This is a genomic window from Paraburkholderia sp. MPAMCS5, from assembly GCF_036016995.1.
GTDB lineage: Bacteria > Pseudomonadota > Gammaproteobacteria > Burkholderiales > Burkholderiaceae > Paraburkholderia.
In genome coordinates this window covers 230687-287783 of the sequence record NZ_JAYXBK010000004.1, presented here as the reverse complement: position 1 = coordinate 287783, position 57097 = coordinate 230687, and the positions used below count along the sequence as shown (strand labels likewise).

Annotated in this window: 55 protein-coding genes (2 of these 55 cut by a window edge); 31 read left to right on the top strand and 24 right to left on the bottom strand. The window is 62.0% G+C overall.

What is annotated here, in order from left to right:
- The 5 genes from VOM14_RS11625 to VOM14_RS11605 all read right to left on the bottom strand — a co-directional run.
- Positions 1-357: the 5' portion of a M20 family metallopeptidase gene (locus tag VOM14_RS11625; protein WP_327629076.1), read on the bottom strand. Its footprint begins 1062 nt before the window's first position; 357 of the gene's 1419 nt are visible here — the first part of the coding sequence; it begins with the start codon at positions 355-357; its stop codon lies off the left edge, out of view.
- Positions 358-437: 80 nt separating this feature from the next.
- Positions 438-1670, bottom strand: a complete 1233-nt coding sequence (locus VOM14_RS11620; RefSeq protein WP_327629075.1) for a diaminopropionate ammonia-lyase — start codon at positions 1668-1670, stop codon at positions 438-440.
- A 653-nt stretch (positions 1671-2323) separates the two neighbouring features.
- The gene (locus tag VOM14_RS11615) at positions 2324-2806 is read right to left on the bottom strand and encodes an Lrp/AsnC family transcriptional regulator (protein WP_327628847.1); all 483 of its coding nucleotides are present in this window, start codon (positions 2804-2806) and stop codon (positions 2324-2326) included.
- A 385-nt stretch (positions 2807-3191) separates the two neighbouring features.
- Entirely contained in the window at positions 3192-3806 is a 615-nt protein-coding gene (locus VOM14_RS11610) for a hypothetical protein (protein ID WP_327628846.1), read from the bottom strand.
- A 306-nt stretch (positions 3807-4112) separates the two neighbouring features.
- A complete protein-coding gene (locus VOM14_RS11605; protein ID WP_327628845.1) occupies positions 4113-4364 on the bottom strand; it encodes a glutamate cyclase domain-containing protein in 252 nt (83 codons plus the stop codon).
- A 543-nt stretch (positions 4365-4907) separates the two neighbouring features.
- On the opposite strand from VOM14_RS11605, the gene VOM14_RS11600 reads away from it, so the two are divergent.
- The 5 genes from VOM14_RS11600 (at position 4908) to VOM14_RS11580 (ending at position 10378) form a co-directional block, all read left to right on the top strand.
- Entirely contained in the window at positions 4908-5924 is a 1017-nt protein-coding gene (locus tag VOM14_RS11600; RefSeq protein WP_327628844.1) for an ATP-grasp fold amidoligase family protein, read from the top strand.
- 175 nt (positions 5925-6099) lie between these two features.
- Entirely contained in the window at positions 6100-6705 is a 606-nt protein-coding gene (locus tag VOM14_RS11595) for a DUF6875 domain-containing protein (protein WP_327628843.1), read from the top strand.
- On the top strand, positions 6702-7424 hold the full coding sequence (locus VOM14_RS11590; protein ID WP_327628842.1) for an MBL fold metallo-hydrolase: 723 nt from the start codon (positions 6702-6704) through the stop codon (positions 7422-7424). The genes VOM14_RS11595 and VOM14_RS11590 overlap by 4 nt, the downstream gene beginning before the upstream one ends.
- A gap of 234 nt (positions 7425-7658) precedes the next feature.
- On the top strand, positions 7659-8765 hold the full coding sequence (locus VOM14_RS11585) for a trypsin-like serine peptidase (RefSeq protein ID WP_327628841.1): 1107 nt from the start codon (positions 7659-7661) through the stop codon (positions 8763-8765).
- A gap of 464 nt (positions 8766-9229) precedes the next feature.
- The gene (locus VOM14_RS11580; protein WP_327628840.1) at positions 9230-10378 is read left to right on the top strand and encodes a branched-chain amino acid ABC transporter substrate-binding protein; all 1149 of its coding nucleotides are present in this window, start codon (positions 9230-9232) and stop codon (positions 10376-10378) included.
- Positions 10379-10505: 127 nt separating this feature from the next.
- Here VOM14_RS11580 and gcvA read toward each other — a convergent pair whose 3' ends face one another.
- Positions 10506-11393 carry a transcriptional regulator GcvA gene (gcvA, locus tag VOM14_RS11575; protein WP_327628839.1) on the bottom strand — a complete coding sequence of 296 codons (888 nt, stop codon included), beginning with the start codon at positions 11391-11393 and terminating at the stop codon, positions 10506-10508.
- Positions 11394-11596: 203 nt separating this feature from the next.
- Between gcvA and VOM14_RS11570 the strand changes: the two genes are divergently transcribed.
- The 8 genes from VOM14_RS11570 (at position 11597) to VOM14_RS11535 (ending at position 22228) form a co-directional block, all read left to right on the top strand.
- On the top strand, positions 11597-12442 hold the full coding sequence (locus VOM14_RS11570; protein ID WP_327628838.1) for a transketolase: 846 nt from the start codon (positions 11597-11599) through the stop codon (positions 12440-12442).
- A complete protein-coding gene (locus VOM14_RS11565; protein ID WP_327628837.1) occupies positions 12439-13437 on the top strand; it encodes a transketolase family protein in 999 nt (332 codons plus the stop codon). The genes VOM14_RS11570 and VOM14_RS11565 overlap by 4 nt, the downstream gene beginning before the upstream one ends.
- 64 nt (positions 13438-13501) lie before the next feature.
- On the top strand, positions 13502-14266 hold the full coding sequence (locus VOM14_RS11560) for an SDR family NAD(P)-dependent oxidoreductase (protein WP_327628836.1): 765 nt from the start codon (positions 13502-13504) through the stop codon (positions 14264-14266).
- A gap of 169 nt (positions 14267-14435) precedes the next feature.
- Positions 14436-15479 (top strand): TRAP transporter substrate-binding protein, encoded by a 1044-nt coding sequence (locus VOM14_RS11555; protein WP_327628835.1) that lies wholly within the window; start codon positions 14436-14438, stop codon positions 15477-15479.
- 5 nt (positions 15480-15484) lie between these two features.
- Complete coding sequence (locus tag VOM14_RS11550; RefSeq protein ID WP_327629074.1) at positions 15485-17344, top strand: TRAP transporter large permease; 1860 nt, start codon at positions 15485-15487, stop codon at positions 17342-17344.
- Between the two features lie 101 nt (positions 17345-17445).
- Positions 17446-19437, top strand: coding sequence for a transketolase (gene tkt / locus VOM14_RS11545; protein ID WP_327628834.1), 1992 nt, complete (start codon positions 17446-17448; stop codon positions 19435-19437).
- 30 nt (positions 19438-19467) lie between these two features.
- Positions 19468-20424, top strand: a complete 957-nt coding sequence (locus VOM14_RS11540) for a D-2-hydroxyacid dehydrogenase (protein ID WP_327628833.1) — start codon at positions 19468-19470, stop codon at positions 20422-20424.
- Between the two features lie 244 nt (positions 20425-20668).
- Complete coding sequence (locus tag VOM14_RS11535; protein WP_327628832.1) at positions 20669-22228, top strand: ABC1 kinase family protein; 1560 nt, start codon at positions 20669-20671, stop codon at positions 22226-22228.
- Positions 22229-22267: 39 nt separating this feature from the next.
- Here the strand turns inward: VOM14_RS11535 and VOM14_RS11530 are convergent, their stop codons facing one another.
- Positions 22268-23221, bottom strand: a complete 954-nt coding sequence (locus VOM14_RS11530; protein WP_442955537.1) for a L,D-transpeptidase — start codon at positions 23219-23221, stop codon at positions 22268-22270.
- Positions 23222-23527: 306 nt separating this feature from the next.
- On the opposite strand from VOM14_RS11530, the gene nadE reads away from it, so the two are divergent.
- Positions 23528-24385: an ammonia-dependent NAD(+) synthetase gene (gene nadE / locus VOM14_RS11525; protein ID WP_327628831.1), complete on the top strand. Its 858-nt coding sequence runs from the start codon at positions 23528-23530 to the stop codon at positions 24383-24385.
- Between the two features lie 36 nt (positions 24386-24421).
- On the opposite strand, the gene VOM14_RS11520 is transcribed toward nadE, so the two are convergent.
- From VOM14_RS11520 to VOM14_RS11495, 6 genes are all read right to left on the bottom strand, one after another.
- A complete protein-coding gene (locus tag VOM14_RS11520) occupies positions 24422-24688 on the bottom strand; it encodes an RNA-binding protein (protein WP_327628830.1) in 267 nt (88 codons plus the stop codon).
- Between the two features lie 5 nt (positions 24689-24693).
- Complete coding sequence (locus VOM14_RS11515) at positions 24694-24840, bottom strand: hypothetical protein (protein ID WP_327628829.1); 147 nt, start codon at positions 24838-24840, stop codon at positions 24694-24696.
- 237 nt (positions 24841-25077) lie between these two features.
- Entirely contained in the window at positions 25078-25437 is a 360-nt protein-coding gene (locus VOM14_RS11510) for a hypothetical protein (RefSeq protein ID WP_327628828.1), read from the bottom strand.
- 84 nt (positions 25438-25521) lie between these two features.
- Positions 25522-26166 carry a hypothetical protein gene (locus VOM14_RS11505; protein WP_327628827.1) on the bottom strand — a complete coding sequence of 215 codons (645 nt, stop codon included), beginning with the start codon at positions 26164-26166 and terminating at the stop codon, positions 25522-25524.
- A gap of 231 nt (positions 26167-26397) precedes the next feature.
- Positions 26398-28098: a S10 family peptidase gene (locus VOM14_RS11500; RefSeq protein WP_327628826.1), complete on the bottom strand. Its 1701-nt coding sequence runs from the start codon at positions 28096-28098 to the stop codon at positions 26398-26400.
- A gap of 93 nt (positions 28099-28191) precedes the next feature.
- Positions 28192-29751, bottom strand: coding sequence for a S53 family peptidase (locus VOM14_RS11495; protein ID WP_327628825.1), 1560 nt, complete (start codon positions 29749-29751; stop codon positions 28192-28194).
- A 221-nt stretch (positions 29752-29972) separates the two neighbouring features.
- Between VOM14_RS11495 and VOM14_RS11490 the strand changes: the two genes are divergently transcribed.
- Positions 29973-30482 (top strand): DUF1993 domain-containing protein, encoded by a 510-nt coding sequence (locus VOM14_RS11490; protein ID WP_327628824.1) that lies wholly within the window; start codon positions 29973-29975, stop codon positions 30480-30482.
- 22 nt (positions 30483-30504) lie between these two features.
- On the opposite strand, the gene VOM14_RS11485 is transcribed toward VOM14_RS11490, so the two are convergent.
- Positions 30505-30825 (bottom strand): YnfA family protein, encoded by a 321-nt coding sequence (locus VOM14_RS11485; RefSeq protein ID WP_327628823.1) that lies wholly within the window; start codon positions 30823-30825, stop codon positions 30505-30507.
- A gap of 117 nt (positions 30826-30942) precedes the next feature.
- Positions 30943-31605: a LysE family translocator gene (locus VOM14_RS11480; RefSeq protein WP_327628822.1), complete on the bottom strand. Its 663-nt coding sequence runs from the start codon at positions 31603-31605 to the stop codon at positions 30943-30945.
- Between the two features lie 156 nt (positions 31606-31761).
- Between VOM14_RS11480 and VOM14_RS11475 the strand changes: the two genes are divergently transcribed.
- Together VOM14_RS11475 and VOM14_RS11470 are read left to right on the top strand one after the other, a co-directional pair.
- Positions 31762-32229 carry an Lrp/AsnC family transcriptional regulator gene (locus VOM14_RS11475; protein WP_327628821.1) on the top strand — a complete coding sequence of 156 codons (468 nt, stop codon included), beginning with the start codon at positions 31762-31764 and terminating at the stop codon, positions 32227-32229.
- A gap of 72 nt (positions 32230-32301) precedes the next feature.
- A complete protein-coding gene (locus VOM14_RS11470) occupies positions 32302-32544 on the top strand; it encodes a hypothetical protein (protein WP_414696312.1) in 243 nt (80 codons plus the stop codon).
- 37 nt (positions 32545-32581) lie between these two features.
- Here VOM14_RS11470 and VOM14_RS11465 read toward each other — a convergent pair whose 3' ends face one another.
- Both VOM14_RS11465 and VOM14_RS11460 read right to left on the bottom strand, forming a co-directional pair.
- Positions 32582-33058, bottom strand: coding sequence for an OsmC family protein (locus VOM14_RS11465; protein WP_327628820.1), 477 nt, complete (start codon positions 33056-33058; stop codon positions 32582-32584).
- Between the two features lie 70 nt (positions 33059-33128).
- A complete protein-coding gene (locus VOM14_RS11460) occupies positions 33129-33521 on the bottom strand; it encodes a hypothetical protein (protein ID WP_327628819.1) in 393 nt (130 codons plus the stop codon).
- A 156-nt stretch (positions 33522-33677) separates the two neighbouring features.
- Here VOM14_RS11460 and VOM14_RS11455 point away from each other — a divergent pair, with 156 nt between their 5' ends.
- The gene (locus tag VOM14_RS11455; RefSeq protein WP_327628818.1) at positions 33678-35681 is read left to right on the top strand and encodes a bifunctional DedA family/phosphatase PAP2 family protein; all 2004 of its coding nucleotides are present in this window, start codon (positions 33678-33680) and stop codon (positions 35679-35681) included.
- Between the two features lie 15 nt (positions 35682-35696).
- Here the strand turns inward: VOM14_RS11455 and VOM14_RS11450 are convergent, their stop codons facing one another.
- Together VOM14_RS11450 and VOM14_RS11445 are read right to left on the bottom strand one after the other, a co-directional pair.
- Positions 35697-36701, bottom strand: a complete 1005-nt coding sequence (locus VOM14_RS11450; protein WP_327628817.1) for a SphA family protein — start codon at positions 36699-36701, stop codon at positions 35697-35699.
- A 39-nt stretch (positions 36702-36740) separates the two neighbouring features.
- Positions 36741-37190 (bottom strand): YMGG-like glycine zipper-containing protein, encoded by a 450-nt coding sequence (locus VOM14_RS11445; protein ID WP_327628816.1) that lies wholly within the window; start codon positions 37188-37190, stop codon positions 36741-36743.
- A 551-nt stretch (positions 37191-37741) separates the two neighbouring features.
- Here VOM14_RS11445 and VOM14_RS11440 point away from each other — a divergent pair.
- From VOM14_RS11440 to VOM14_RS11415, 6 genes are all read left to right on the top strand, one after another.
- Positions 37742-38959, top strand: a complete 1218-nt coding sequence (locus VOM14_RS11440) for a DUF3300 domain-containing protein (protein ID WP_327628815.1) — start codon at positions 37742-37744, stop codon at positions 38957-38959.
- A gap of 20 nt (positions 38960-38979) precedes the next feature.
- A complete protein-coding gene (locus VOM14_RS11435) occupies positions 38980-39924 on the top strand; it encodes a DUF2950 domain-containing protein (RefSeq protein ID WP_327628814.1) in 945 nt (314 codons plus the stop codon).
- Between the two features lie 75 nt (positions 39925-39999).
- The gene (locus VOM14_RS11430; RefSeq protein WP_327628813.1) at positions 40000-40671 is read left to right on the top strand and encodes a paraquat-inducible protein A; all 672 of its coding nucleotides are present in this window, start codon (positions 40000-40002) and stop codon (positions 40669-40671) included.
- The gene (locus VOM14_RS11425) at positions 40668-41333 is read left to right on the top strand and encodes a paraquat-inducible protein A (RefSeq protein WP_327628812.1); all 666 of its coding nucleotides are present in this window, start codon (positions 40668-40670) and stop codon (positions 41331-41333) included. Before VOM14_RS11430 ends, VOM14_RS11425 begins: the two co-directional genes overlap by 4 nt.
- A complete protein-coding gene (locus VOM14_RS11420) occupies positions 41330-42958 on the top strand; it encodes a PqiB family protein (RefSeq protein WP_327628811.1) in 1629 nt (542 codons plus the stop codon). The genes VOM14_RS11425 and VOM14_RS11420 overlap by 4 nt, the downstream gene beginning before the upstream one ends.
- Positions 42955-43650 (top strand): PqiC family protein, encoded by a 696-nt coding sequence (locus VOM14_RS11415; RefSeq protein WP_442955534.1) that lies wholly within the window; start codon positions 42955-42957, stop codon positions 43648-43650. Before VOM14_RS11420 ends, VOM14_RS11415 begins: the two co-directional genes overlap by 4 nt.
- A gap of 129 nt (positions 43651-43779) precedes the next feature.
- Here the strand turns inward: VOM14_RS11415 and VOM14_RS11410 are convergent, their stop codons facing one another.
- Complete coding sequence (locus tag VOM14_RS11410) at positions 43780-44535, bottom strand: TetR/AcrR family transcriptional regulator (RefSeq protein WP_327628810.1); 756 nt, start codon at positions 44533-44535, stop codon at positions 43780-43782.
- Between the two features lie 179 nt (positions 44536-44714).
- Here VOM14_RS11410 and VOM14_RS11405 point away from each other — a divergent pair, with 179 nt between their 5' ends.
- Genes VOM14_RS11405 through VOM14_RS11390 form a run of 4 tightly spaced genes read left to right on the top strand, consistent with a single transcriptional unit; the run spans position 44715 to position 49241 of the window.
- Positions 44715-45683 carry an HlyD family secretion protein gene (locus VOM14_RS11405; protein ID WP_327628809.1) on the top strand — a complete coding sequence of 323 codons (969 nt, stop codon included), beginning with the start codon at positions 44715-44717 and terminating at the stop codon, positions 45681-45683.
- Positions 45680-46624, top strand: a complete 945-nt coding sequence (locus tag VOM14_RS11400; RefSeq protein ID WP_327628808.1) for an ABC transporter ATP-binding protein — start codon at positions 45680-45682, stop codon at positions 46622-46624. The genes VOM14_RS11405 and VOM14_RS11400 overlap by 4 nt, the downstream gene beginning before the upstream one ends.
- A complete protein-coding gene (locus VOM14_RS11395) occupies positions 46621-47763 on the top strand; it encodes an ABC transporter permease (RefSeq protein ID WP_327628807.1) in 1143 nt (380 codons plus the stop codon). The genes VOM14_RS11400 and VOM14_RS11395 overlap by 4 nt, the downstream gene beginning before the upstream one ends.
- A gap of 11 nt (positions 47764-47774) precedes the next feature.
- Positions 47775-49241 carry an efflux transporter outer membrane subunit gene (locus VOM14_RS11390; RefSeq protein WP_327628806.1) on the top strand — a complete coding sequence of 489 codons (1467 nt, stop codon included), beginning with the start codon at positions 47775-47777 and terminating at the stop codon, positions 49239-49241.
- On the opposite strand, the gene VOM14_RS11385 is transcribed toward VOM14_RS11390, so the two are convergent.
- Positions 49222-49608, bottom strand: coding sequence for an ester cyclase (locus VOM14_RS11385; RefSeq protein WP_327629070.1), 387 nt, complete (start codon positions 49606-49608; stop codon positions 49222-49224). The two genes, VOM14_RS11390 and VOM14_RS11385, sit on opposite strands and share 20 nt — an antisense overlap.
- A 239-nt stretch (positions 49609-49847) precedes the next feature.
- Here VOM14_RS11385 and VOM14_RS11380 point away from each other — a divergent pair, with 239 nt between their 5' ends.
- Both VOM14_RS11380 and VOM14_RS11375 read left to right on the top strand, forming a co-directional pair.
- Complete coding sequence (locus VOM14_RS11380; protein WP_327628805.1) at positions 49848-50360, top strand: phasin family protein; 513 nt, start codon at positions 49848-49850, stop codon at positions 50358-50360.
- A 288-nt stretch (positions 50361-50648) separates the two neighbouring features.
- Positions 50649-51518 carry a hypothetical protein gene (locus tag VOM14_RS11375; protein WP_327628804.1) on the top strand — a complete coding sequence of 290 codons (870 nt, stop codon included), beginning with the start codon at positions 50649-50651 and terminating at the stop codon, positions 51516-51518.
- 301 nt (positions 51519-51819) lie between these two features.
- Here the strand turns inward: VOM14_RS11375 and VOM14_RS11370 are convergent, their stop codons facing one another.
- From VOM14_RS11370 to VOM14_RS11360, 3 genes are all read right to left on the bottom strand, one after another.
- The gene (locus tag VOM14_RS11370) at positions 51820-52884 is read right to left on the bottom strand and encodes a sugar-transfer associated ATP-grasp domain-containing protein (RefSeq protein WP_327628803.1); all 1065 of its coding nucleotides are present in this window, start codon (positions 52882-52884) and stop codon (positions 51820-51822) included.
- Positions 52885-52960: 76 nt separating this feature from the next.
- Positions 52961-54337 carry an undecaprenyl-phosphate glucose phosphotransferase gene (locus tag VOM14_RS11365; protein ID WP_327628802.1) on the bottom strand — a complete coding sequence of 459 codons (1377 nt, stop codon included), beginning with the start codon at positions 54335-54337 and terminating at the stop codon, positions 52961-52963.
- Positions 54338-54376: 39 nt separating this feature from the next.
- Positions 54377-55891: a mannose-1-phosphate guanylyltransferase/mannose-6-phosphate isomerase gene (locus VOM14_RS11360; RefSeq protein WP_327628801.1), complete on the bottom strand. Its 1515-nt coding sequence runs from the start codon at positions 55889-55891 to the stop codon at positions 54377-54379.
- A 616-nt stretch (positions 55892-56507) separates the two neighbouring features.
- On the opposite strand from VOM14_RS11360, the gene VOM14_RS11355 reads away from it, so the two are divergent.
- Positions 56508-57097, top strand: the start of a protein-coding gene (locus VOM14_RS11355) for an O-antigen ligase family protein (protein WP_327628800.1). The gene runs 658 nt beyond the window's last position; the window shows 590 of its 1248 coding nt (coding positions 1-590); the start codon lies at positions 56508-56510; its stop codon lies off the right edge, out of view.

The window sequence follows — 57097 nt, the reverse complement described above, 5'->3', positions numbered from 1 at the left end:
GACGATTTTCCACGGCGCGAGCCCCGCGTTCCACTGGTCGTCGTAACCGCGAACGGTATCTCCGTGCCCGTACGTCACTACCGTGGGAAGCTCATCGCCTTCATGGCGAGTTGCCAGCAGAACAGGAGCATCTATTCCGGCGGGGTTGGCCATCAGCTTGGTGGTGAAGCCGAGCCGGTGAAGCACCGGAATCATTTCCTCGTTGAGGTACGCGTGAAGCTGCGGAGCCTGATGCGGCTCCTGACTCTCAGTACGAAAGCCAACGCGTCGGTCCAGGTCCGAGAGGAACTTGCCTGAATCGTAGTGTGCTACTGCTGCGGCGATAGCCGATTCACGGCTGCCAGTCTCTTTACTCATTGCACTCATTGCGCTCTCGCTTGCTCGTTGATTGCCTGCTTCTCGAACGCTTGAATCGTTCGAGTAGTGTTTCGAATAGGTCATGCTGCCTTCGGATTCGGCCACGCACGCTGACGCGTGAGAACGTCTTCAGCACTCTCACCGACCAGAACCTTGTACATCTGCGGAGCCGTTGCGCCTTCCGTACTGATGACGAGGATGCGCGAATTACCATTCAGTCCGACGCCTTTCCAGTTCTCTGCGCTCCCGCTCAGCACGGCAACGCCGGCGAGACCAGCGGCGCCCGACTCGCCGGAGATGATCGGGATGTCCCTGGCGTCGCCATTGGCCAGCGTTTTCATTGCTGCCACGGCGTCATCATCTGAAATCGTCATGAAGAAGTCGGCGCCGGTCAGCAGAAAGCGCCATGCAAGCGGCGACGTTTCCCCGCATGCGAGGCCGGCCATCACGGAATCGACTGAGCCGGTGGCCTTAGCGGGCTGACCGGTAATGGCGCTTTGATACAGGCAGTCCGCTTGCTTCGGCTCGACGACAACAACCGTCGGCCGGTGTGTGCCGAAAATTTCCCAGAAGTAGCTGGAGATGCCAGCCGCAAGTCCGCCGACACCGCCTTGCAGGAACACATGAGTGAACGGAGCCCTACCGTCGCTCTTGCCGCCGCACGCCTCGACGATTTCCGCGGCGACGGTTCCGTAACCCTGCATGACGTCCCGTGGAATCGCCTCATATCCTTCGTACGACGTGTCCGAGACGACCTGCCAGTTGTTCTCCCGCGCCAGACGCGCGGCCTCCTCGACGGATTCGTCGTAGTTACCGGCGATTCGCACGATCTCAGCGCCATACGCTGCAATGGCCTGCTCGCGCTCTACGCTCACGTTCGCATGCAGAACGATGACGCACTTACAGCCGACCGTGCGGGCGGCCGCTGCGAGCCCCTTACCGTGATTGCCGTCAGTCGCGCTAACAACCGTGAAGTCGCGCAGCTCCTCCGTATACGCGCCCTTGAACATCTTCACCGGGTCAAAGTCCGCTTCCGGAAACAGGCGAAGAATCAGCCGAACGAGCGCGATGGGTGCGCCCAACGCTTTAAAACTGCCCAACTCGGAGCGAACCGATTCGTCCTTCACCAGCACTTCCGCGACGCCCAACTCGTGAGCAAGTCCCGGAAGGCTGTACAGCGGAGTCGCGCCCTCGGCGATGCCGTCCCATGCAGAAATCCATTGCCGGCTTTCTTCCGCCTTCTCGACGGACAAGACTGCTTGCAGTTCTGCGGGATAAGTAGAGCGAATGGCACGACTGTTGGCGACAAGCATAGAAACTCCGAAACCAGATTGTGAGTGGAAGAGCGTGTGGTCGCCCTGGTGGAGACATGTTAAGGCCGGACATCCTGACTTTTTGAGCGTATTAGCTGTCTTCAACGCAAATTTGTCTCGACTTTTCGGCTGTTACTGAAAGCAGAACGCGCGGCACCCGCTTTACTCACCAACGACGCCGCCTGAGCGCTTCAGTGCGTAACGAGTCACTCGCTTTGCCATGTCTATGAACACATCTTTCATCGCTGACGCATCCGCTGTGATGCCCGCTGTTATCAGCGTCGATTTAGCGGTATCAATGAGGCAAGTGACAAGAAGTGGGAATGGTTTTCCGAGTGACGCAGAGTGTTGTGATGCCGTCCCTGGCGAGAGCTATCGTCGTGTCCAGAACTCGAAATGGGATTCGCGCGGCAGGTCGCAGACCGGGTTGTCTTGTCTTCATGAACAGAGGAGAAATCGTCGGGTCGGCAGCTCAGGCCCGTCTTGATTCTCCAAAATCTGAGCGGCTTCGGAAGTTACTCGGCCAGATCCTGCACAGGCAGCAGGTCGCGCTCTATTCGCCGCTTTCTTTTTTGGCGACAGTGCAAGCCGCCGATAGCGCTCTCCTGCTCCCGAAAGCAAGCTGCTCTTGCACTGCGTGTTACGGTTGGCACCTACTCCTTTTCTTCCATGCTCACCGGGACGGCCAGGCCGACCTTCACACGGCTCATGCAAACCAGCGTTTTGAAACGCTTGACGTTGTTATTCGAGAAGAAAAGCTGACGCGTCAGTGCGTTGTACTCCTCCATGCTCCCGACCGCGATAACGAGCACGAAGTCCCACTCCCCTGCCACGTAATAGCACTGTTGAATGTTTGGACACTGCGCGAAGGTCTTTTTCATGGCGTCGAGCAAGTCGATTTGCTCGCTCTCGACTTCGACATTCGTGATGACAGTCAATCCGCAGCCGACTTTGTCCTGGGCGAGAACAGCAGTGAATCTTTCGATTACCCCCTCGTCGCTCAGGCGTCGCAACCTGCGATTGACGGCCGCCGTCGACAAGTTGACCCTGCTGCCCAGTTCGTTCTGGGGTGTCTGTGCGTCTTTCTGCACTTCGGCTAGCAATTTGCGGTCGAAGTCATCTAAAGCGACTGCCATCTTGATTCATCTCCAAGGTGCTTGACACCCGGAAAAATGTATCACGATGATGCGCACAAACCTAGCATCGGAGTGATTTTGTGAAATTAATTTCATCATCCGATGCATTGGAGATCCGCACAGGAGCGCCTGTCCCGCACAGAGTCATGTAGTTGGTTTTTTAAAAATCGATCCAGGTCGGTTTGACTAACAGAATGCTGGCTGTATCGGCCGGCGATCCAGAAAAACTGCCTTGCTGCTTCGCGGACGAACGGCAACACCTTCGTGCCGTTCGCCCGCCGCATCCAGCGAATCGGATTGAGGTTATCACCCGAGACTTTGTACACCGTCACCGTCACCGTCGCCGGCGCGTCGAGCCATTCACCGCTCCTGTACACGTCGTTCTTTACGCCGAACTGCTTTTCATATCGAGTCGCGAATTCGGGGCCGCCCTGCAAGGTAGCGAGTGGCGCGCCACCTTGAGCGCAGTAGCCACGGCCGTCCAGCGCGCCCGCTGCCAGCTTCGGCATGTCGCGTAAAAGATCACCTCGGGGCGCTGCGCCTTGATGTGAGTCAGAATTGCATTGAAGTCGGTCGCCTTGTCGTTCGAATACTTGCGCGCGACGACATCGACGCCGTTCTTTTTAGCGGTGGCCACGAACACATCGGCGACGCCCGATCCGCCGGGCCGCGAAAGCGCGAACGAGCGCGTCATTTTTATTGCCTGCGGCATGGCGGTGTTCGACATCAGTTGGGGCTTCGAGGTGTACACGACCGCGTTGCAAAACGGAATTGGCCAGTCGTTGAATCTCTGGGAGAAACCCAGCGGAGTTTGACGCGCATGCGGCGGGACGCGCCCATTCCGGTCACCCGAGGTGACGTCCTGTCCACGGTTGGCCCGCGCGCCGCAGGTGTGCAGGCTGGCACCTGCGCTTCCCGCTGCGTTTGACGGAACTGCCGGGACGAACGTCGCCAGTTCAAGACCGCCAGCCCCGCCTCCAACAATCACGATGCGATGCATCACTCACCTCGTTTAGTTGTAGCCGGGAATTGCCGCGAAAAAGACATCAGCGCGATCGCTGACGTTGCTCGCGAGTGTCGATGTTGGCCTTTGCAACAGCGACGCATACGACGAGGCCTGCTTCGCTTTGGCCGGCTCCGTGCAGGTGACATTTGCGGGAACCGGTTCTGCTGCTTCGAGAGAAATTGGCGCTACACGCTGCGAGTTCATTTCATCCACCTTTTCAAGACTTGACCATTGGATTAGCGAAGGTGCTCCGTCGGGAACGCTTGCGCTGTGTGATGCGGCGAAGCGAGGTGAAGACGGCTATTTGAACGCTGGCGCGATGATGGTCGAAATAAGCTGTACGACTGCTTGATGGGTCGCTTCGGGAATGCCGTCCACATTGCTGTCGATAACATTGGCGACCGAGTTGATCAGCCCGACGTCGACGCCGCGCCGCAGAAGCGCCGCCTCGCGCATAGGACTATGCGCAAGTGTCGCCTTGCCCATCCGCGCGGCAAAGGCTCCCGCAATCGCATAGCACCCCCAGTTCGAGCAGGCGGCTGTCGCCAGCACGTCCGTGCCGGTGACGGCGCCGATAGCCTCTCGCGCCGACGCAACGCCGCGCGCGACTGGAATGCAACTGCGCGCCCTACTCCTACCTCTCCAGTACCTCGATCAACTCGACCCGCGCCACGCACTTTTCATCAAAAAAAACGCCGCGTGTCGCGCGACTTCGAGCGTGCCCGCCTTACAAAGTACAAGGATCAGCAACTTCAAACATCGTCGGCCTCAGCAGAAGAACATTCCCTTCCTTTCAGAAGAGCAAGCAGTGTTGCGAGATCTACGAAGGGACGCCGAAAAGCTCTCGATCGCACCTGTAAAAAAGCGCTATCAAACGTGAGCAACCGTAACCGATGGCCTCAGGAAATGGCCAAGAACTCGTGCGTTTCAGCCACGCTCGTCCGGGCCTGATATGGAGCGTCTATGCTTCACCGCAACAACGCCACAGGGAAACCAGGCAGCCGCATTCGTTGGCCCGAAGACGGTGCCCGGTGCGCAGCCGTCTGCCTGCCGGCCTACCTCGTCCAAAGCAGAACTAGCGATCATGGAATAACTATGACAACACATTATGAGGCGCAAAAGAGGAGCCATTCCAATGAATCGCGGCTTCCGGATTTCAGGAAGCGAACTAGCTCGATTCGCACCAGAGTGCTTCATGGCGTTAAATCCTTTCTTCCTGATTACGTTTTTCTGTTTCTTTCGCACCGCCGACGAGTAGGGCGCTTTCCCAATCTGAAACGAGCGACGACCTTCAATGAAATCATGCTCGACCGCTGCCTGCATCCTGATCCGATATGGAGCACTCTTGCGGACAAGCTTGCAGTTCGCGGGTATGTAAAACGAAAGGTCGGAGAGAAGCATCTCGTCCCGTTGCTTGCAGCGCCCGATGCTTTCACTCAGCAAGTATTCGACGCACTGCCCCCTTCATTCGTCATGAAAGCGAACCATGGTTGCGGCTTCGTCAAAGTTGTCCGCGACAAATCCACGGTGACGTTCGAAGAATTACGCCGTCTCGCCGACGAATGGCTTTCGACCAACTTTTATCTCGCGTCGCGCGAACGACATTATCGGGTTATCGAACCGCGCATCTATTTCGAGCAATTGCTGCTGGACAAGAACGGAGTCGTGCCGCCGGACTTCAAGATCCATATCTTCAATCGCGCAGACGGCGATCCGGTCGTGATCACCGGCGTGATCACGGACAGATTCGGCAGTCCGCGGCATGACTTCTACGATACGCAGTGGAACCGGATGGACATCGTCGTAGGCGACTACCCGCTCAGTCCGGTTCCCTCCCCCCGCCTGCCTAACTGGGACGAAGTGGTCAAGGTGGCTTCAACGCTCGTCGAGGAACTGGGTTACGCGCGCGTGGACCTTTATGTGTTCGACGATCAGATATTATTCGGCGAACTAACTTTCACACCAGGCGCGGGCGTCTCTCCTCTTTCGCCAGAACGGTACGACTACGAGTGGGGCAAGCTGATCAACGAAATGCCTTCGTCGCGAACGCGCCCTCACACGACTGCCTACGCCTCGATCGACGTCGGGACAAGCCCGTCGCAGATCTCGTGACGCGCTCTGCTTATGTTTGCTGGCTGACGCAAGCGCGTCTCCGGTCTGTCATCTGACTAGCGAGTGTTGCCGGCGCAAGCCGGAAGGCCCCTCTGCAGTCGCAGCCGAACCGCCGTTCGCACAGCCAGTTCCGTTTCCGGCCTAGTCCCTGATTTAGTGACCTATGAGGTTCAGCATGGCTACGCGCCTGTCAGAATCAACACAACTGTCTCTTGAAGAAGCCTCCGCGGATAAACACTTTGCCGAGGTCATTGACTGGATCGAACACTTTCTCAGCGCACCCAATGCGCTTCTCGGAAGAGTGGGCGACGTCTGCCCTTTTGCGCGGACAGCAATGCTAAAAAGGTCTATCGAGTTCTACCGTAATCATTCAGAAAGCGTGACAGGGCTCGCGGCAGACATACAGATGCACATGGAAGAATTTCACCAGAGCAGCGCAGCACAGAACATTTACCAATGCAGGATAATCGTCCCCGTCGCGATCGCGCAGGCCGCGAGCGCAGTAGAATGCGTGCAGAAGCAACTCAAGCCAGCGTTCGTCGAAAGGCATTTGATGGTCGGGCAGTTCTATAAACAGTGTGAGGAGCCCGGTTTGTGGAGCACGAGCTTTCACCCGCTACAGTCACCGGTTCCGTTGATTGCGATTCGACGCATGGTGCCAACGGATGTCGCATTTCTGCACGGCAACGAAAGCTACATGCGTGCATATCTTGAAGAGTTTGGAAAGCGCGGACAGATCGCGCTCCGGCAGTATGAGACGGCGCAGGAGGCGCGTAAATGAGTAACTCCAGGATCGATATATTTTTCGGGAATATCCACAGGCACAGTATCTTCGTCGAGAAACTGGGCTTGAGCTTCAGCCAGTTTTTCGTCAAGTCGCCTTCCGGCGCTTTCATTTGCATCGAGACGGGAATGCGCGGCGATTTTCCAGTGCTGAAGTCGAATTTGTCGACGCAGGGAATCGATGTCGCGTCCGTTCGCAGCGTTATCGTGCCCCACTTTGAGGCCGACGAAATGGGAGCGCTGCCCGAGTTCATCTCGCACAATGCAGCGGTGGTCGCCTACGCTCACCCTATCTGCTCGCATGCACTCGCCGACGTATTCTCCGCCAAAGCCAAGCCGCTAAAAGACGAAGTGCCGATTACCATCAACGATGAATCGATTGTCCCGATCTTCACCAAGCACGTGCATCAATGGGACTCGCTGGTCATTTACAGTCCGCGTTATAAGGCATTGTTCTCGTCCGATATCTTCATGCGCTTCGGATCTGTTGAAGAACGACCAGAAGATCCAACGCCGGACATCATCGCGTCGATCGAAAAATCGGGCTACCTTCCGTCGCTCGATTACTTGCATGCGTCGTTGAAAAAAATCAGCAAGTACGACATCGAGACAATCTTTCCGATGCACGGTCCCGCCATTCGCGGCGCCGCGGTCGGCACCACGATCAACGGGCTCATCGAGTACTGCGAAAGTCGGGAGCCGAGAGCCATGGCGTAAGTCAGGCTATGGCGTTTGCAAGCATGGCCGCGCTCAACGGCACGCGCCCCTTGCGCATCGTCGTATGAAGAAAAGTGCCCTGTCTCAAGCACGGCATGTCAGGGCAACTCTATCTCAACTTAAAGCGCCGGCTCCCAGTTCGTTTTAGATGCAGAGAAGACGTCACGTGCCGCTAGTCGATCCACCGATCGCGACACCGTCTTCTCATTCATCAACCGCTTCTGGAGAGTCGAGATGCCTTATCACGCAAACCGTCCGCGGCCTCTGACAAGAGAAGAGCTCGAATCCCTCACTCCTCTGACAGCCACGAAAGAAAATCCTCATCGAGTGTCCCAATCCGGCTGGCCTGCAATCTACGTCACGGTTCCATCCGGCGTGGAGCTTGCGCCCAAAGCAACAAGTCAGCGGATCGATGTGCGCTCCGACGAACAAAGCCTGTGGAAAATCGCCATTGAAATGAGTGCCGGTGCGACCCGTGGAATACCCATGGGATGCACGGTCCAGCGGCACGAAAAAACGGACACCATGGGCAAGATCTCCGGCCATTCATCCTTCAGGCCGGAATGGATGAACGTCCGATTCGTCCCGAAGACAGGAATTCAGCGGCCACAGCCGCACATGCGCGATGGAAAAGGACGCAAGGTCAAGCCGCTCACGGTATTTCCGGGGGATGCACGCCAGGTTCTGTTCGACACAAGCTGGCCATGGCTGCTCACCGGAAAGATCGTGAACAGTGACGGCGCATCCGGGTCCGGCGTGCTGATAGGCGACCGCCTTGTTCTGACTGCGCGTCACGTGATGCCCTGGAACAGCATCGGCGCCGGCAACTGGTGGATGAAATTCACACCCTACTATTTCGACGGCACCGAGCGCTTCGGTTCGTCGTATGTAAGCGACGCCCGCCATTACGGGACCGACGACTCGGACTTCAATCTCTCACATGATTACGCGGTCTTGAGATTGTTCGAGCCCTTGGGCAACCGGCTGGGCTACATCGGCACCACGAGCTTCGACGACGGATGGCGAGGCCTGAATGTCTGGGAGAACATCGGCTATCCATTCGACGTTGCAAGCGGCGAAAGACCGGCGGTGCAAAGCTGGCAGTCTTTCGAAGACGATTACGAAGACGACGACGGCCAGACGTTGGAAACGGAGGCGAGTCTTAACCATGGAAACTCCGGTGGGCCATTTTTCGCGTGGTTCGACAATGGAACTCAGGTTCGCGCGTGCGGGGTCGTGTCGAGCGAAGTGAGTTTTAACGGCGACGCCGACAACTCGGTGAGCGGCGGAGACAATCTGGTCAATCTGGTTGACTGGGCTCGGGCGAACTGGCCTCTCTAGGCGCGCGCTCGCGCCGCCTCGCAGTGACGCGGCAATCGGTGCAGGCAGATCAGAACCTGCCCTATGTTTAACGCATGGGCCAGGTTTGTCGCGTCTGGTGGTTGACCCGGCATCAATGACCAATGCGACGCGTCCAGCCGTTGCATCGCGACCAGGCGGCGGCCACGCGGCGGTATTTATCCTGGTTGCTTCAAGTACGTCTGCTGTGCCGAAATGCGCATGGGAATCGTCGCGAAAGGTCAAGACGAAGCGATATTGGCTTCCTATAGTCGCTCTCAGTCATCGCCGCGGCGTCTCTCATTCGAAGCGGTTCGATCGTTACCACGCATATTCTGGAGGAGCCCAGCACGCAGTCGATGCCAACAAGAGCCGTGCACCGGCCGCCGCCCCGACCGAGCAGAGCGGAAGCGGGCCGGCATTCACGCCATAGAAGTGACCTCATGCTTGCCGACAAAGGAAACAACATGCGTTTTGTGAAGACTCTCACCCCTATCGCAGTTGCCGCTGGAGCACTTCTCGCTGTCGCGCCGCTCGCCGCGCGCGCGGACACGGTCGTCAAAATCGGTTTTGCCGCGCCGCTCACGGGACCGAACGCCAGTTACGGCAAGGATCTGGAGAACGGCGTCAAAATGGCGCTCGACGACGCCAAGGCTCAAGGTGTCAAAATCAACGGCCAGCCCGTCTCGTTCCAACTCGTCGCCGAAGACGATCAGGCTGACCCGCGCGTCGGCGTGCAGGTCGCGCAGAAACTCGTGGACGAAGGCGTATCGGTTGTCATCGGCCACTTCAACTCGGGCACGACCATTCCCGCGTCGGATCTCTACGAAAAAGCGGGGCTGCCCGTCATCGATCCGGCCGCGACCAATCCGACCATCAGCGGCCGCGGCTTCAAGAACGTCTTCATGGTGATTTCGAGCGACGCGCAGAACGCGGGCACCGCGGGCGCCTATGCAATGACCACGACGAAGGCCAAGCGCATCGCCGTGATCGACGACCGCACCGCGTTCGGCCAGGGCGAAGCCGACGAGTTCGTGAAGGCGGTCAAGGCGCACGGCGGCGAGATCATCGACCGCGAATACACGACGAATCAGGCGACGGACTTCAAGACGCAGCTCACGAATCTCAAGAGCAAGAATCCCGATCTGATTTTCGTAGGCGCGCTCAATCCGCAGGCCGCGGGCATCATGAAGCAAATGAGCCAGCTCGGCATCAAGGCGCAGTACGTGGGCGGCGGCGGTGTGAAGGACATCGATTTCATCAAGCTCGCGGGCAACGTGTCCGAAGGCGCGATGGCATGGGAATACGGCCGTCCGCTCGACAGCACGCCGGTAGGCGCGAAGTTCGCCGAACGCTTCAAACAGAAGTTCGGCGAGGACGTGCTCTCGTACGCGCCGTTCGGCTATGACGCGGCGTGGACCGCCATCAAGGCGATGCAGGCTGCCAATTCGACGAAGCCCGACGACTATCGCCCGAAGCTGCAAAGCATCAGCTACGACGGCATCACCGGCCATACCGAGTTCAACTCGAACGGCTCGCTGAAGAACGGCTCGTCCACTGTCTATCAGGTGAAGAACGGACAGTGGGTGACGGTCAAAACGGTCAGCGGTCTCTGATCTGAACGCTTACGCCTGAACACTCGCGCAGGCCCGCCGCTTCCCGGCGGGCCGTCGGCGCGGCAGCGTCTGGCGGCGCCGTGGCCGCTCAGGGTTTTTATTCGCCGTCGTGTGCGCGGCCACACCTTCAACCCAGTTCCGCAAAAAGCCAGTCCTGAAAGCACTTGAGCTTCGGCAAGTCCGCGCGCGACTTCAGGAGATTCATGGTGTAGCCATTCACCCGCAAGCCATCGAAACCTAACGGCGCGACCAACGTCCCCGCCTTCAATTCCCGCTGCGCCAGCAACAGGCTCTCAAGACAAACACCGAGTCCATCCACGGCCGCGCTGATCGCCATAAAAGAGCGATCGAACCGCGGCCCTCGCGTGATATCCAGCACGACCTTGCGGTGTAGCCGCATCCAGTCCCGCCAACCCACGAGGCACCCTTCGCTATGAATCAGCGTGTGATGCCTCAAATCGGCCACCGTACGAATCTGATGCTCCCCTTCGGCGAGCCGTGGCGAGCATAGCGGCACGATCGTCTCGAGCGGCAAATCCAGCACCATCGTTCCCGCTGGCTGCAATCGCCTCGCGCCATAGCGGATGTCGATATCCACCGCCTCCGTGATCAGATCGACAGGCGCCGACGACGCATTCAACCGCACATCGATGTCCGGATGCATCGCACTGAAACGCGCGAGCCGGGGCATCAGCCATTGCGTCGCGATGCTGGGCGTCGCGTGCACGGTGAGGATGTCGCTCTTCTCCACTCGCCCGATATCCCGTGTCGCCTTGTCGATCCGCGCGAACGCCGCGCCGATTTCCTCTGCGTATTGACGCCCCGTGTCCGTGAGAATCACGGCGCGATGCACGCGATGAAAGAGCCGCACATCCAGTTGATCCTCCAGCAACTTGATCTGATGACTGACCGCCGAAGGCGTGACGAAGAGTTCGTCTGCCGCAAGCGCGAATGACGAAAGCCGCGCCGCGGCCTCGAAAGCCTGGATGGATTTGAGTGTGACGCGATTGTGCATTGCAGCGTTCGGTTGAATTCAATTCAATGATGAGCCACTTTAATTCGTTTGAGCCAATATTTTCAAGCGGATACGCTTTCCATCACTCGCAGCGCTTTAGAAGCAAGGGATAACCCGAATCTGCGAGTACGACGAAATATCCCGCCACGAATCACTCCGCGTTCGGCCCTCACCGAACCCGGGCGCGCAAGAAGGAGACACGCGTGAATACGAGCGAAGCCGGGCACACCGCCCAACTCGCGGAACACGCCTACCGCATCCGCCGCAACGCACTGCTGATGGGCGAAGTACAGGGCCAGGGCTATATCGGCCAGGCGCTCGACATTGCAGATGTACTGGCCGTCGCTTACTTCGGCGCCATGCGCTATCGCCCCGAAGATCCCGAATGGGAAGATCGCGACCGCTTCCTGTTGTCGAACGGTCACTATGCGATTGCGCTCTACGCCGCGCTCTTTGAAGCGGGCATCCTGCCCGCCGACGAACTCGAAACCTACGGCAGCGACGACAGCCGTCTGCCGATGTCCGGCATGGCGAGCTACACGCCCGGCATGGAGATGTCCGGCGGCTCGCTCGGCCAGGGGTTGACGATTGCCGTCGGCCGCTGCCTCGGCCTGAAGCGCAAAGGCTCGGACGCGTTCGTCTACACACTGTTCTCCGATGGCGAACTCGACGAAGGCGCGATCTGGGAAGGGCTCATGTCCGCCGCGCACTGGAAGCTCGACAACCTGATCGCGGTCGTCGACGTGAACAATCAGCAGGCCGACGGTCCCTCGACGCAGATCATGGCGTTCGAGCCGCTGGTCGAGAAGCTCGAAGCGTTCGGCTGGTACACGCAGCGAATCAGCGGCAACGACATCGACGCCGTCAAGCAGGCGTTCGACAACGCGCGCCATCACGACAAGGCGCAACCGCGCATCATCGTCTGCGATACGAAGATGGGCTGCGGCGTGCCATTCCTCGAAGAACGCGAGAAGAACCATTTCATCCGCGTCGACGCTCACGAGTGGAAGCTCGCGCTCGAAGCACTCGATGCCGGGAGGCAAGCATGAGCACCGTTGACAAGAAGCCGCGCCTGAAGACATCGGCGATGATCGCGTCGATCGCGGGCGAAGGCCAGGTCACGCGTTCCGCGCCGTTCGGCCACGCGCTCGCGCAACTCGCGCGCACGAAGACCAACGTCGTCGGCATGACGGCCGACCTCGGCAAGTACACGGACCTGCACATTTTCGCGCAGGAATTCCCGGACCGTTACTACCAGATGGGCATGGCCGAGCAACTGCTGATGGGCGCCGCCGCGGGTTTCGCGCACGAAGGCGCGCAGCCTTTCGTGACGACCTATGCCGTGTTCGCGACGCGCCGCGCGTACGACTTCATCCACCAGACGATCGCCGAGGACAATCTCGACGTGAAGATCGTCTGCGCGCTGCCGGGACTCACCACGGGTTACGGCCCGAGCCACCAGGCCGCCGAAGACCTCGCGCTGATGCGCGCGATGCCGAACATGACGGTGATCGATCCGTGCGATGCGCTCGATATCGAACAGATGGTGCCCGCCATCGCCGCTCATAAAGGCCCGGTCTATGCGCGCCTGTTGCGCGGCAACGTGCCCGCCGTGCTCGACGAATACGACTATCGCTTCGAACTCGGCAAGGCCAAACTGCTGCGCGACGGCAACGAGGTGCTGCTGATCTCGTCCGGCATCATGACGATGCGCTCGCTCGAAGCCGCGAAGGCATTGGCGGCGGACAACATCGGCGTCGGGGTGCTGCACGTGCCGACGATCAAGCCACTCGATACGGCAACCATCCTGCGCGAAGCGAAGCGCACGGGCCGCATGGTGATCGTCGCGGAAAACCATACGGTGATCGGCGGTCTGGGCGAAGCCGTCGCGCGCACGCTGCTCGGCGCGGGCGTCACGCCGCCGTTCCGGCAGATCGCGCTGCCCGACGAATTCCTCGATGCAGGCGCATTGCCGACCTTGCACGACCGCTACGGCATCTCGACCCAGGCGATGTGCGACACCATCAAAGGCTGGCTGGGCTGATACCCAACTCAGTGAGCCGCATCACCACCCTTACTCAAAAAATCATTATCAGGAGAACAGCATCATGTCAGAGTCGCGTCTTCTCGAAGGCAAGGTCGCCGTCATTTCCGGCGCAGCATCGCCGCGTGGTATCGGCATGGCCACCGCGCGCATGTTCGCGAAGCACGGCGCGAAAATCGCGATCCTCGATCTCGACGCATCGGCGGCACGCGACGCGGCGGCATCGATCGGCCCCGAGCATCGCGGCTATGCATGCAACGTGACCGACAAAGAGGCCTGCGAGGCCGCCGTCGAACAGATCGTCGCCCACTTCGGCGCGATCGACGTGCTCATCAACAACGCGGGCATCACGCAAGCCGTCAAGCTGCTCGATATCGACTCCGATAGCTGGGACCGCATTCTCGATGTTAATCTGCGCGGCGTGCTGTATCTGTCACAAGCCGTCGTGCCGCAGATGAAGAAGCAAAAGAGCGGCTCGATCGGCTGCATGTCGTCCGTCTCGGCGCAGCGTGGCGGCGGCATTCTGGGCGGCCCGCACTATTCGGCCGCGAAGGCGGGCGTGCTCGGTCTCGCGAAGGCGATGGCGCGCGAACTCGGCGCCGACGGCATCCGCGTGAACTGCGTGACGCCCGGCCTGATTCAAACCGACATCAACGCAGGCAAGATCAGCGACGACAAGCGCGTCGAGATTCTCGCGGGCATTCCGCTGAACCGTCTCGGCGTGCCGGACGATGTCGCGGGCGCCTTCCTGTTCCTCGCGTCGCCATTCTCGACGTACATCACGGGCGCCGTCATCGACGTGAACGGCGGCATGCTGATTCACGGCTGATGCGCGGCTAACGTTCAGCGACGCGCGGCCGGGTCCGGCCAGCCGCGCGTCGAGGCAGCACCGCAGGCAGCACGGCAGTCACCGGAAGCAGGCAAACGCGCCACAGAGCGTGTTGTCCGGGAAAACAACTATACCGATACATCACCCATCCGTATTGGAGGAGCACATCATGAGCAACCGCCCGACCATCCGCACTGGCCTCGACCGACGTACCTTTCTGAAAGCGGGCGCAAGCGTCGCCGCAGCAGCGCCGCTCTGGGGCCTGTCGATCCGCAGCGCATCGGCCGCCGACTTCTCGTACAAGCTCGCGACGGGCCAGGACCCGACGCACCCGGTCAACGTCCGCGCGCAGCAGGCCTGCGACAAGATCCGTGCCGCGACCAACGGCAAGCTCGACATCAAGGTTTTCCCGTCCAACCAGCTCGGCTCCGATACCGATCTGCTGTCGCAGGTGCGCAGCGGCGGCGTCGAATTCTTCAATCAGGCGTCGTCGATTCTCGCGACGCTCGCGCCCGCCGCCGGCATCGTCAACACGGGCTTTGCGTTTCCCGACTACGACACCGTGTGGAAAGCGATGGACGGCGATCTCGGCGCGTATATCCGCGCGCAGATCGAGAAGACCGGCATCGTCACGGTTTCGAAGGTGTGGGATAACGGCTTCCGCCAGGTCAGTTCGTCGACGCGCGTCATCAAGCAGCCCGCCGATCTGAAGGGCTTCAAGATCCGCGTGCCGCAAGCGCCGATGCTCACGTCGCTCTTCAAGGCGCTCGATGCGGGCCCCGCGCCGATCAACTTCAACGAACTGTATTCGGCGCTGCAAACGGGCGTTGTCGAAGGACAGGAGAACCCGCTGCCCATCATCGCGACGGCCAAGCTCTACGAAGTGCAGAAGTCGATCAGCCTCACGTCGCACGTGTGGGACGGCTACTGGATTCTCGGCAACAAGCGCGCATGGGAGAAGCTCCCCGTGGACATGCGCGCGATCGTCACACGCGAATTCGAAGCGGCGGGCATGCTGGAACGCGCGGATATCGCGAGCCTGAACGGGACGCTGCGCAACGACCTGAAGGGCAAAGGCATCAATGTCGTCGACGTGGACCGTCAGGCATTCCGCGACGCATTGCGCAAAACGAGCTTCTACAGCGACTGGAAAGCGAAGTATGGCGACCAGGGCTGGGGCCTTCTTGAGAAGTACGTCGGAAAACTGGTGTGAACACCATGCAAACCGTTACCGTTCCTCATCCGTCGCCGCGTCGCATCGTCAATACGATCGACACGGTGCTCGGGCACATGGTCGAGATTCCGGCGGCCCTGCTGGTCGTCGCCGAAATCTTCGTGCTGCTCGCGGGCGTGACGAGCCGCTATCTGCTGCGCGAGCCGCTCGTCTGGTCCGATGAACTCGCGTCCATGCTGTTCCTCTGGCTCGCGATGCTCGGCGCCGTGGTCGCATTGCGGCGCGGCGAGCACATGCGGATGACGGCGCTCGTCGGCAAGGCATCGCCCGCCGTGCGCGCGTTTCTCGATCTCGTCGCCATCGCCGCGCCGCTCGCGTTCCTGCTGCTCGTGATCGGACCTGCTGTCGAGTTCGCGCAGGACGAGGGCATCATCACGACGCCCGCGCTCGACATCTCGAACATGTGGCGCGCGGCGGCACTGCCTATCGGCTGCGCGCTGATGCTGCTCGTCGCGTGCCTGCGGCTGATTCGCGCGGCCAACTGGCAGATGACGCTCGCCGCGCTCGCGCTGGTGGCGGCGATTGCGGGCGGCTTCGTCGCCGTCAGTCCGCTGCTGCACGATCTGGGCAACGTGAACCTGCTGATCTTCTTCGTCGGTCTCGTGGCGCTGTGCGTGCTGTCGGGCGTGCCGATCGCGTTCTCGTTCGGCCTCGCGACATTCGGCTATCTCGCGCTCACGACCAGCACGCCGCTTAGCGTCGTCGTCGGACGGATGGACGAGGGCATGTCGCACCTGATCCTGCTGTCCGTGCCGCTCTTCGTGTTCCTCGGACAACTGATCGAGATGACCGGCATGGCCAACGCGATGATCGCCTTCCTCGCGAGCCTGCTCGGCCACGTGCGCGGCGGTCTGTCGTATGTGCTCGTCGGCGCGATGTATCTGGTGTCGGGCATCTCCGGCTCGAAAGCCGCGGACATGGCCGCCATCGCGCCCGTTCTGTTCCCCGAGATGAAGGCGCGCGGCGCAAAGCCGGGCGACCTCGTCGCGCTGCTCGCGGCCACCGGCGCGCAGACCGAGACCATTCCGCCGAGTCTCGTGCTGATCACGCTCGGCTCGGTGACGGGCGTGTCGATCTCCGCGCTCTTCACGGGCGGCATGCTGCCCGGCATCGTGCTCGCGATCACGCTGTGCTCGGTCGTCTGGTGGCGCTATCGCGGCGACGATCTGTCGAACGTGCGGCGCGCGGCGGCCGGCGAAGTGCTGCGCAAGCTCGCGATCGCATTCCCCGCGCTCGCGCTGCCGTTCGTGATTCGCCTCGCCGTGGTCGAAGGCATTGCGACGGCGACGGAAGTCTCGACGATCGGCATTGCGTATGCCGTGCTCGCGGGTCTGCTGATCTACCGCCGCTTCGAATGGGCGCGCCTGAAGCCGATGCTGATCGACACCGCCTCCCTGTCCGGCGCGATCCTGCTGATCATCGGCGCGGCGACGGGCATGGCATGGGCGCTCACGCAATCCGGCTTCTCCGGCCAGCTCGCGAAGGCGATGTCGACACTGCCCGGCGGCGCCGCGATGTTCATGGCCGCGTCGATGCTCGTGTTCATCGTGCTCGGCAGCGTGCTCGAAGGCATTCCGGCGATCGTGCTGTTCGGCCCGCTGATGTTCCCGATCGCGCGCCAGATGGGCATTCACGACGTGCACTACGCGATGGTCGTGATCCTGTCGATGGGCGTGGGCCTGTTCGCGCCGCCGTTCGGCGTCGGCTACTACTCGGCGTGCGCGGTGAGCCGCATCCACCCCGACGAAGGCATGAAGCCGATCGTCGGCTACATCGCGGCGCTCGTCATCGGCCTGATCGTCGTCGCGGCCGTGCCGTGGATCTCGACCGGCTTCCTGCACTGACGCATTGCGCTGCGTCTTCTTCCGCGCAAGACGCAGCGCCCTTCCCTCTTTCACCACTTGCAATAGCCGCCGCCCAACAAGCGCCGCGGCAAGGAGAAGTCATGTCCGACATCATGCCCTTCCGCGAAACGCGACCGCTCGCGAACGCGATCCGCTTTCTTGCCATCGACGCCATCGTGCGCGCCGGCGAAGGCCATCAGGGCGTGCCCCTCGGCATGGCCGAGATCGCGACGGCGCTGTTCACGCAGCATATGAAGTTCAATCCCGCCGATCCTCAATGGCCCGATCGCGACCGCTTCGTGCTGTCGAACGGTCATGGCTCAATGCTGCTCTACGCGCTGCTGCATCTGACGGGCTATGCGCACTTCGGCATCGACCAGATCAGGACCTTCCGCGACATGGGCTCGCATTGCGAAGGGCACCCCGAGTTCGATCCCGCGGCGGGCATCGAAGTCACGACGGGCCCGCTCGGACAGGGCATTGCGAACGCGTTCGGCATGGCCGTCGCGGAGGCGTATCTGAACGCGAAGTTCGGCGACGACATCGTGAATCACCACACGTATGCATTCGTCGGCGATGGCTGTCTGCAGGAAGGCGTCGGCCAGGAAATGATTTCGCTCGCGGGACATCTGAAGCTCGGCAAGCTGATTCTCTGCTGGGACGACAACCGCATCACCGACGACGGCAGCACGTCGCTGTCGATCAGCGAGGACGTGAGCGAACGGTTTCGCGTCGCGGGCTGGCATGTGATCGAAGTGGACGGACACGATCTCGATGCCGTGGCCGCCGCGCTCGCGCAGGCGAAGCGCGATCCGCGTCCGTCGATGCTCGCGTGCCGCACGGTGATCGCGCGCGGCATCGCGCGTTTGCAGGGACAACGCGGCGGCCACAGCGGCAAGCTGTTCGACGCCGATGCCGATGCGGCCCGCAACGAACTCGGCTGGCCGCATGCGCCGTTCGAGATTCCGCGCGACGTGCTCGGCGAATGGCGCGCAGCGGGACAACGCAGCGAGCGCGAGTATCTCGCGTGGCACGAGCGTCTTGCCGCCTTGCCCGACGACGCGCGCGACGAATTCGAGCGCATTCAGTCAGGCTCGTTGCCCGAAGGCTGGCAGCACGCGCTCGAAGACTACAAGACGCGAGCGATCGAAAAAGGCGAAGGACAGATGGGCATCATGATTTCAGCCGAAATCAACGATCTGTTCGCGCAGCAGTTGCCCGAGCGCATGGTCGGTTGCGCCGATCTCGAAGCGCCGACGAGCCATAAGCGCAGCCTGCATGCGTTCACTTCGGAAGACCGCGGCGGCGCGTACGTGCATTGCGGCGTGCGCGAGCACGTGATGGGCGCGATGGCGAACGGCATGGCCGCGCACGGCGGCGTCATTCCGCTGGCCGTCACGTATCTCGCGTTCTCCGACTACGAGCGTCCCGCGATGCGCATGGCCGCGCTCATGGGCCTGCCCGTGAAGTTCGTGTTCAGCCACGATTCGATTGGCGTTGGCAAAAATGGGCCGACGCATCAGCCGGTGGAGATACTGGCGTCGTTGCGCGCGATGCCGAACATGCGCGTGTTCCGCCCTGCCGATGCCGTCGAAGCCGCCGAATGCTGGGCGCTCGCGTACGAGCATCGCAGCGGCCCGAGCACGATGGTCTTCGCGCGCCAGACACTGCCGCTCGTGCGCGCGCGCGCGAGCGCCGAGAACCTGTGCGCGCGCGGCGGCTATGTGCTCACCGAAGCCGAAGGCGGCAAGCGCCTCGTCACGCTGCTCGCGACGGGATCGGAAGTGGCGCTGGCCGTCGCGGCGCGTGAACGTCTGCAACAGGAAGGCATACCGACGGCTGTCGTCTCGCTGCCGTGCTGGGAGTTGTTCGACGCACAGGAGCGCGCGTATCGACAGGCCGTGCTGGGCGCGGACACTGTGCGCATCGGCGTCGAGGCGGCTGTGCGGTTCGGCTGGGATCGCTATCTGGGCGAGCGCGGCGGCTTTGTCGGCATGACCGGCTTCGGCGCGTCCGGTCCCGCCGAGGCGTTATACGAGCACTTTGGGATTACACCGGCGCATATCGTCGCCGAAGCCAAGCGTCATCTTTAATCCGCTTTATTGCGTTGAACAGGAACCAGCATGCAGAAGATCGTCTTTCTCGACCGCGCGACGCTTGCGCCGCAGATCAAACTCGCGCGCCCATCGTTTGAACACGAACTCATCGAGCACGAGCATACGCGAGCCGATCAGGTCGCCGCGCGGCTGGCGGGCGCGACCATCGCGATCACGAACAAGGTGCCGTTGACGGCGGAAGTGCTCGCGCAACTGCCCTCGCTGAAACTCGTCGCCGTGGCCGCGACGGGCACCGATTGCGTCGATAAGGAAGCGTGCAAGCGGCACGGCGTGACCGTGTCGAATATTCGCGGCTATGCGGTGAATACCGTGCCGGAACATACGTTTGCCTTGATGCTTGCGCTGCGCCGCAATCTGATCGCCTATCGCGACGACGTGCTGAACGGCGAATGGCAGAAGTCCGGCCAATTCTGCTTTTTCAATCACGCGATACACGATCTTGGCGGGATGACGCTAGGCATCATCGGCGAAGGCGTATTGGGTCAGCGCGTGGCCGAGATTGCGAAGGCGTTTGGCATGCGGACGCTGTTCGCCGCGCACAAGGGCCGCGATGGACTCGGGCCGCTCTATACCCCGTGGGACGAAGTGCTCGCGACCAGCGATGTGATCACGATCCATAGTCCGTTGACGCCGCAGACGCGCGGCATGCTGGCGATGCCCGAGTTTCGGGCCATGAAGCGTAAGCCGATCATCATCAATACGGCGCGCGGCGGGCTCGTCGACGAAGATGCTCTCGTGCGCGCGCTCGATGAAGGGCTGATCGGCGGTATCGGCTTCGATGTGCTTTCCAGCGAGCCGCCCGACGCGGGTAACGCCTTGATGCGGATCGCTGCCAGGCCCAATGTGATTGTGACGCCCCACGTGGCGTGGGCATCGGATGAAGCGCAACAGGCGCTCGCCGATCAGTTGATGGGCAACATCGACAGGTTTGTCGGCGGCGCGCCGGTGAATGTCGTGGTTTGACGTTTTTGTGAGCGGCTGCCGGTCTTAAGCGAGGAAAGACACGCCCGAAGCCGGCATCCGCGCTTGCGCCTCGCGGCGCTGGCTTTGCTCCGGCGCGCCGGCTTGCGACACGACGGGAGGGCCGCCGATATTTATCGCGCGCCGCCCGCCGATGCGCCGGCCGGCGCGCATCCCTGATAATCTGAGCGTCCTGGCCACGCGGCGCCCAGGTTCGCGCGCCGCATCGCCGTCACTCGAACTGCCGATGCCGCCACTGTTTCGCCGCCTACTGCTGCTCTACCACGCACTGCGCTACGGCGCGCGCCTGATCTGGCTCGCCGCGCCATCCGATCACAAACTGCACTGGATGATCGAACTCGTCGGCCGCGTGCATGCTTCCACGGCGAGCGCGGAGCGCCTTTACGGGCTGCTGCCCGCGCTCGGCCCGCTCGCCGGCCGCTTTGCGCGCACGCTCGTCGAGCGTCCCGAACTCGCCACGGCCACGTTGCACGACGCGATCGACGCGATCGATCACCTGGAAACGCCGCTGCCGCCAGGCGAGTCCGAAGCGGCATTGGCGCGCGCGTTCGGCCGGCCGCTCGCCACGCTGTTCAGCGCGGTGGATCTGATCCCGGTGCGCAGCGGTTTCGCGGAGCAGACGCATTTCGCGCGGCTTCTCGCGCCGGTCAACGGTCATTGCGAGGTAGCGATCAAGCTGGTGCGGGCCGGCCAGTTGCAACAGATCGGCGATGAACTCGCGCTGCTGCGCTGGGTCGCGCGCTGGCTCGAAAAGCTGTCGCGCCAGGCGCGCCGCCTGCAACTGCCCGCGCTCGCCCAAACTTTCACCGACGACATCCTGCGCCGCTTCGACCTGCGCGCCGAAGCCGCGAACCTGAGCCAGACCGGCCATCATTTCGAGGGCGACACGCGCCTCGTCGTGCCCGACGTGATCTGGGATCTGTGCACCACCCACACGCTGACGATGCAGCGCATCAGCACGCTGCCGGCGAGCGACCTGATCGGCCTGCATGCGCATCACGTCAAGCTCGCGCCGCTCGCCGCGCATATTGTCGAAGTGGTGACGGAACAGGCGTTCGAGCACGGCTTTTTTCACGCGACACTCGATGCGCGCCGGGTTCGCGTGAGTATCGAACCGGATTCGCTCGGGCGCCTCGTGCTCGCCGAGTTTTCGATCATGTCGAGCCTTTCGACCGAAGAGCGCGAGTTTTTTGTGCACGGCGCCACCGCGCTCTTCGAACAGGATTACGGCCGGCTCGCCGACATTCATCGCGAGGCCGGACATGTGCCGCACGACACGCGCGCCGAGCTGCTGGAAGCCGAGTTGCGCACGCGCGCCGAAGCGCATTTCGCCGCGGCGCCGGAACATCGCACGGCGGGTTCGCTGTTTCACCACCTGCTGCATGCGGTGATTCCGTTCGACGGCGCCGTGCCCGGCCGTCTCGCCACCGCGCAACGCTCGTTCGAGCAGGCCGAGATGCTGGCGCGGGCGCTGCATCCGGGCGTCGATACATGGAATATCGCGCGGCGCGTTCTGGAGGATATTGCCCGGCGCGACGTGGATCATCGCGGCTGGTTCAAGCGCATTTCACGCGAGTTGCCGCATCTCGCGCATATGCTGCCGCGCGTGCCGCAGCTGGCGGTGCGCTACTTGCAGCACGAGCACGAGCGCGCGCGCTCGCCGCGCCAGACCGCTCAATTGCTGGCCGATATCAGCCGGGAATACCGGCGCACGCGCGTGCTGTTGTGGGCGTGCGCGGTGTGCGGCGGCATCCTCGGCGCGGGCACGATGCTGCTGATGTGGTGAGCGCGGCGACATGACCCACGCGGCATGCACAGCGCCGGGTCAATCCGCCGTATCCGCTCCCGCCGGCACTCGCGCGCGCGCTTTCGCGCCCGGCGCGGGCGCCCACGCGGGACGAACCTTGCGGCCCGAATCCACGACGACGATATATCGCCCCGCCCACGGCAGCATCTGCCGGTCGCTCTTCAAGATCCACAGCGATTTGCCGGAATCGACGAGCGCCGAATATTCCGCGTCGAGAATGCCGTAGTGATCGAAAAACGTATTGAGCGACGCGGGAATCCGCACGCAGCCCTTCGAATGGCGCACGCCGAGTAAGGGTTCGAGCCGGTCGGGGTCGGTGGCGTGCATCTGGAAGCGCATCTGCGAGATGCCGCCCTTGCCCCAGCCTCGCTCGCCCTCTGCCCAGCCGAGATCGAAAATGCGCATGTCGCGCTTGCCGTAGCCGCGAATATGGTTTTCGTTCTCCGTGCCCTCGGAGCGGAAATCCATGTTGGACGGCGTATGTTCGAACACGCCGAGCGGCGTGACGAAATGGTCGTACTCGCCGGGACGGCCGGTGGAAACGGGCGAGGCGCCGATCATCTGCCAGGCGTCGGCCGGCGCGGCGCGAAAATAGATGAACAGCGCCTGCACATTCTCGTTGCGATCGACCAGCACCACATATTCGCCCGACAGGCCGCCCAGCACGTGCGCGCGCAATGCCGTTTGCAGACGCCCGGCATACGCGTGCTGCTCCGTGACCGGCACGTTGAGCCGGCGCGTGACGTTCCGCGCGAACACGTCGCGCAGCGAAAACGCGCGGCGCGGGTCCACCACGCCGGCCGCATCGGGCACGGCGACGGATGAGGCGTCGATGGGAAAATCGGCCCGCGCGGGCGGCGCGGGCGGCGTTGCCGCACAACAGACGCCCGCCGAGACGGCGAGCGCGGCGCCGCACGCGAACTGGCGCAGCACGGAGCCCGGCGCGTGCGCGAGGCGTTGCCACGCACTCATGGCGCGCGGCAGATCGAACGGATGCGGCATACAGCGGATCGTGCGCCGGCTCGCGACTTCGTTAAAAGTCGGACGGCGCCAGACAGGCGGGCGAGGCCGCTTGGCGTGGTTCATCGCGGGTTCGCACTCGTGTGATTATTATTGGTTGCTCGCAGGTTGATGCGGCACTCGGAACCAGGATGTTACTTAGCGCATCGCGTTCTGTCGATGGAGCTTCGCCTTTCGCCGGGTCCGTTACGTGCTGGCCGACGTCGCACGAGATTGCGTTGCTGGACAATGCGCCCACGAGCGAGGAGCGAACCATTCATGAAGCAAACCGAGCCAGCCGCCCTTCAGGCCAATATCGCGGCGGAACTGCACGTTGCCGCCGACTTCGACGCCAATCGGGAAATTGAGCGCCGCGTGTCCTTTCTCGCGAATTATTTGCGCAGCAACGGCCTGAAGACTTACGTGCTCGGGATTAGCGGCGGCGTGGATTCCACGACGGCAGGACGGCTCGCGCAACTGGCCGTCGAGCGGCTGCGCGCCGCCAGCTACGACGCGCGGTTCGTCGCGATCCGCCTGCCGCACGGCGAGCAGAGCGACGAAGCGGACGCGCAGCGGGCGCTCGCCTTCATTCGCGCGGACGAGAGCGTGACCATCGACATCAAACCGGCCGCCGACGCGATGCTCGCCTCGCTGCGTCAGAGCGGCGTGCCGTTTTCGGACGAGTCGCAGGAAGATTTCGTCCACGGCAATATCAAGGCGCGCCAGCGCATGATCGCGCAGTACGCGGTGGCCAGCACGCGCACGGGCGTCGTGATCGGCACCGACCACGCGGCCGAGTCGCTGATGGGATTTTTCACGAAATTCGGCGACGGCGGCGCCGACGTGCTGCCGCTCGCGGGACTCAACAAGCGCCGGGTGCGGGCGGTCGCGAAAGCGCTCGGCGCTGCCGAGGCGCTGGTGCACAAGGTGCCGACCGCAGACTTGGAAGCGTTGCGTCCGCAACGGCCGGACGAGGACGCGTACGGCGTGCCGTACGAGACCATCGACGACTTCCTGGAAGGCAAACCGGTGAGCGACGAGGCACGCGAGATCATCTTGCGTTTCTACGATGTCACGCGGCATAAGCGCGCGTTGCCGTACACGCCGTTCGACTGGCAGGCGCCGGCGGCCGAGTGACGTGCTGACAGTGACGGGCAGGCGCGACGGCGGCGCTTAGTGTTCCGGCGGCGGTTCGTCGCTGAACAGATCGGCGGTTGCCTCCAGCGCCACGCCGCCTAACTGCTTGCCGTGAATCTGCCGCGCGATGACTTCGCCGACATAGGGCACTTGCGCGTCGAGTTCGACCGTGGCGTAAGCAGTGGGCTGGCCCGCGTCGACGACCTCGACGCTTTTGGCGTAATGCCCCAGTTCGCGCTTAAGGAACTCGCGCACTTCCTGCTCGCCACACGACGGCGCGATATTGCGCACGATCAGTTTCATGCGGCCTACCCTCGGCGGCTGTCGCGATTCGCGGCCTGCACGCGCACCGGGCGCATGGCGGCGCGCTGTTTCGCCCGAGCGGCTGCAAGTTCGCGGATCAGCGCGGCGCCCGCCAGACCGGCAGCGGCCAATGACAGATAGAAGGCAATCATTCAGATCTCTCCGTAAAAGCGATGCGACGCAGCGCCGTCAGGCACGCTGCATTGAAACCGTCTCAATGGACTGTACCCGAATTGACGGGATCGAAAACAGCAAAACAACTGCGCGGCGCGCGAACCTGTTCGTTGAAACCGCGCCGCGCGAATCGCAATGCAGACGCCCGACGCAAGAAGCGCGCCGCACGACGCGTCAACGCGCAAACTTGTGCGAAAGCGCGCCGGCCACGCCGATCAGTCCACCGCTTGCACATTGGCCGCGCTCACCCACCACGCATTCTTGCCGTGCGGCATCTGGACCAATACCGCCGACGGATCGTCGACGCCATCGTCGGCGACTTCGCACACGGCGAGTCCGTCGGGCAAATGCTTCACTTCGCCCGCGGACTGAAACAACGCAACGCGTTGGGCGTTGAGCGGACGCAGTTGCCGGTAGACATCGAAGCTGATCGCGGCGGGCACGTCGCCGCGAATCTGCAGCGTGCCGGCTGTGCCGCAATGAACCGGCTCCGCGGCGAGCACGGACGGGCTGCCGGCGATGCAGCTCAATGTCAGCGCGGCCAGGGTTGCTGCGCCAGGACGGGAATAGATCATGGTGATTCTCCAGAAAACGGGTTGAGGCGCGAATCGAACGGGAACGCAAGGCGCGCTCCACGCGAGCGCCACCGGCCTGCGAACCTACGGCGAGCTGAGGTGTCCGGCTGCGCGGGCGCCTTCGCCGGGCGTTGCGGCATCCGGCTGGCTGACGTCGCACGAGCTCTGGCTGAAGCTGGAATTGACGATCGACCAGTCGCCGACAATCGCCGCTTGCGCTTGCCCGAGACTCAGTTTGCCTTCGCAGACGCAGCGCTTGAGCATGACCGCGACGCGCGCCTTGCGACGTTCGCCCTGACGGCCCGCCCAAGGCAGAAGACGGAGATTCGAAGGTGCGTCGGGCGAACCGCCGAGCACCACCGGCACACGCCTGTCGAGCGCGAAGTCGACGCCGTCGTCGGCGTCGAGACCGCGCTCGGCCAGCATCCGGTCCTTGTGCGCCATCAGTTTGTCGAGCGGCGGCGAAACCGCGCTGGCATAGCCCGGACGGCAGATGGTTTCACCGATCGACTGCTGGGTGACCCGGTCGTCAAGCATGCTCACGTCCTGCGCGCGGACCTCCCCGACGCCCAACGCGAAGAACGCACTCAGGCAGAAAGCCAGTGCAAGGCGCGCCGGGCGCGCGAGCCGCGACGCGAGTCCGGGCGGAAACGGATTGGATCGGGAGAAACGGTTGGCGTGCTCGCCGGGATGGCCGCCGCGACGCCTGTCTGCAATGTCTGCCTTCATTCGTCGGCGCGCCTGCGGAGGCGCGCAATAGTTCAATTCGCAAGACAATTAAAACACATTCGATTCGCATGCGGAAAATGCAGGCGCAAAAAAGCCCGCCGTGTTGGGGCGGGCCAATGTGAATCAACGATGTAAGTCAACCCGGATCGACGCCTCTGCGCGCGGACCGCAGTGCGGCGTGCACGGCGACGAGAAACCGTCGCCGCAGTGCCACCACACGCCGCGCCGCGCTTAATGCGCCACGCGCGCCTGCAATGCGCGAATGCGGCCGAGCGCCTCGGCATTGGCTACCGTCGAATCGTACATTCTGGCGAGATCGGCTTTCAGCGCGGTGCGCGATCCGCCGTCGAGATAGACCATGTGCCCCGATGGGTAAAAGCGCGCCGACAGATTCTGCCGGACCTGCTGGCTGAGCAGCGGCATTTGCTGCAGATCGAGCACCGTCTGATAGAACGGCGTGACGAAATCGTAAAAGCCGTTTGCCGACAACACCTTGAGATCGGGATTCAGCGCCATCACGGCGGCGAGGTCGCCGGCCGTGTAGAGGATCACGTTGCCCTTGGCGTCCACGCCCTTCTGCGCGCCGGTCGGATCGATATGGCTGAAGTCCCAGAACTGGAACGCCTGATCGTTGAGATCCGTGAACGACGAGTTCGACGTGTATTTCAACTGTTCGTTGAGGTAGACGTTCCACATGGTCGTATAGACGCCCGACACGGCCGTCATGGTGGGATCGTTGCCGCCCGAGTTCGGATCGATCTTGCCGGCAATACCGGTGTCGATCGCGCTCACGCGGCCGTCGTAGGCACCGAGCGCGAGCCCCTGCGACTTGAGCAGCGTGGTCAGGAAAAGCGAGTTGCCGCGACTGTCGTACGACGCGATATCGAGACTCCACGCCAGCAACGTCGTCTTGTCGATACCGGTGTACTCGCTCAGCTTCTCGACCGTCGCCGAATCTGTAGTCGGGAATTTGCGCAGGGCCGCAAGATAGTCGGTGCGGGCGAACTGCGCGACTTCTTCGGCGAACGCGCCGAGATCCGTGGGCCGCGGCGCGACGCCCAGTTTCTTGTGATACCACGCGTCCGCGGCGGCCGTGGGCAGCGCGCCGATCGGGTTGCCCGCCTGCGTGTAATCGAGAATCGACGATTGCAACGTGACGCCGTTCAGATCCACGCCGTCTTCGTGCAGCCGGTAGGCGAGCACGCAACTGCGCGCCGTGCCGTACGACTCGCCGAACAGGTATTTCGGCGAATTCCAGCGATTGTTCTTCGTCAGAAAGCGCTTGATGAACTGCTTGATCGAGTCGGCGTCCTGGTCCACGCCCCAGAAGTCGCGGTTTTTCTTAGGCGCGATAGCCGCCGAATAGCCGGTGCCGACCGGGTTGATGAAGACCAGATCGCTTCGGTCGAGCAGACTGTCGGGGTTGTCTTCCATCGTATAGGGCGCGGGCGGCGTAAAGCTCGGCATGGACGTCCTGATGCGGCGCGGCGCGAACGACCCGAGCAGCACGAAGACCGAAGACGAACCCGGCCCGCCGTTATAGAAGTACGTGACCGGGCGCGTCTCCTCTTTCTGGTTGTCCTGCGTGAACGCGACGTAGAACATGCGCGCGGACGGCTGCGAACTGCTCGGATCGACGATCACCAGGTGGCCCGCCGTCGCCGTGTAGTTGATCTTCTTGCCGCCGATCGTGACCGAGTGATGCGTGATCGCCGCGCTTTCGTCGGTGGCGGTGACGGAATCGTCCGGCCCGTTGCCGTACGCCACCGGATCGAACAAGGGCTGATCGCCCGCCTTCTGCTTGCCGGCGGGCGCCGCCGGCTTCGCCGGAGCTTTCGCGCTGTGCGGCGACTGCGGACTAACAGGCGCTGAGGACACCGCAGGCACTGCGGGCGTTGAGGGCGCTGGGGACGCCGGGTCTGTGCTTGTCATGATCGCTCCATGGGTACGTTCACGTCTTATGCCGGTGCCGCCGACTCTTGCAAACCACTCTTGCAAACCACACTCGCAAACCACACTCGCAAACTATAGGACGCCGGCCACTTTCTGACCATTGGGACTGCCGAGTCCCGTGCAGGCGTCCCAGCCCACGGAGGCCGCGAAGCTGCCGTTATTGCCCTGCGTGATGTCGTTGCAAACGCCCGCCGCCTTGTAAAGCTTCGGGTTGACGAAGCCGGCCGGCCTGCCGTTCGCCGCGTTGATGCGGGCAATCAGCGCGGCCCACAGCGGCGCGACCGCGCTCGTGCCGCCCACCACCGTCTGCATGCCCCCGACCAGCACGCTGTAGCCGGTGAGCGGCGAGGCGTCGCCGGCGACGTCGGGCACGCCGCGTCTGGCGAGCGGCTGCTTGCCGCCGCCCGTCGATGTCACCGATAAACCTTCCTGCCACGCCGGCAACGCGAACGCGGTGCTCACGCCGCCGCCGCTCGCGCCGCCTTCGGAACCGTCGTTCCAGACCACCTCGTGCGTGATCGACGCACCCGACGCCGTCAGGCTCGTGCCGCCGCAAGCCAGCACATACGGGCTCGATGCCGGAAAGTCGACCTGATCCCCCGTGCCCGAGCCGTCGCTGGACCCGCTGTCGCCCGACGCCGCGCACACCGTCACGCCGAGCGCCGCCGCGCTTTGCAGCACGCTGTTGAATGCCTTTTGCGACTGGCTCGTCCAGCGCGATTCCGGTCCGCCCCAACTGATCGAAATCACCGACGGCCTGTTGGCCGTGTCGTGCACCGCGCTGCTCACCGCGTCGATGAAACCGGCGTCGCTGTTCGGCGCGAAATACACGGCGAGGGTCGCGCCCGGCACGATCGCGCCGACGATCTCGATGTCGAGCGTGACCTCGCCGTCGGGTCCGTTCGGATCGCCGGTCGGCTCATTGCGGGCCTGATCGACGCTGACCGGTTTCACCGTGGGCGAGGCGACGTTGAGGCTCGCGAAGTACGACGTGAGATCCGCCGTGCTGTATCCGCCGCCCAGCTCGATGATGCCGACGCACTGGCCGCCGCCGTCGCCGGCTGGAAACTGGTAGAGCGACGCGAGCTGCGGCGGCGTGAACGAAACCTGATGCACGCGGGCCGGCCGGAACGGCGGCCGGATGCGAAAGTGCGGCCGCGCCTGCGGACGGTTGTCGAGCCCGAGCACCGCTTCGACCACACCGTGCAGATCGTCCGGCACGTTGACCGCGCCGGTGCGTCCGCGAAATGTGCCGGCCGTATGGTGCTGGTACTGTTCGAGCTTGACCTCGAACGCGCTCTGGAATTGCGCGACCGTGCCGGACAGCACGACCGAGCGCGCCGCCGTGTCTTCGCGCACCACCGTCAGGCCGTGCGCGGCGGCGAATGCCTTGACTTTGGCGATGTCGTCGGGCGCCGCGCCGTAGTCTTTGGCGAGCGCCTCGCGCGAGAGCGGCGCCACGTTCGGATCGCCCGCCTCGATGCGGCTCATGAGCGAGTCGAACTGCGCTTGCTGCTGACGGCGCAGCATCACGAAAACCTCGATCTTTTCTGCCGGATCGCAATCGCCGATGAGTTTCGAACCTTGTTCTACTGTTCGCTCGCTGCCGGGCAGCGGGTGCTTGCTGGCCATAGTCGACTCCCATGTTTGACGGACTTCGCAAACCGTCGGACCCATGCATTCAAACACAGTTCCAGCGCGCGCGGCAGTCGGCCGAATGGCCTAAGACGCGCGCTTCATGCGTGATTCATGCGCACTTTCCACTGCTCCGCTATGATGCTTCAGCGGCTATCCAGCCGTTACATTGCCTCGCGCGCCGTTCGCGCGCACGATCGAAGAATCAGAGGAACCCCATGTCAATTTCGATGTATCAAGCCTCCGTGCCCGTGCTGATTCGCGGCCTCTCCAATTTGCAAGCCATCCTTGGCAAAGCCGAGGCGCACGCCGCCGAAAAGCAGATCGATCCGTCGGTATTCACCCACGCCCGCCTCGCGCCGGACATGTTGCCGCTCGTGCGCCAGGTGTATATCGCGAGCGATACGGCGAAGGGCTGCGCGGCGCGTCTGGCCGGCGTGGAAGCGCCGAAATACGAAGACGTCGAACAGACATTCGACGAACTCGATGCCCGCCTACAGAAGACGATCGACTATCTGAAAGAATTTACTGCACAGCAGATCGACGGCTCGGAAGAGCGCGCCGTCACGCTGAAAATGCGCAGCGGCGTGATCGAATTTTCGGGCCTGTCGTATCTGCTCGGTTTCGTGCTGCCCAACTTCTACTTCCACGTCACGACGGCGTACGACATCCTGCGCCACAACGGTGTGGAACTGGGCAAGCTCGACTATCTGGGCCAGCCGAAATAACGCGCCGCGCCGCCGGGCCGGTTCAGACGCGCGGCTGGAACGTGATGATCGCCATGCCGGCCAGCGTCACCGCGACGCCGGCCGCGTCCCACAGCGTCGGCCGCACCTTGTCGACGCACCATAGCCACGCTATCGCCACGGCCACATACACGCCACCGTAAGCCGCATACACGCGGCCCGCGGCGGTGCCGTGCAGCGTGAGCAGCCACGCGAACAGCGCGAGGCTTAGCGCGCCCGGCACCAGCAGCCAGACGGAACCGCCCTCTTTTATCCAGCGCCACGGCAAATAGCAGCCGACAATTTCAGCAACGGCGGTGACGGCGTACAGCAAAAGGGTTTTCATCGACGGGTAGGCAAGGTGGTTCGACGGTTCGTGTCGCCCCGGCTGCGGGCCGTGGGCCGGGCGCCATAAGGCGCGCCATCGGCTTTATTAACACAAACGCCTCGCCCGTGAGCAGGATCAGTCGAGCGAAAGCCGCAGCGCGAAGCCGATCAACGCCGCGGAGAACGTCCAGCGCTGCAAGGTCTGTGCGAGCGGATGCGCGCGCATCCATCCCGCGATTCGCGCCGCGCCCACGGCATACGTAAGGTCGAAGCACAGACCGACCGCGAGCAGCACGCCACCCAGCTCGATCATCTGCAACGCAACCGGTCCCGCTTCGGGACGCACGAATTGCGGCAACAACACGGAACAGAACAGCAACGCCTTCGGATTGAGCAGATTGGTCAAGAGACCTTTGACGAACGCGGCCCTCAGCCGATGCAAAGCCGGTTCCAACGCCGGCTTCGACGGGTTGGCGCCCGCGCCGCCCGCGCCGCCGTCAGGCAACGCAAAAACAGGCGAGCGGAAAATCTGAATGCCGACCCACGCCAGATAGACCGCGCCGCCGTAGCGCACCACGTCGTAAAGCCACGGCGCGTTGCGCAGCAGCGCGGCCACGCCGCATGCCGACAGCGTCACATGCGTCGCGCGCGCCACGCCGAGCCCGCACGCCGCCGCGAAGCCGCTGCGCACGCCGCGTCCGATACTCGTTTGCAAGATCAGCGCCATGTCAGGCCCTGGCATCGCATAGACGACCAGCAACGCGACGATATAGACGACGAGAAGGTGTACGGAAATCATGAAAGCCTCTTCTAATGGAGGGCTCTATCTTGCTATCGCCGACTTAGGTTTTGCTGGCGAATTTCACAGCAGAACATGCCACTTTTAGCGGAACACGCTAATATTCATCCGCTTTACAAAGTTTTCCGCCAACGCACAAAAGACCCGAAAAAGCCCATGACAACCGACCTCGACAAGACGGATCGCGCGATCCTGGCCGCGCTGCAAAAGGACGGCCGCATGTCGAATGCGAAGCTGGCCGAGCTGGTTGGCCTCAGCGAGACGCCGTGCGCGCGCCGCCTCAAGCGTCTTGAGCACGACGGCTATATCGGTCAGTACCGCGCCATGCTGACGCGCCCGGCGCTCGGCTTCGGCGTGGTGGCGTTCGTGCTCGTGCGCTTCGCCGTGCACGACAAGGCGCTCGCCAACCGCTTCGAGCGCGAGGTGCAGGCCATTTCCCGGATCATTTCGTGTCACAACGTGTCGGGCAGCGCCGACTACATCCTGCAAGTGGTGGCGCGCGACCTCGACGATTACGGCACCTTCATGCGCGACCAGATGCGCAGCCTGCCGGGCGTGACCTCGGTGGAGTCGGCGCTATCGTTGCGTGAGGTAAAGGCCGACGGCGGTTTGCCGCTCTCCTGAAGCCGAACGTGGCATAGTCACGCCATTTGCCTTTGACGCGGCGCGAGCCGCCTTCACGAACACGGAGTTCTCATGGACAACATCGATCACGACAAGGCCCGGGCAGAAGAAAGCGCCGCCATGGAGCGCGTTCTGACCGCGACGCAACGGGTCAAGACGGCGTTCGCTTCGTTGCAGTCGCAATTTCCGCCGGCCGGCAGCGGCCAGCCCTCGCAGTTCGCGCTGCAAACGTTCGACGCCGCCTTGCAGGAACTCGAAGACGCCCAAGCCGCATTCGACGACATGCTGGGCGATCTGCTCGACGGCAACCGCTAACACCGGGCCGCGCGCGAGCCCGGCACCGAAGGAGCGCTTAACGCGCGTTCGTTTCGACCACCGGCTCGCAGAGAATCGGAAAATTCACCGAGTTGGCGACATAACACTTCTCGTGCGCCATGTGATGCAGGCGCGCCGCCAGTTCGACGTCGCCGCCCGCCTGAATGACGACACGCGGACGCAGCACGATTTGCGAAAACCGCCCTTGCCGCGGATCGTCGAGCATGGTGCCCTCGGCGTCGTCGCGATATTCCAGCACGGCAATACCGGCGTCGGCGCAAAGATGCAGATACCAGAGCTTGTGACACGCCGAGGCCGACGCGACCAGCAGATCTTCCGGATTCCACCGGTTCGCGTCGCCGAGAAAAGCGGCATCCGACGAACCCTCAATGACCGGCTTGTTCCCCGCGCGAATCACATGATCGCGGCTGTAGTCGCGATAGCCCGAAGTGCCGCTGCCGCGATTGCCCGTCCACTGCACAGAGACCTTGTACTTGTGCTCGCCGTACGCCATACGCCCTTCCTTGATCGAGTGAATCCGGTTGGTGGGGCCTGCATTCTAAGCCTCAACCGGCGCACGCCGTCTATCGCGATGACGGCGGCCGCCCGCTCAGGTTCGGCAAGCGCGGGTCGGGGTTCTGGTTAAGGCTCGTACCGTTCGCGCGCATGTTGTTAAGCTGCGGAGCCGGACTTGCGCTGCCCGTGCGGCCCGTACCGGCGGAGCCGCCCGGCGTCGCCAGACCCGGCGTCGGGCCGGGCGCGGTGCCCGTTGCGCCCGCGCCGGTTCGCTGAGCCGGCACAACAGGCGCGCCGCCTTGAAGATTTCCGCTCGACGGCGTCGCGCTCAAGCCCGTATTGCCCGCGCCCGAATTGCCCGACTGCGCGTAGGCCGCTCCCACGAGGCCGATCACGCATGCCGCTATCAGCACCACCCGCATCGGGAGGGCCCTTGCAAGACCGCGAATGACGATTTTCATCTGCCCGCTCCATCGGATAACGCGCCGCTCAAGGGTATGACGAGCCGTTGCGTGGTTTGTTCACGGTCTTCATCGCCCGCGCGCGAAAGCGGGGAATAGAAAACGGCCGCTGCGCGTTATGATCACTCGTTACGCCAACACGGCCTATCGCGCGCGATGGAGCACGCCTACCTTCACCTCTTGCATCTGCTGGCCGGCCATCCGGAATGGACGCTCACGGTGGTATTCCTCGCGGCTTTTCTGGAGTCGGCCGCGGTCATCGGCACCTTCATTCCCGGCAGCACGGCGATGTTCCTCGCGGGCGCGCTGACCGGCACCGGTTCGCTGAGTCTCGGCTGGGCGCTCGCCTGCGCGATTGCAGGCGCGATCGCCGGCGACGGCCTCAGCTTCTGGCTCGGCAGCCGCTACAAGAGCCAGATCGTGAAACGCTGGCCGTTTTCGCGGCATCCCGAAGTGCTCGAAGCGGGCTACCGCTTTTTTGACAGGCACGGCGCGAAGAGCGTGGTGTTCGCGCGCTTCGTGGGTCCGTTGCGCGCGATCGTGCCGGTCGTCGCGGGCATGCTCGGCATGACGCCCCTGCGCTTTTACGCGATGAACGTGCTCTCCGCCTTGTTGTGGGCGCCGGCGCATATTCTGCCGGGCGTCGTGTTCGGCGCGTCGGTGCTGCTCGCCGGGGCTGTTTCGTTCCGGCTCGTCGTGATTCTGGCAATGCTGGGCGGCAGCGCCTGGCTGAGCTATCGCGCAGCGGCCTTGTTGATCTCGCACGCGAATGCGTGGTCGAGCGCAGCGGGCCGCCATCTGGGCAGTTGGGCGTGCCGTCATCCGGGACCGCTTGGCCGCGCCGCGCGCAGAATGCTCGATCCGAATGCGCCGGATGCGAGCAGCGTGCTGATCGCGTCGCTGATCGTGCTGGTATGCGGCGCGCTCTTCTTCGGCGTTCTCGAAGACGTGGTCACCGGCGATCCGCTCACGCATGTCGACCGGTCCGTCTATCGCTTCATGCAATCGGTGCGCACGCCGTGGGGCGATACGGTGCTCGCCGGTCTTGCGACGCTCGGCAGCACCGCGACGCTCGCCGCGCTGATCGTGACCGTAGTGCTCTGGATGCTGTGGGAAAGGCGCTGGCGCACCATCGGCTACTGGCTCGCGGCGGTCGTCTTTTCGCAGTTGCTGATCTTCGCTTTGCAGTTCGCGCTGCAGCGCGCGGCGCCGAACCATCTGATGACCGACGCCTATGTGTTTCCCAGCAACCACGTGGCGGCGGCGGTCATCGTCTATGGCTTCCTCGCGTTTCTGCTCGCGCGCCGCGTCGGCATGCTCGAAGCGCTGCTCGTGGTCACGGCGAGCATGCTCATCGTGCTCGTGATCGCGCTCGCGGGCGTGTACTTCGGCCGCTACTGGGTGTCGGACGCGATCGGCGGCGCCGCGCTCGCCTATGTCTGGGTCGCGATCGTCGGGCTCACCGCGATCGTGCGGCATCCGCAGCCGCCACCGCCGCGCCGCTGGATGCCGGCCATCGTGCTCGCGGTGGTGCTCACGAGCATGGGCGCGCAGTCCGGCCTCGGCATGATGGGGACGCCGCAGGACATGGCCCCGCAGCCGCTTTCGCACGTGACGCGGGAGCAATGGACGGTTTCCGTCTGGCAGCGTCTGCCCTGCTATCGCTCGGATATGGGCGGCGACCGCAAGGAGCCGCTCACGCTGCAATGGGTATCGGAGCGCGAGTCGATTCGCCGTCAATTGCTTGGCGAAGGCTGGGTGGAAGGCACCGAACTGACGCCGCATAGCCTGCTTTCGCTCGCTTCGCCGGATGTCGCCGCGACCGCCTTGCCGGTATTGCCGAAGCTGAACAACGGCGTGCCGTCGTCGCTTGTTTTCATGCGTCCCGGCGACACGCGCGACCAGCGCGACGTCCTGCGTTTCTGGCCGACCGGCTATGCCGTCGACAACGGCACGGCCGCCGCGCCGCTATGGGTCGGCGCGATCGCGCATGAACGCCTGTCGCATGCATCGTGGCCGCTCAACATTCTGCGCGTCGACAAGCAGGTCTCGGCGTTCGACACGCGCATGAAGCCTGCCGAAGGCCTCGGCACGGCTCTCGTCGCGACGGTGAGCTGTCATGGCGTGCCGGTCTCGCTGCTCGCCTCGGCGGCGCAGTGAGCCGCGTGGGCCGCGCTATTCGAAAGTGGCGGTCACGGAAAGCTGCACGCCGTTGCCCTTCGGCCTGTTGCTGGCGTGGATGTCGTTGACCCAGCGCAGCGTGGCCGATACCGGCGTTTTATAAGCCTTGCCCGACCACGTGATCATCGGGCCGAGACCCCACGCATTTCCGCGCGCGCCGTCGAACCGGTTCGCTATGCCGCCGCTATCGGCGGCAAGCTGCTGAATCCAGCCGCCCACCACGCCCACGCCCCAGCCGTTCTGAAAGCGCTTGAGCACCAGCAGATCAAGCGCGCTGAGCGGCGCGTTGTGATAGTGCGTCTGGTCGTTCGGCGTGTAAAAGCCGATGCCGTAGTTGAGCGTCAGTTCGATGTCGTGCGATGGAATCAGATGTGTGTAGGCGATGTTCGGCGTGAAGGTCCACGTATTCTGGCCGGCATTGGCAAGACGGCTCGCACTGTATGGGCCCGTGGGCGCGAACATCTGCAAGCTGAGCGCCACGTGATCGTTTTTGGTGAGCTGATAACCCGCGATCACCGGGACAAAAAACAGATCGGCGAACTCCATGGAGTGGTCGCCCGGAAGCAGCCCGTTGAAGCTGGAGCCACTCGTGTATTGCACGGGAACGCTGACCAGCGACGCGAAATTCCACCCGCCAGCAGTGACGCCCCACGTTTTGAGCATGCTGGCGGCGGTGTAGACCACCTCCAGGTCCAGGCCCCGCGTGACGGCGCCCGAGACGGGCAATGTCTTCGAGGCACCGAGCGATCCCGAGTAATAAATAGTTGCCAACGAGACGATCCAGTCTGACGTGGGCGGCACGACTCCCGCGTAGGGCGCCGCCTGCTGTCCGGTTATGGTTCTGCCGACGCCGCCTTCCGTAGCGGCACACTTGTCGCCATAGATGCAGGCGAGCGCGGCGGCAATGAGCACGATTCGCGACGCCGCCTCACGCGCGGCAGGGCCACCTTTGGCGGGGCCACCCCTGGCCGACTGCGCGCTATTGTTCCTGTTGTCCAATACACGCTCCGTTGAAATGATCGCGTTCATATCGCCCCGCTATTGCACCGAGTAACCTTTGCCCTGCATGCACGCGCCGTATGCGCGCCAATAGGTGTTCATCGTCGATTGCTGGGATGCCTGCGCCGACTGTGCCTCCGCAGCGTGCTGCTGACGGCTGCGCGCGCCACCGGCGAGCACTCCCGCCGCCGCGCCGACCGCGGCGCCATGTCCCGCGTCGTTGCCACTCACGTCCCCCACGATCGCGCCCGCCGCCGCGCCTCGCGCCGCACCCCGCACACGCGCGCCGGTCGGCCCCGACGGCGCGGCTGGCGCCTGCGCGACGACGGCCGGGTCGATGCCCGTGTTCTGCTTCGCCCACGCATAGCACGCGCCGTCGTCCGACATTTGCTGCTGTTGACTTTGTCCATGCGCGGGATACGTGGCCGGTTTTTGAGCGAAAGCGAGCGCACTTGCGCTCGTCAGAATCACTGCGGCGAATCGCTTCATTTTTATCCTCATACTCAGGAATGCTGATTGATATGACAGCCAGCGCTGAACAGACACATGGCATGGCACGGCATAAACGCAAGCCATCTTACTGGACAGCATTCGCGCAGCCGAGTGCACTGCGGTCGAACATGAACAGTTTTACTTAACACCACGCATGGCGCCGGAAAATCTCATGCATGCATTCATGCATGGAAGATAGAAAACGCCATAGCTAAACGCAAGCAGGCACTTGGCTATGCATGGCGATGAAAATGCGCTTCCTAGATCATTCTTCTCTTAACTTCAACTCAAATTTTTATTTGATGAAGGATTGTCATTCTGCACTGAAGCAAGCTAATAATCTCGCCATTGAAACTCATCGCCATTTTTTACAACGCGTGCATCAACTGCTTTCACCGATGCCTCACGAAGGCACTCATACATTCGCAGTCCGATCTACATTGCATGGCGCATGACGCGCCGAATTCATTCACGGGGCAAAGCGCCTGGCGCGTTTTCGGCCCCACTGCAACGAGACGCATGCAAGCTGGAAACACGGAGATTTCATTGTGAAACGATCAAGGGCAACTCAAAGAGGAACGCTGATCGCACTGGCCATGCTGGCCGGCTTGCCGATCATGCTCGACGTCGCGGCGCCTCCCGCCTATGCGCAAACCGCGGCCAAAGTATCGAACCAGCAACTCGATTCGCTAACCGCGCCGATTGCGCTCTATCCCGACGCGCTGCTCGCCCAGGTGCTGATGGCATCCACTTTTCCGCAGGACGTGCAGGCCGCCGCGGCATGGTCCAGAGCGAATCCGAACCTGAAGGGCGACGACGCGGTGAAGGCGGTCGGCGCAGAGCCGTGGGACCCGAGCGTTCAATCACTGGTCGCGTTTCCGCAAGCGCTCGCCACGATGGCCTCGAAACCCGACTGGTCCGCGCAACTCGGCAATGCGTTTCTCGCGCAGCCGAGCGACGTGATGGATTCCGTGCAGCGTCTGCGCAAACAGGCGCAACAGACCGGCAATCTGAAGTCCACCGGACAGCAGAAAGTGATCGTCGAGCAGAGCACCATTCAGATCGTGCCCGTGAATCCGCAGGTCGTGTATGTGCCGACCTATAACCCGACTGTCGTCTATGGCGCGTGGCCCTATCCCGCGTATCCGCCTGTGTATGTGCCGCCGCCTCCGGGCTACGCGGTCGCCAGCGGACTCGCTGCCGGGATCGCGTTCGGCGTGGGCGTGGCGATCACCAGCGCGTTGTGGAGCGACGTGAACTGGAACAATCACAGCGTCAACATTAACGTCAACCGATACAACAACATCAACGTGAACCGGCGGATCGACGTGAACAGCAATTCGACAAGGTGGAACCGCGACTCGACATTCAATCGCAATACCTCGGCGAATGCCGGCGGCGTGCAGCGCGACGCTTACCGTGGACGCGATATGTCGGCCTCGCGCGCGCAGGCGCAGCAAACCCTGCAAAACCGCACCGGCCAGAATCTCGGCGGCACAGCGAGCGAACGGGTGCACGGCATTCAACATGGCGGCACGAACGCCGGCAACGTCCGTGCGAGCGCTCAGAACGTGAATCGCGACAATGCGCTGCGTGGCGCCGGTAATGGCGCATCGGCGCAGCAGGACATCGAACGCGGACGAGCGAGCCGGCAATCGCCGCCGGTCAGTCACAACGGTCTCGGCGCGGGCGGCGGCGGAGAACAACACGGCGGCGGTCTCGGCGCGGGCGGCGGTGGACAACGCCACTTCGGCCGTCAACGTTGAACGATCCCAAGGAGCCGCTCATGAATCACCTTCAAACCTTCCGCGTTTGCCTTGCGAACGCCACGGCACTGCCCGCTTCCCGCCGTCTCGCCGGCACGGCGATCGCCGTATCCGCGCTGTTCTTCTGCGCTGCATCGGCGCACGCCCAGGCGGTCTATCCGACGCCGGAAGCCGCCGCCGATGCATTCGCCGACGCGCTCGCCACCAACGATCACGCGGCCATGCAGCACGTGCTCGGCAACAACTACAACCGCTTCATCCCGTCGAAGGACGTGGGCGAGGAAGACATTTACGCGTTCCTCGGCGCGTGGGCCGCGGGACACCATGTCGTCGACGATACCGCGCCGCTTCACGGCCGCGCGAGCAAGCACCTGTCGGTCGGCACGAGCGGCTGGACCTTGCCGATTCCGCTTGTCGAGGCGTCCAACGGCTGGCGCTTCGATCCCGTGACGGGCAGCGATGAAATCCTGACGCGCAGGATCGGCCGCAACGAACGCGCGGCGATGATGACCTCGCTCGCCTATCTCGACGCACAGCGCGACTATCACGCGTCGGCCGAGCGCTATGCGCAGCGTCTGCTCAGCACGCCGGGCCAGCATGACGGCCTGTATTGGCCCACTGCGCCGGGCGAAGCGCAAAGTCCGCTCGGCCCGCTCGCCGCCGCCATGCCTAAAACCGGCTCGATCAACAAAGACGGATATCACGGCTATCACTTTCGCGTGCTGACCGCGCAGGGATCGCATGCAAAAAGCGGCGCGCTGAACTACATCGAGAACGGCGCAATGACGAAAGGCTACGGCCTCGTCGCATGGCCCGCCGAATACAGCAAGACGGGTGTGATGACTTTCATCGTTAATCAGGACGGCCAGGTTTATCAGAAGAACCTCGGTCGCGATTCGGCCCGGCGAGCTGCCGCGCTGAAATCGTTCGATCCCGATTCGTCATGGGAACCCGTGCAGCCTTGAATGCACCCGCTGTTTTGCAGCGATGACGGCGGCCGCGCATCGCCGTCATCGCCCGGCTTTAAAGCTTATTTCCGCATGAACCACGAAAACCTGATTGCCTGCCACGAATGCGACGCCCTGTTTCGCAAGCCGCGGCTGGAAGGCAAGTCGTCCGCGCATTGCCGGCGCTGCGGCGCGCTGCTCTATCGGAGCGCATCGCGCCAGCTCGACGGCATTTGCGCGCTGACACTCGCGTGCCTGTTCACCTTCGTCATCGCCCAGGGGTTTCCCATTCTCGAACTGGAAACCGGCGGCATGACCTCGCGCACGAGTCTCATCGGCGCGCTCGCCACGCTATGGACCTCCGACATGCGGATCGTCGCGGCCATGGTGTTCTGCTCCACCGCGCTGTTTCCGCTGACCGAACTCGCCGCGCTGCTGTACGTGCTGGTCGCGATCCGTCAAGGCTATGTGCCGCCTGGCTTTAACCGCGTGCTGCGCGCCATTCAGTTCGTGCGGCCGTGGGGCATGATCGAAGTGTTCATGCTTGGCGTGCTGATCACGATCGTCAAGATGGTGAGCCTCGCGCGTGTGATTCCGGAGGCCGCGCTGTTTGCATTCGGCGCGCTCACGTTGATGCTGGTGCTCGTCGTCATGTTCGATCCGCGCACGCTCTGGGATATGGCCGATGAGATCAAGGCGCGCCGTGGGGCGATCGGCGCACATGCCCGACGCGGCTCATTACACAAGAAGCGGGCAACCTCATGAAGACGAATACATTGACGGCCTCGCATGCCGGACTACTCGCCTGCCACGCCTGCGGACGCGTCGCGTCGCACGCGGCTCGCCACGGCGCGCAACATTGCGCGCGTTGCGGCGCGGCGCTGCACCGGCGCAATCCCGATAGCCTCTCGCGCACGTGGGCGCTGCTGATCGCGGCCGCACTCCTGTATATCCCGGCTAACCTGCTGCCGGTCATGCACACGTCGTCGCTGGTCGGTTCGGAAGACGACACGATCATCAGCGGCGTCATCTATTTCTGGACCTCGGGCTCGTGGCCGCTTGCGATCATCGTATTCGTCGCGAGCATTCTCGTGCCGATGCTGAAGCTCTCCGTGCTCGCATTGCTTGCCGCCACCGCGCAGCGCCGTTCGGCGTGGCGTCCGATGGAACGCGTGAAGCTGTATCGCCTCGTCGAGCGCATCGGCCGCTGGTCGATGCTCGACGTATTCGTCATCACGCTGACGGTGGCGCTGGTGCGTTTCGAATCGCTTGCTGTGATCACCGCGGCACCGGGCGCGCTCGCATTCGGTTGCGTAGTCATCCTTACTATGCTCGCCTCCATGCAGTTCGACCCGCGACTCATCTGGGACGACGTCGAAAGCCACAGCCTACGCGCGCCGCGCCCTGCTCACGGAGACACTTTATGAATCGCCCGCAAGGCCCCGAGATGCCGCCTGACGTGCCGGATGTGCCCGAGGCAGCCATCGAGCCGCGCCGCGGCTGGCTGCCCTCGCTCGTGTGGGTCGTGCCGTTGATCGCGGCGCTCATCGGCGTCGCGCTCGTCGTCAAGTCCGTCACCGAGCGCGGTCCGGCCATCACGATCACGTTCAACAGCGCCGAGGGTCTCGAACCCGGCAAGACGCAGGTCAAGTACAAGGACGTCGTGGTGGGCTCGGTCAAAACCATCACGCTTTCAAAGGATCATTCGCATGTCGAAGTGGGCGTGCAATTGAGCAAGCAGGCCGAAAACTTCGCGGTGAAGGACACGCGCTTCTGGGTGGTTCGTCCGCGAGTCGGCGCGAACGGTGTCAGCGGAATCGGCACGCTGCTCTCTGGCGCTTATATCGGCGTGGACGCGGGCCGCTCGCGAGAGACGCAAAACGAATTTGCCGGCCTCGAAGCGCCTCCGCCCGTCACCGGCGATCAGAAAGGCCGCCGCTTCACGCTGCATGGCGACTCGCTCGGCTCAATCGATATCGGCTCGCCGATCTTCTACCGGCGCGTGCAGGTGGGTCAGGTGTATGGCATCTCGCTCGACAAGGACGGCAAGGGCGTGACGATGCAAGTGTTCGTCGCGGCGCCATACGACCAGTATGTCGGCACCAATTCGCGCTGGTGGCACGCGAGCGGCGTGAACGTGAGGCTCGATTCGAACGGCTTCGTGGTCAACACGCAGTCGGTCACGTCGATCCTGATCCGCGGGCTCTCGTTCCGCTCGCCGCCTGGCCAGGCGACCGGGCCACAAGCAGCCGACTACACGAACTTCCGTCTCGCATCCGACGAAGCAGACGCGCTGCGTGCACCCGACGGCATCCCAGTGCGCGCCGTGATGAACTTCAATCAGTCGCTGCGCGGATTGTCCGTGGGCGCGTCGGTCGATTTTCGCGGCATCGTGCTCGGGCAGGTCACGGACATTGGCGTGGACTACGATCCCGGCACGCACAGTTTCACGATGCCCGTGACGCTCGAACTCTACCCCGACCGCCTGAGGCGCCGAGTCCACGGACAACCGGTTCCCGAAGCGGGAACGGGGGAAAGCCAGCAATTGCTTCAGCATCTCGTCGAGACCGGATTGCGCGGACAATTGCGCACCGGCAATCTGCTGACCGGGCAGTTGTATATCGCGCTCGACATCTTTCCGAAAGCCGAGCGCGTCAAGTTCGACGTCACCCGCGACCCGATCGAGTTACCCACTATTGCGAACTCGCTCGACGCGTTGCAAACCCAACTCGCGGACATCGCGAAGAAGTTGCAGCGTATTCCATTCGATCAGATCGGCACAAACCTGAACAAGTCGCTCGAAAACGCCGACAAGCTGTTCGCGCAACTCAACACGGAAATCATGCCGCAGGCGCGCGACACGCTCGCCATGGCGAAACAGACTTTCGGCTCAGCCGAAGCCACGCTGCGGCAAGACTCGCCGATCCAGGCCGACGTGCATCAGGCGATGCAGGAATTGACGCGCACCTTGCAGTCGCTGAACGCGCTCGCGGATTATCTCGAGCGTCATCCCGAAGCGCTTTTGCGCGGCAAAACGGAAGACAAGCCATGAGTCGCTATTCGCTGAACAATGTGCGTCAACGACGCGGCGCCGGCTCACGTCGCATGCTCACCCTGTTGGCCGCGCTGGCAACTTGCGCCGGACTCGCGCTCAGCGCGTGTTCGTCTCCGCCGAGCCGCTTTTACACGCTCGCCGGAGGCTCCACACCAGGCGCCGCGCGCAATACCGCCGCGCCTGCACTGATGATCGAAGTCGCGCCCGTCGACATGCCTGCACAAGTCGCGCGAACGGCTTTCGTCGTGCACACGAGCGCGAATCGGGTGGACGTGCTCGAACAAACGCGCTGGGCCGCGTTGCCCGCCGACGAAATCCGCCAGGCGCTCTCGCAAGACCTGACGCAGCGTCTCGACGCGATCGACGTGTCACGTTCTCTGCAGCCCGCCGCTGCGCCGGTGTATCGGGTGAACGTCAGCGTGCAGCGCTTCGAATCCTGGCCGGACTCGCATGCGCTGATCGACGCGGTGTGGACCGTGCGCGCGTTGTCCGATCAAACGGTGCTGACGTGCCGCAGCATCGTCAGCGAACCGGCGAGCGGCGGCGACGATGCACTCGTGGCCGCTCATCGTCGGGCGCTCGGGCAGATTGCCGCGAACCTCGCCGCCGGCATTCGCGCGCTCGACACATCGACACGCGTCAGTCGCTCCGCGCCCGGAGCAACACGCAGCGTGCCATGCCCAGTGTAGTAAGCATTCGCGCCGCTTGACGCGCTGCTTGGCGGTTGAGAAAAATGTCTCACCGGCAGCGATGGTGCACTGCAGTGCGACCACCGATTCGCGCATGCTACATGGACGAATAGCGGCGCAATAACAGACTTATTTTCGCGTTCGGTACGCGGCGGCGATTGCATCGAGTCCCGCCATCATGAAGCGAATGAAATCGTCCGCGAGCGCGCTTCTGTCTTTCGCAACGGCGGGCAGAAGCGCCGCCTGCATCTGTTTTGGTGCAATCATCAGCGCAATACAAGGCAGTACAGTGAACATCAACGCTCGCTGCACGACCGGCTCTTGCGGATTCAATTGCATTGCTTCGCCGATAAGTCCCAGAAGAACCGCGGCCTTCGGACGTACTGCCTTTTCAATCAGCGCCGGAATAGCGGGTGACGGCGACAGCACCTCGCGCAGCATCAGCATGAATCCCCACGGCGCGCCGGCACTCGTTGAAAGACCAATGAACCGCGAGATCAACGCGCGCAACTTTTCCCGTGGATCGCCCGGCCCTTGCGCCAATGCAGTCAATTCATCGAGACTCACGACCTGACGGTGCGCCTCCACGAGCGCCGCCTCGTAAAGCGCCTCGCGACTGCCGAAGTGATAGTTCACCGACGCCATGGGCGTGCCCGCACGCTCGCAAATCTCCTTGCTGGTGGCATCGGCGAAACCGCGCGCGGCGAATATCTGACCTGCTGTATCGAGCAGATGCTGGCGGGTCGCCGCGCCATCCTGACGGGTCGCGCGCGTGACCGGCTTTGATCTTTTCTCCGCTTGAGGTGCCTTCGCCGCTTTCGTACGTTTGGTCGTAGCGGCGCGTTTCTTCGCGGCGGTGACGCTTTTCGGTGGTTTCGTCGGCATAGGGAAAATCACGGCTCGAACTAGTTTGAATTTGAATTCAAATTCACATATTATCGATTCTACTTCATCCTCGCGGCTCGGACACTCAGTGAAGTTCATGAGTGCCGCATCTCTCGCGTCGAGAATGGATTGCTTACTGAACACGTGCTTCGCAAAAGGCGCGTCGAGTGGACCAAGCCATGATGAATTCAATCGCTTCAATCAGACACTGTTCGTTGCTGCTGATCCTGAGTCTGTTGCTCGCGGGATGTTCGCAGCGCGAGCAACATGTCTATCAGGGCTATATAGAAGGCGAATATCTTTATCTCGGCTCATCGCAAGCGGGCAAGCTCACGCAATTGAATGTCGCGCGAGGCGCGAACGTGAAAGCGAACGCACCGCTCTTCTCACTCGAATCCGTCGACGAAGCCGCCGCGCTCGATCAGGCCCAACACCAGCTCGCGGCCGCCCGCTCGCAACTGGCCGACATACAAACCGGCAAACGCGTGCCCGAAGTCAACGTGAGTCGCGCGCAACTCGCCGAAGCCGCGGCGAACGCGCACAAAGCAGCGCTGCAATTGACGCGCGACGAAGCACAGTACAGCGCCGGTGGCATTTCGAAAGCGGAGCTCGACGATTCGCGTGCCAATGCGGACGTGACGTCGGCACAAGTGCGCGAACTCACGAGTCAGGTGGAAGTGGCGCGCCTGCCTGGCCGTTCGCAACAGATCACCGCGCAGCAGGCACAAATCGCGGCCGCCGATGCCCTCGTCGCGCAAGCGCGGTGGAAGCTGGAACAAAAGCGCGTGAGTGCGCCCGCGGATGGCCTCGTCTACGACACGCTTTATCGAGTCGGCGAATGGGTGCCCGCGGGCAATCCGGTCGTGCAGATACTGCCGCCGCAAAACATCAAGGCGCGCTTCTTCGTGCCGGAGACAATTGTCGGCGGACTCGCGCCGGGCCGCGAAATAGCGCTGCATTGCGACGGCTGCGCAGCTGACGTGATGGCGAAAATCACCTACGTGTCGAATAACGCGGAGTACACGCCGCCTGTTATCTATAGCAACGAGAGCCGGGCCAAACTCGTTTTCATGATCGAAGCGCGGCCCTCCGTTGCGGATGCAACGAAGCTGCATCCCGGTCAGCCGGTCACGGTGACATTGAAATGAGCGCCGAAGCACACGAGTACGCGATCGACGTACATAACCTCAACAAACATTTCGGTGACAAGCATGTCGTCAACGACGTGACATTGCAGGTCGCGCGCGGCGAAATCTTCGGCTTTCTGGGGCCGAACGGCAGCGGCAAGACCACGTCGATCCGTCTGATGTGCGGCTTGCTCACACCCGACTCCGGCACCGGCACATGCCTCGGCTACGACATTCGCCGCGAGAGTGCGCAGATCAAGCACAACGTCGGCTATATGACGCAACGTTTTTCGTATTGGGAAGATCTGACTATCCGCGAGAATCTCGACTTCGTCGCGCGCATCTACCAGATGCGCAACCGGCGCGAAGCCGTCGACAAGTCGCTCGAATCGCTCGGACTGCACAGCCGCGCAGATCAGCTGACAGGTTCGCTCTCCGGCGGGTGGAAGCAACGTCTCGCGCTTGCCGCCTGCATGCTGCACGAACCGAAACTGTTGTTGCTCGACGAACCGACAGCCGGCGTCGATCCCACCGCGCGGCGCGACTTCTGGGAAGAACTGCACCGGCTCGCCGCGCGCGGCATTTCGGTACTCGTCAGCACGCATTACATGGATGAAGCCGAGCGCTGCCACAAGCTCGCGTATATCGCCTACGGGAAGCTGCTCGCGCAAGGTACTTCCACAGAGGTCATCGAATCGCAAAACCTAGCAACGTGGTCGATTCAGGGAGAACATCTGAGCGAACTGTCGGAGAAATTGCGCGCGACGCCTGGCGTGGATCAGACCGTCGTATTCGGCGCCGCGCTGCACGCGAGCGGGCGCGATCACGCGGCATTGGAGCGCGCGCTCCGGCAGGCAACGGCTGGCACTTCGCTGCGCATGGAGCCCATAGAAACGGGACTCGAAGATGTGTTTATCTACCTGATGAGTCGTTCGAAAGACAACTTCGGAGCGCGATCGTGAGCACAGGTACCGTTTTTTCGTTGACGCGCTGGTGGAGCGTAGTGCTGAAGGAGTTTCTTCAATTGCGGCGCGATCGCGTCACCTTCGCGATGATCGTCGGCGTGCCCATCATTCAACTCGCGCTGTTCGGCTTTGCCATCAACACCGATCCCAAGCATTTGCCGACCGCCATTGTCGTTCACGACGAGAGCGAGTTCTCGCGCAGCTTTGTCGCCGCCATGGCTCACTCCGCGTATTTCGACATTGTCGAAACCCTGCCCGACGAAGAAGCGGGACGCCGCGCGCTTGCGCAAGGCCGCGTTCAGTTCGTGCTGAACATCCCCGTCGATTTCTCGCGAAAGCTTCTGCGCGGCGAGCATCCGTCACTGCTGGTCGAAGCCGATGCAACCGATCCGACCGCGACGCACGCCGCCGTGGCCGCGCTGCCGAACCTCGTGCAACCCGTGGCGGACAAGGACATAAAGGGGCCGCTCGCGCATCTGAACGGCACGCAAAGCGCATTCGGCGTGCAGGTTCACAATCTGTACAACCCCGAAGGCATCACGCAATACAACGTCGTGCCGGGGCTGATGGGCGTCATTCTGACAATGACACTTGTGATGATGACCGGCCTCGCCGTCACGCGCGAACGCGAACGCGGCACAATGGAAAACCTGCTCGCCACGCCGGTGCTGCCCATTGAGGTGATGACCGGCAAGATCGTGCCTTATGTGGCGATCGGCCTGATTCAGGCATCGATCATTCTCATTGCCACGCGCTTTGTGTTTCATGTGCCGTTTGTCGGCAGTCCGGTCGCCATCTACCTCGCGGCATTGCTCTTCATTGCCGCGAATCTGACCGTGGGTATCACGCTCTCCTCGCTCGCGCAAAATCAGTTGCAAGCCATGCAGCTCGCGGTGTTCTATTTTCTCCCGAACATTCTGCTTTCCGGCTTCATGTTCCCCTTTGCGGGCATGCCGCAATGGGCGCAATTCATTGGAGATCTTTTGCCGTTGACCTATTTCAACCGGCTCATTCGCGGCATTCTGCTAAAGGGCGACGGCTGGCCGGATTTGTGGCCTTCCGTCTGGCCCATGGCGCTCTTCACTGCCATCGTCATGGGGATCGCGCTGCGCTTTTACCGGCGCACGCTCGACTAGGAGCAACGTCCATGAAAGTACACCTTGTGCTTGGCGCACTCGCGCTGAGCGGCTGCGCAGTCGGCCCCGACTTTCAAGCGCCGGCGACGCCGGACGCACAGACCTATACGCGTGACGGGTTGCCCACACATACCGTCTCCTCCAACGCGCCCGCAGGTTCCGCACAGAGGTTCACCACCGCGTCCAGCGCGTTGCCCATGTGGTGGCTGCAATTTCAGTCCGACCCACTCAACCGTCTCGTGGATGAAGCGCTGCGCCAGAGTCCGACACTCGCACAAGCCCGGGCGAAACTGATCGAAGCGCGCGAGAACTACACGGCGCTTTCGGGCGCGACGCAATTCCCCCGAGTCGACGCGACGCTTTCCGGCGCGAGGCAGAAAGTCGATCCCGCTGCATTCGGCATTCCGAATGTGCAAAATCCCGGGCCTTTTTCGTTGTTTAACGCCTCGGTCAGCGTTTCGTATGCGTTCGATATGTTCGGCGCCCATCGGCGTGAACTCGAAGCAAGCATGGCGCAAGCCGACTATGAAGCGTATGAACTGGATGCAGCGAGGCTCAGCATAGCGGGCAACGTCGTGTCGACTGCTGTGCGGCGCGCTTCGTTGCAACAGCAGATCGCGCTGACGCAACTTCTCGCCGATGCGCAAGCGCATCAGCTATCGATCATGGAAGCGCGCCTCGTCGCCGGCGGCGTGTCGCAACTCGATGTGCGCAGCCAGCGCACATTACTTGCACAGACTCGCGCTTCGTTGCCGCCGCTCGCAACACAGCTTGCCGCTGCCGATCACCAGCTAGCAACGCTGATCGGAACGACGCCGTCGAAAGCAGAGTTCGACGAACTCACGCTTGACACGCTGCATTTGCCTTTGGACATTCCGCTCACCTTGCCCTCGACGCTCGCTCGCGCCCGGCCGGATATACGCGCGTCGGAAGCGCTGCTGCACCAGGCCAGTGCGAATATCGGCGTGGCAACAGCGAACCTCTATCCGCAATTCGCGTTGTCGGCGGGAATCGGCTCGGAGCGCACGCGAGTTCGCGACATCGTAAATGGCTTGAACATCTGGAATATCGGACTCAATCTGACTCAACCCATTTTTCACGGCGGAGAACTGCACGCGAAGAAGCGTGCCGCACACGCCGCCTATGACGCAGCATTGGCGAGCTATCGGCAAACCGTGCTTGAGGCCTTGCAGCAAGTTGCCGACTCGCTAACGGCTCTGCAGAACGATGCGCAAGAACTGCAAGCGCGCGCCGAAGCCGCAGAGCAAGCACAAGTCAGCTTGAGCATCGCGCGCCAGCAATACGCAGCGGGCGGAATCAGTCAGCTCAGTCTCCTCGACACCGAACGTCAGGCCTTGCAGACCGCAATCGATCAAACGCGCGCCGAAGCAGACCGGCTCACCGACACGGCTGCGTTATTTCAGGCACTCGGCGGCGCAGTGACGGACGCGGCGTTTGCTACAACTGGGCTTCGATAGCCGCCTTATCGATGACGGACCACACTTGCCCAATTCTTTCTCCGCGAAATTCGTAAAAGACGTTTTCCGTAAAAGACACTTTTCGGCCGTTGACATCGAGGCCGAGAAATCTTCCCTTTGGCGTGCAGTTAAAGCGCAGCCGCGCGCCAATATAAGCCGGGTCCGCCACCAGCAGTTCAATGTTGAACTGCAAATCCGGAATCTCGCTGAAGTCTTTTTCCAGCATCTTCCGATAACCCGACACGCCGATTCCCTCACCGTTGTAGCAAACGTCGTCATGAATGAATTGCGGCAAGTTCTGCCAGTCCTGCTTGTTGAGGCAGGCAATATAACTTCGGTAGATGTCAGAAAGATCGGGCACCGTCATGGCAAATTTTCTATTCCTCTTCAGGGTCGATTCAGGTTCCGCCTTCTGCGTGCAAGGCATGGCCGTTGCTTTCTCGTTGCAGTGCGGCATGCTGTCAGCGCCGCTCAGCGGCAGTTCACGCAACCGCAGCAAACAGCGCGCCTGCTAGTGCGAGCCCACTCGTCGCAAAGGCATACCGTTTGCTGAACCACGGCGCGTTGCCGCGCAATTCACCCACTCGCACTCACACGGAGCACCTTATGAATGTCGCTGCACTGAATCGGCCCGACATCCGCGACGAAAGCAGTACAATCGCCGCCTACGAGTTTGCGGCGAAAGCCGTCACCGGCCTCGAAAAGTTGGTTGAATTGAATGTGCAAACCGTCAAGACCTCTCTTTCCGAACAGCAGGCCCTTATCGAGGCGACACTTTTTTCAGCGTCCTTCAGTACAGTAATTGAGCTACAACTTCAGCAATTTCCGGCTGCGGTCAAAAAGATTAGCGCCTATTGGGGACACGTTGAGATTATTGCGGAAGAGACCGGCAGCGAACTCTTGGACGTAGTACAGGAAAGCGTTCAAAACTATCTTGCCACGCAGTTCTCTTTATTCGACAGCGCCGCCTCGATCGGAATCGCGCCCATCGACCGCACGAACGCGGCGAGTCCGATCACGGTCGAACAATCTCCGGTCGCGACAAAAGAGCCAGTCGTTCTCGTAGACAGCTCCGGCAATGTCGTTTTGTCGGGCAGAGGCAGTTCTGGCTTGCATTAAATCCGCTAAAGGCGGCGCGAGACGTCACGCATCGCCTTTCATTGTCCGCTGCAAATAAGGCCGCCGACGCACCTCATATCCGGCCATTGCACTCAGCGATTAGCGACATTTATCCACCATTTCCGGCCTTCGGCGAGACCTGCATTTCCGAGTTGTCTAATATCGGACTAAATGCCCGCCAATGGCAGTGGCGCTGACAGTCTCCACTGACCCTGCTGCGTGGCGGGCTCATACCTCTCAGGCGATGCTTGACATCCGCCACACCGAAACCCCTTCTACGGATCGATCATGAGTAACGCAAGATTCGCGTCGTTTTGGCATGGCCCAGAACTTTCCGCCTACGAGGTGGCCTGTTTGAGTTCGTTCACTGCATATGGCAGTGACGTCGCTCTATATAGCTATAGCGAAGTAAAGAACCTGCCGAAAGGCATTATTGCGAAAGACGCGAGCACTATCGTGCCGCCGAGCGCATTGACCGCCTTTTCCATTGACGGCATTCCGTCAATGGCGCATTTCACCGACTACTTCCGGTTTCTGATGTTCACCAGAACCGACGAGATCTGGGTAGATACGGACATGCTGTTGCTGCGCGATTTCGACCGCAGCACAACGGGCAACATTATTGGTCGTGAGTCGGCCACGAGCATCTGTACTGCTATATTGCGGCTCGATCCCGCCGATTCGCGCCTGAAAGAGCTTCTGCAGCGTATCGAAGCAATGAAGGGCACCAACATCAAATGGGGCGACACCGGTCCGCGCTTGCTGACCAGCGTATATGGCGTAAAGGCAGGCGTGCCGGAAAGCGAGTTCTATCCGGTGCATTTCGACGACTATTACAAAGTCTTCCTGCCGCAGTACTTCAACGAATGCGCGTCACTGTGCTCCGATGCCTACTCGCTGCATCTGTGGAATAACCGCGTGGTAAAAATGGGGCTGTTCAAGCGGATCGGACCGCCGCGCGGCTCATTCCTGCATCACGTCTTCGAGCGAATCGGCGCGAATAGTCTCTTCCAGGAGTTCTATCCGGCCAATGTGATGCAGGCAATGATTGATAATGCCGTGGAGAAGGTGGGACGCGACGAGGGTTTTCGCAAGCTTCTGCAAATCGGCGTGCCGGTCGTAAAGACGGCTATTGGGAAACGGCTGGGCGTGAACTAGCCTGCTGAAGGGTGTTGCATGACAGATGTTGCATGACCGCCCGGTCATGCAACCCGCGCGGCGCCGATGAGAGACTTCACGCGTCGCGCAAAACTCGTCAAGATGTTCTGCGACGAAGCGGCCTGCTGCGTTTTATGCGGTATTTGCTGCAAAATCTGCGAATCAATCGCTTTGCGCTGCGCGAGCGTGAGCCACCGGCACGACGGGCTACACCACGGCCGCCGCGCGCATCGGCGCGACTCCGTCTCGTTGCCCGCTGAATAGTGCGCTGAATAGTGCGCTGACTATTACACGCTGACTATTACAAAGTCCCGGCTTTCAGCAGTTCCCACCTCAAGTCCGAGAAACATGGGCCCTGCGTCGCCTCACTGAATTTCACGTCGTTGTGCTCGCCGTTCCATTCCATGACTTGCACCTTGCTGTCGGCGTCGACGGTGATGTCCCAACCGATGCAGCGCGCAAACGGAATCTTGCCATGGAGTTGCAGGACGGTATCGACGCAATCCTCGAACGCGGGAATCTTCACGCCGGCGAACTTCACCTTTGAATCGGGATGTTCGTCAGTCGCGCTCCAGTCGCTGAGAAAGCCTTCGCGGGCCAGCTCGCCGGTCATCAGATTGACCGGCACGCACACTTCGTCTTCGACCTTGATGTGCGTGTCGCGCGCCCTGCCAATGCGCAGAAAGCACGCGCGGAGAGAAATACGGCCGAAATCGTCCACCACGGTGGTGAAGCGCAAGGTGGCAACCGATTTCGCCGCGAATGCAGCCAGTACCGGATGCTGCACGATGAACTTCTGAATGACGCCGTTACCGAGCGATTTGATCAGCTTTCGATCGAACGAAGTCCGGTCGAAGAAGTGAATGCCTTTGCCTTGCGCCGAGCCGTCGAGTTTGAAGACGACTTTCTCGCTCTGACGAAACACGACGCGTTCGAGCTCCTCTTCCGGTACCACGACATTGCGGTCCGTAAAGAACAGTCCATTGGCGAAATAGGCGAGATCGGGAAACGCCTCGCCGCCGAAGATAGCGCGCGACATCGGCTTCAGATCGGAGATCTTGCCGTAGCCGCCCTTCATGCTGGGTACTACGACAGAGCCATAGTAATTGTCCGGAATCCAGCCTTCCTTGAACGTCCCGGTAAACGCGGCGTAAACGCGAAGCCAGGGCGCGTATTTCGCGTCGCCGAAAACGTCGTGTGCATACGTATCGGCGAGCTTGAGATTGACAGGATCAGCACGCCCGTTCTTGTTCTCCAGAAAGCGGAGAACCTGTGTTGCCTCTGCGGCGTGCCCCCGGTGGAACTTGTATTGCCCCACTGCCTTGAGGGAACGTCTGACTACTCTTTCCATATTGATTTTGTTCATAGTCCGCCGAGCGATAAACGCTTTCGTCTCCCATGTGTCCTGTACCGTATTGCAGGGCCTCGATCCAACGGATCAGTTAGTAGGCGTTGGGATGATGCAGCCCCTTGAATACAGTCGCGAAAATGATTTTGACGTCGAGCGCGAACGACCAGTTTCGTAGGTAGTACAAGTCGTGTGCGACGCGGCCCTCCATCTTTTCAATGCGATCGGTCTCTCCGCGAAAGCCGTTGATCTGCGCCCATCCGGTAATGCCGGGCTTGATCCGGTAGCGATGGATATAACCGGAGACGATGTCCTGATACAGGTCGTCGTGTTCGAGAGCGTGCGGCCTCGGACCCACCACCGACATGTCACCGCGCAGCACGTTGAAGAACTGCGGCAGCTCGTCGAGGCTGGTGCGGCGCAAGAATTGCCCCACGCGTGTGATGCGCGGGTCGCCACGCGTGGCCTGTTCGAGCACGCCCTGCTTCTGTACATGCTGCCGCATGCTGCGGAACTTGTAGATCAGGAAAACGCGGCCGTCCGCGCCTTTGCGGCGTTGCTTGAAGAACACCGGACCCGGCGAACTCAGTTTGACCGCGATTGCGCATGCCAGAAGAATCGGCGATACCGCGATCAATGCACCGAGCGCGAAAATACGGTCAAAGAGTTCTTTCTTCACCATTGCGTTCGGCGGCAAGGGCGACGCTGCGAGATTGATGGTCGGGAAGCCCAGCAATTCAGTCACACTGCCGTCGAAGAGTGCGAGGGCCCGAACGTCCGGCATAAAGCGCACATTGATCAGATCATTGCGAAACTCCGAGACAAGCTCGAGAATCGCACGCTCCTCCGATAACGGCAGAGCAAGCCACACTTCTTCGATGTGCTGTTCGCGCACGTACTTCGCAAAGGCGGCGCGCTGCTCGAAGACCGGCACGGAAGTTGTGGTTTTCGTGCCTGCGCGCAGGTTATAGACGGCATTGGGGCGAAAGCCCGCAGCCGGCTCCATTTCCATCTTCTCCAGAATCTCGTCGCAATGTTCTCCGCAGGCCGCAATCGCAACCTTCTGAAGATTCAAGCCGGCATTCCGAACGCGACCGAGCAGAACATGCGTGACCAGACGGCCCGCAATCATCGCGCCGCCCGCGAGACCCGTCCAATATCCAAACCATAGCCGGGACACAAAGTCGATACGATGCAGCGAGAACATCAGTGCAAGAGCGCAGGCCTGAACGACCAGCCAGCCCAGCGCGACCTGCCCGACAAGGACTCGTTTTGAGCGCCCGCGCCACGACTGATAAACGCCCAGCGCGGGAAACACGGCAAGCGAAAACGCCGCTGCAAACGCGACGAATGCCAGATAGAAACGATGTTGCGCCAGATCGTCGAAGCGGATGTGAGAGGCGACGACCGCGCCTCCCAGGATCATCGACACGTCGAACATTCTCGCCAGCAAACCTGTAATCAATCTCATAGCAGACCCCTCGAATACGCTCTGGTTCGCCACGGTCGATCAACCTGCCCGGCCATATTTGTCGTCGAATCGAACAATGTCGTCTTCGCCGAGATAGGTTCCGGATTGCACTTCAATGATCTGAAGCGGCACGCACCCCGGATTCTCCAGACGATGACGAATGCCTAACGGGATATACGTCGATTCGTTCTCGCCCAGCATGAACTGCTCGTCGCCACGCGTGACGAGCGCTGTGCCGCTCACCACGACCCAATGTTCTGCACGGTGATGGTGCATCTGCAAGGACAAACGCGCGCCCGGCATCACCACGATCCGTTTGACCTGGAAGCGGTCGCCATGATCGATCGAATCGTAAAAGCCCCATGGGCGACGCACTTTTCTGTGCGAGTCCGCTTCCGGCGATTTCTCGGCCTTGATGCGCGAGACGAGTCCCTTGATTTCCTGCACATGCGAACGATCCGCGACGAGCACGGCGTCATCCGTTTCGACAACGATCAGATCATTCGTGCCGACACAAGCGACCAGCCGGCCACCTTGCGAACGTGCGTACGTTGCAGTCGCGCCTTCAAACAGAACACGTCCGTTCGATGCATTGCCGAATTCGTCCTTTTCCATTGCCTGCCAGACGGAGTCCCACGAGCCGAGATCCGACCAACCGGCATTGAGTGGAACGACGACGCCCGCAAACTGCGAATCGGCTTTGCCGAGATGCTCCATCACGGCATAGTCGATCGAATCGGACGGCGATTCGAGAAACGCCTCGGCGTCCGGAGAGATGCATTCGTCCGTGACCGTGGCGCCTTCATATGCGCGCACACAGGCCTCGTGAATCTGCGGCTGAAAGCGTTTGATCACATCGAGCCAGACCGACGCGCGCACCACGAACATGCCGCTATTCCACCAGTACTTGCCGGACTCGACATATTGCGCGGCCAACTCGGGAGCGGGTTTCTCGACAAAGCGCTCAATGCGATGCGCGCCATCCTGCAGCGGGTTGCCAAGGCGGATATAGCCGAAGCCTGTGTCGGCGACGGTAGGCGGAACACCGAGCGTGGCAATCGCGCCGGCATCTGCATAGCGAGCCGCAATCTCGATGGACTTGTGAAGGGCGTCCAGATCCGCAATGGCGTGGTCCGCGGGCATCGCGACGAGAATGACGTCCTGACCTTCGGCGGATGCGGCCAGCGCCGCAAGAGTCAGCGCGGGTGCCGTGTCGCGGCGGCCCGGCTCGACCACGATGCGCGCATTCACGCCGCTTTCACGTGCCTGTTCGGAAGTTGCGAAATAATGTTCGCCACCGCACACAATGACCGGTTGTGGAATCACCGTCCATTGCGAACCGAAATCTTCCATGCGGCCCATCGTGGCCTGGAGCAAGGTCTTTTCGCCGATCACGTCGATGAGCTGCTTGGGGAACTGCTCGCGCGACACGGGCCACAGACGCGTGCCGGAGCCGCCTGCGAGAATCACTTGCGCAAGCGGCGCGCACGCGGATGACGCATCATATTGAACTTCGATGTCCGTTTCGGCGGCGGTTGCAAAAATTTTATTCATTTATCGCTCCTAGACATACAAGCCAGATCGCGATTAATCGCATCAGAGCCGACGGAAACTTCTGTGCGTCGGCACCGCTCTGGTCTTACATGTGATCAATGACAGGATGTGCGCATCAACGGCAACGCCGGCCGTCTGGTCTGCGAAAGCAGGAGTGCTCGCCGGGGGACTCGCCCCTTGAGCGTCACACTTTCGTAGTCTGACGGCGACCGGATCGCATGAAAAAAGGCGAACGGCCTGAGAACCTCGGCGTGATGCCAGAAAGCCGATGCGACTGAAGCACTTACTCGATGTGATCAATCATAGTCACGTTACGTTGCAGCACAGCAATGGTGGCGCATTCAGTTGATGTTTTGGCCAGCGACGGGGCCTCTGTGTGCGGTGGCACTTACATCGTGTTTCAAATACGTTTGTATGTGCAACAGCGCGTGTAAAACAGTACTCACACGTGGTACCTTCAGAGGCGCATTAAAAATCGCATTCGCATAAAAGTAGGATTCCCGATCCTGTTCAGGTTCGCCCCATTCACGCCGGCGCGCCGCATTCCAACCAGGCTCTGTTCGCAGATCGGCCTTGTCATTGCAGGCTGTGCGCCATTCGTTTCTCTGGAGTCGCGATGGCTTACATTTCGCTACTTGCGTTGTTCCTGACCGTCACGAATCTCGTGCCGGTGAGCGCGGTTGGGTTCGTTCCAATTGTCCTTTGTTCATGGCGCTTTTTTGGCAGGCGCTATCCGGCCTTCATTACGCCGCTTACGGCGTTGACGGTCCTCATTACGATTTCCACGCTGCTCTATGATCCGAAATCATTTACGGAATTCGACTTTTACCGACGCGACGGTAATTTCTTCATTTCATATGCTCCCATTTTTGCCGGGTGCCTGTATATCCACCGTCTCGATCTGAACAAGGTACTTCGCACATTCTTCATTTTTGCGGTGGGGATCAACCTTCCCCTCTACGCTTACTACATCGTCTCGACCGGCCTGCTGAGTATCTTCACGAATCCGGATAACAGCTTCGGCAGCTTCTTCATCGCGCGCAATGCAGCGGGCGGCTTCTTCGCCATGCTGTTCTGCCTCGGTGTGGGGTGCTATCTGCAGAAGCGCAGCAAGCTGTTGCTCGCGCTGATCGCGATCAACGGACTGATGCTGTTCTCAACCTATAGCCGCGGCTCGTTGTTGGGCGCCGCTGCCGTGCTGCCGTA

Coding starts and splice junctions, on each gene's coding strand:
- VOM14_RS11620 (WP_327629075.1), bottom strand. CDS start 1,670: ATGCTTGTCGCCAACAGTCGTGCCATTCGCTCTACTTATCCCGCAGAA.
- VOM14_RS11615 (WP_327628847.1), bottom strand. CDS start 2,806: ATGGCAGTCGCTTTAGATGACTTCGACCGCAAATTGCTAGCCGAAGTG.
- VOM14_RS11610 (WP_327628846.1), bottom strand. CDS start 3,806: ATGCATCGCATCGTGATTGTTGGAGGCGGGGCTGGCGGTCTTGAACTG.
- VOM14_RS11600 (WP_327628844.1), top strand. CDS start 4,908: ATGACAACACATTATGAGGCGCAAAAGAGGAGCCATTCCAATGAATCG.
- VOM14_RS11595 (WP_327628843.1), top strand. CDS start 6,100: ATGGCTACGCGCCTGTCAGAATCAACACAACTGTCTCTTGAAGAAGCC.
- VOM14_RS11590 (WP_327628842.1), top strand. CDS start 6,702: ATGAGTAACTCCAGGATCGATATATTTTTCGGGAATATCCACAGGCAC.
- VOM14_RS11585 (WP_327628841.1), top strand. CDS start 7,659: ATGCCTTATCACGCAAACCGTCCGCGGCCTCTGACAAGAGAAGAGCTC.
- VOM14_RS11580 (WP_327628840.1), top strand. CDS start 9,230: ATGCGTTTTGTGAAGACTCTCACCCCTATCGCAGTTGCCGCTGGAGCA.
- gcvA (WP_327628839.1), bottom strand. CDS start 11,393: ATGCACAATCGCGTCACACTCAAATCCATCCAGGCTTTCGAGGCCGCG.
- VOM14_RS11565 (WP_327628837.1), top strand. CDS start 12,439: ATGAGCACCGTTGACAAGAAGCCGCGCCTGAAGACATCGGCGATGATC.
- VOM14_RS11560 (WP_327628836.1), top strand. CDS start 13,502: ATGTCAGAGTCGCGTCTTCTCGAAGGCAAGGTCGCCGTCATTTCCGGC.
- VOM14_RS11555 (WP_327628835.1), top strand. CDS start 14,436: ATGAGCAACCGCCCGACCATCCGCACTGGCCTCGACCGACGTACCTTT.
- VOM14_RS11550 (WP_327629074.1), top strand. CDS start 15,485: ATGCAAACCGTTACCGTTCCTCATCCGTCGCCGCGTCGCATCGTCAAT.
- tkt (WP_327628834.1), top strand. CDS start 17,446: ATGTCCGACATCATGCCCTTCCGCGAAACGCGACCGCTCGCGAACGCG.
- VOM14_RS11540 (WP_327628833.1), top strand. CDS start 19,468: ATGCAGAAGATCGTCTTTCTCGACCGCGCGACGCTTGCGCCGCAGATC.
- VOM14_RS11535 (WP_327628832.1), top strand. CDS start 20,669: ATGCCGCCACTGTTTCGCCGCCTACTGCTGCTCTACCACGCACTGCGC.
- VOM14_RS11530 (WP_442955537.1), bottom strand. CDS start 23,221: ATGAGTGCGTGGCAACGCCTCGCGCACGCGCCGGGCTCCGTGCTGCGC.
- nadE (WP_327628831.1), top strand. CDS start 23,528: ATGAAGCAAACCGAGCCAGCCGCCCTTCAGGCCAATATCGCGGCGGAA.
- VOM14_RS11520 (WP_327628830.1), bottom strand. CDS start 24,688: ATGAAACTGATCGTGCGCAATATCGCGCCGTCGTGTGGCGAGCAGGAA.
- VOM14_RS11515 (WP_327628829.1), bottom strand. CDS start 24,840: ATGATTGCCTTCTATCTGTCATTGGCCGCTGCCGGTCTGGCGGGCGCC.
- VOM14_RS11510 (WP_327628828.1), bottom strand. CDS start 25,437: ATGATCTATTCCCGTCCTGGCGCAGCAACCCTGGCCGCGCTGACATTG.
- VOM14_RS11505 (WP_327628827.1), bottom strand. CDS start 26,166: ATGAAGGCAGACATTGCAGACAGGCGTCGCGGCGGCCATCCCGGCGAG.
- VOM14_RS11500 (WP_327628826.1), bottom strand. CDS start 28,098: ATGACAAGCACAGACCCGGCGTCCCCAGCGCCCTCAACGCCCGCAGTG.
- VOM14_RS11495 (WP_327628825.1), bottom strand. CDS start 29,751: ATGGCCAGCAAGCACCCGCTGCCCGGCAGCGAGCGAACAGTAGAACAA.
- VOM14_RS11490 (WP_327628824.1), top strand. CDS start 29,973: ATGTCAATTTCGATGTATCAAGCCTCCGTGCCCGTGCTGATTCGCGGC.
- VOM14_RS11485 (WP_327628823.1), bottom strand. CDS start 30,825: ATGAAAACCCTTTTGCTGTACGCCGTCACCGCCGTTGCTGAAATTGTC.
- VOM14_RS11480 (WP_327628822.1), bottom strand. CDS start 31,605: ATGATTTCCGTACACCTTCTCGTCGTCTATATCGTCGCGTTGCTGGTC.
- VOM14_RS11475 (WP_327628821.1), top strand. CDS start 31,762: ATGACAACCGACCTCGACAAGACGGATCGCGCGATCCTGGCCGCGCTG.
- VOM14_RS11470 (WP_414696312.1), top strand. CDS start 32,302: ATGGACAACATCGATCACGACAAGGCCCGGGCAGAAGAAAGCGCCGCC.
- VOM14_RS11465 (WP_327628820.1), bottom strand. CDS start 33,058: ATGGCGTACGGCGAGCACAAGTACAAGGTCTCTGTGCAGTGGACGGGC.
- VOM14_RS11460 (WP_327628819.1), bottom strand. CDS start 33,521: ATGAAAATCGTCATTCGCGGTCTTGCAAGGGCCCTCCCGATGCGGGTG.
- VOM14_RS11455 (WP_327628818.1), top strand. CDS start 33,678: ATGGAGCACGCCTACCTTCACCTCTTGCATCTGCTGGCCGGCCATCCG.
- VOM14_RS11445 (WP_327628816.1), bottom strand. CDS start 37,190: ATGAAGCGATTCGCCGCAGTGATTCTGACGAGCGCAAGTGCGCTCGCT.
- VOM14_RS11435 (WP_327628814.1), top strand. CDS start 38,980: ATGAATCACCTTCAAACCTTCCGCGTTTGCCTTGCGAACGCCACGGCA.
- VOM14_RS11430 (WP_327628813.1), top strand. CDS start 40,000: ATGAACCACGAAAACCTGATTGCCTGCCACGAATGCGACGCCCTGTTT.
- VOM14_RS11425 (WP_327628812.1), top strand. CDS start 40,668: ATGAAGACGAATACATTGACGGCCTCGCATGCCGGACTACTCGCCTGC.
- VOM14_RS11420 (WP_327628811.1), top strand. CDS start 41,330: ATGAATCGCCCGCAAGGCCCCGAGATGCCGCCTGACGTGCCGGATGTG.
- VOM14_RS11415 (WP_442955534.1), top strand. CDS start 42,955: ATGAGTCGCTATTCGCTGAACAATGTGCGTCAACGACGCGGCGCCGGC.
- VOM14_RS11410 (WP_327628810.1), bottom strand. CDS start 44,535: ATGCCGACGAAACCACCGAAAAGCGTCACCGCCGCGAAGAAACGCGCC.
- VOM14_RS11405 (WP_327628809.1), top strand. CDS start 44,715: ATGATGAATTCAATCGCTTCAATCAGACACTGTTCGTTGCTGCTGATC.
- VOM14_RS11400 (WP_327628808.1), top strand. CDS start 45,680: ATGAGCGCCGAAGCACACGAGTACGCGATCGACGTACATAACCTCAAC.
- VOM14_RS11390 (WP_327628806.1), top strand. CDS start 47,775: ATGAAAGTACACCTTGTGCTTGGCGCACTCGCGCTGAGCGGCTGCGCA.
- VOM14_RS11385 (WP_327629070.1), bottom strand. CDS start 49,608: ATGACGGTGCCCGATCTTTCTGACATCTACCGAAGTTATATTGCCTGC.
- VOM14_RS11380 (WP_327628805.1), top strand. CDS start 49,848: ATGAATGTCGCTGCACTGAATCGGCCCGACATCCGCGACGAAAGCAGT.
- VOM14_RS11375 (WP_327628804.1), top strand. CDS start 50,649: ATGAGTAACGCAAGATTCGCGTCGTTTTGGCATGGCCCAGAACTTTCC.
- VOM14_RS11370 (WP_327628803.1), bottom strand. CDS start 52,884: ATGAACAAAATCAATATGGAAAGAGTAGTCAGACGTTCCCTCAAGGCA.
- VOM14_RS11365 (WP_327628802.1), bottom strand. CDS start 54,337: ATGAGATTGATTACAGGTTTGCTGGCGAGAATGTTCGACGTGTCGATG.
- VOM14_RS11360 (WP_327628801.1), bottom strand. CDS start 55,891: ATGAATAAAATTTTTGCAACCGCCGCCGAAACGGACATCGAAGTTCAA.